This window comes from Kitasatospora sp. NPDC028961 (assembly GCF_055564815.1).
In genome coordinates, this window is the sequence record NZ_JBVHVO010000039.1 from 1 (window position 1) to 57671 (window position 57671).

Consider the following 57671-nt stretch of genomic DNA (forward strand, 5'->3'; position numbering starts at 1 on the left):
GGCACCGCCAGCAGCGGGACCTCGGTGGCGCAGCGCTCCTCCGCCTTCCAGCAGCGGGTGCGGAACCGGCAGCCGGACGGCGGGTTGGCCGGCGACGGCAGGTCGCCGGTGAGCAGGATGCGCTCGCGCTGCTCCCGCCCGGTCGGGTCCGGCACCGGCACCGCGGAGAGCAGCGCCTGGGTGTACGGGTGGGTCGGGTGCGAGTAGATCTCGTCCTCCGTGCCGATCTCGACCATCGTGCCGAGGTACATCACGCCGACCCGGTCGGAGATGTGCCGGACGATCGAGAGGTCGTGCGCGATGAACATGTACGAGAGCTCGAACTCGCTCTGCAGCTGCTCCAGCAGGTTGATCACCTGCGCCTGGACGGAGACGTCCAGGGCGGAGACCGGCTCGTCGCAGATGATCAGCTCCGGCTTGAGCGCCAGCCCCCGGGCGATGCCGATGCGCTGGCGCTGGCCGCCGGAGAACTGGTGCGGGTACCGGTTGATGTACTCCGGGTTCAGGCCGACGACGTCCAGCAGGTCCTGGACGGCCTTGCGGCGGTCGCCCTTCGGCGCCACCTCCGGGTGGATCTCGAAGGGCTCGCCGATGATGTCACCGACCGTCATCCGCGGGTTGAGCGAGGTGTACGGGTCCTGGAACACCATCTGGATGTTGCGCCGCACCGCCTTCAGCCCGGCGCCGGAGAGCCGGGTGATGTCCTGGCCCTTGAACAGCACCTGGCCGGAGGTGGCCCGCTCCAGGTTCATCAGCACCTTGGCCAGCGTGGACTTGCCACAGCCGGACTCCCCCACGATGCCGAGCGTCTCGCCCTTCCTCAGCTCGAAGGAGATGCCGTCGACCGCCTTCACGGCGCCGACCTGCTTCTTGAAGACGATGCCCTGGGTCAGCGGGTAGTACTTGACCAGGTCCCTGACCTCCAGGATGGGCTCAGCCATGGAGGGTCTCCTTCCAGAAGTGGCAGGCGCTGCGGCGGCCCGGCAGATCGGCCCCGTCGGAGTCCAGCACCGGTACCAGCCGCGGGAGTTCGCTGCGGCAGCGGTCCGCCGCCCGGTCGCAGCGCGGGTTGAACGCGCAGCCCTCGGGGATCCGCAGCAGGCTCGGCGGCAGGCCCTGGATGGCGTAGAGGTTCTGGCCCTTCTGGTCCAGCCGGGGAATCGACCGGAGCAGGCCCTTGGTGTAGGGGTGGGCCGGCCGCGCGTACAGCTCGTGCACGGGGGCGGTCTCGACGATCCGGCCGGCGTACATCACGGCGATCTTGTCCGCGACGTCGGCGACCACGCCGAGGTCGTGGGTGATCAGGATCAGGCCCATGTTGAACTCGGCCTGCAGCTCGGCCAGCAGGTCCATCACCTGGGCCTGGACCGTGACGTCCAGGGCGGTGGTCGGTTCGTCCGCGATGATCAGGTCCGGTTCCAGGGCCAGCGCCATCGCGATCATGATGCGCTGGCGCATGCCGCCGGAGAACTGGTGCGGGTAGTCGCCGACGCGCTGCCTGGCGGCGGGGATGCGCACCCGCTCCATCAGCTCGACGGCCCGCTCCTTGGCCTCCTTGCGGGAGGCCCCCTGGTGCACCCGGAACATCTCGCCCAGTTGGTAGCCCACGCTCAGCACCGGGTTCAGCGAGGAGAGCGCGTCCTGGAAGATCATCGCGATCTTCCGGCCGCGGACCGCCCGCCGGGCCTTGGGGCTCATGGTGAGCAGGTCCTCGCCCCGGAACCGGATCGCGCCGGCGGTGATCTTCCCCGGGGGCATGTCCAGGATGCCCATGATCGCCTGCGCGGTCACCGACTTGCCCGAGCCGGACTCCCCCAGCACCGCCAGGGTCTCCCCGGCCGACACCGAGTAGCTCACGCCGTTGACGGCCTTGGCCACGCCGTCCCGGGTGTGGAACTCGATGTGCAGGTCGTCGACCTCCAGGAGCGGCGTTCCGGGCACCAGGTTCTCCCGGCCGCCGCCGATCACCTCCACGGCGTCCCGGCGCGGGGTGCCGTCCTTCGACTGCTTCGACAGCTTCGTCGTGTCACTCATCGTCCGCGGCCCTCCTCAGCGCAGCTTCGGGTCGAGGGCGTCGCGTACCGCGTCGCCGAGCATGATGAACGCCAGCACGGTGATGCTCAGCACCGCGGCCGGGAAGAGCAGCACGTGCGGCGCGGTCAGGAAGCGGGACTGCGCGTCGCTGATCATCAGGCCCCAGGAGATCGCCGGGGACTGGATGCCGATGCCGAGGTACGAGAGCGCGGCCTCGGCACCGATGTAGACGCCCAGGTTGATGGTCGAGACCACGATCACCGGGGCGACCGCGTTCGGCAGGATGTGCCGGGAGACGATCCGCCCGGTGCCGGCGCCGAGCGCCTTGGCCGCGACCACGTAGTCGTTGTGCTTGTTGGAGAGCACCGCCGAGCGCATCAGCCGGTAGATCTGCGGCCAGCCGAGGACGGCCATCACCGCGGAGACGGTCCAGGCGTTGCCCTTGCCCCAGGTGGACATGATCAGCATGCCGCCGAGCAGCAGCGGGATGGCGAAGAAGATCTCGGTGACCCGGGAGAGCAGGCTGTCCCAGATCCCGCCGATCCAGCCGGCCCAGAGGCCCAGCGTGCCGCCGACGGCGACCACCAGCGAGGTGGTCAGGATGCCGACGATGATCGAGTTGCGGGCTCCCCAGACGGTGCGGGTGTAGATGTCGCAGCCCTGGACGTCGAAGCCGAACCAGTGGTCGGCGCTGGGCCGCTTCAGCGAGTCGGACAGGTTGCAGAACCCCGCCGAGGTCGGGTCCCCGTCGGTGAACAGGCTCGGGGCGACGGCGAGCGCCACCATGAACAGCGCCAGGAACCCGCCGATCAGGAACAGCGGATTGCGCCGCAGGTCGTACCAGGCGTCGGTCCAGAGGCTGGCCACCCGCTCGTTGCCGGTCCGGCCGGCCTCGGCGTCCTTGGTGAGCACCGCGGTCCCGGGCGCCGCGGAGCCGGGCTGCTCGGGGATCGCCACCTTGGTGTCCTCGCTCTTCGTCGGCTCACTCATAGCGGATCCTCGGGTCCAGAACGGCGTACAGCAGGTCGACCACCAGGTTGGCGAACAGGTAGACGAGCACCAGGGCGCTCACGATGCCCACCACGATGGTGCGTTCGCGCAGGTAGACGGACTGGAAGAGCTGGTGTCCGACCCCGGGGATGTTGAAGATGCCCTCCGTGATGACCGCGCCGCCCATCAGCCCGCCGAGGTCCATGCCCAGGAAGGTGACGATCGGGATCAGCGCGTTGCGCAGGCCGTGCCGGACGACCACCCGCAGCGGGCTGAGGCCCTTGGCGACCGCCGTGCGGACGTAGTCCGCCCGCATCACCTCGATCAGGCTGGTCCGGGTGAGCCGCGCGATGTACGCCAGCGAGGTGGAGGCGAGGACGTAGGCCGGTAGCAGATAGGACCGGAAGCCGGCGTCCTCGTTGAACGAGACCGGGAAGAAGTCGATGCCGTAATCGGTGTTGAGCTTCACCCCGAGCACCAGTTGCAGCACGAAGCCGATCACGAAGACCGGGATCGAGATGACCATCAGGGTCGAGATCAGCACCACGTTGTCGATGAACTTGCCGCGGCGCAGGGCGGCGATCACACCCGCGGTGACACCCACCACCATCTCGATGACCAGCGCGGTCACGGCCAGGTTGATGGTGTACGGGAACGCCGTCTTCATGACGTCCACGACCTCGTTGCCGCGGTAGTCCTCCCCGAAGTCGCCCTTGAACAGGCCGACCAGGTAGTCCCAGTACTGGATGAAGAACGGGTCGTCCAGGTGGTAGCGGTCCCGCAGGACCGCGACGACGGCAGGGTCCTGCCGTTTCTCACCGGCCAGTGCCGTGATGGGGTCGCCAGGCAGCAGGAAGACCAGTGCGTAGATCAGGAACGTCGCGCCGAGGATCACAGGTATGGCCTGGATGATCCGGCGGACCACATAGCGGCCCATGCGGCCTCCTCGTGGTTCGGGGCACGCCCGTGACGGGCGGCGCGGGGGTTGCCCGCGCCACCCGTCCCGGCGTGCCGGTCAGCTGGATGTCGGTCAGGCCAGTTCGACGTTGGCCAGGTCCATCTGTCCCTGGGCGTTGACGTTCACGTTCTTGACGGTCTTGGTGTACGCCGCGGAGGACATGTAGGTGTAGACCGGGATGTACGGCAGGTCCTTGACCAGGATGTCGTCGGCCTGCTGGTAGAGCTTGATGCCCTCGGCGTCGGTCTTGGCCGCGTCCGCCTTGGACAGCAGGGCCTCGAACTCCTCGTTGACGTAGCCGCCGTAGTTGGACCCGTTGTCGATGGCGACCTTGGAGAAGATCGGCCGCAGGTAGTTCTCGATCGACGGGTAGTCCATCGACCAGGCCATCCGGAAGGCGCCGGAGTACTTGTGCTCGCCCAGCGCGGTGAGGATCGCGCCGAACTTCTCGAACGGCTTGAAGGTGACCTCGATCCCGAGGTTCGCCTTGAGCTGGTTGCCGACGGCCTCGATCCATTCCTTGTGGCCGCCGTCGGCGTTGTAGCCGATCTCCAGCGTGTTGCCGGGCAGGCCGCCGGCCTGGGCGAAGAGCGCCTTGGCCTTCGCGGGGTCGTACTTCGCGGCGTCGCCGAGCGCGCCCTGGCGGTACCCGGGAATGATCGGGTTGATGAAGTCGTCGGCGGGCTTGCGGGTGCCCGAGAAGATGGTCTTGGTGATCGATTCCCGGTCTATCGCCATCGAGATCGCCTTGCGGAGGTCCGGACTGGCGAATGCCGGATTCGTCGAGATCGGGAATCCGAGGTAACCGACGCCGGAATCCGGCTTGTAGATGTAGCGGTCGCCGAACTCCTGGGCGACGGTCGCCATCGCCGAGATCGGCAGCTTGTCGGTGATCTGGATGTTGTCCGCTCGCAGATCGTTGTACGCGGTGTCCAGCTTGTCGTAAATCTTGAACGTGACGGAATCCAGCTTGGCCTTTCCGTCGGACGCCGGGAAGTTCTCGAAGCGCTTCACCTTGATCTGCTTGTTGTGCTCCCACTTCCCGTCGATCTGGAACGCGCCGTTACCGATCGGCGCGTCCTCGAAGGCCTTCGGGTCGGTGAAGAACGCCTTCGGGAGCGGGAAGAACGCGTTGTAGCCGAGCATCGTCTTGAACTGCGAGAACGGCGCCTTGAGGGTGACGGTGAAGGTCTTGTCGTCGACGACCGCGAGGCCCTTGAGCTTGTCGGCGGTGGGCTTCTTGTCCTTGCCGGGGGCCAGCTCGTCGGAGCCGAGGATCTTGTCGAAGAACGGCAGGGCCTCCTGCGCGTTGTCCTGGTTGGCGCCGTAGTTCCAGGCGTCGACGAAGGACTGGGCGGTCACCTTCTCGCCGTTGTGGAAGGTGTAGCCGTCCTTCAGCTTGATCGTCCAGGTGGTGGCGTCCTGGCTCTCGATCGACTCGGCGACCCGGAGCTTGGGCGAGTTGTCCTTGATGTCGTAGTCGACCAGGCCCGCGAAGATCGCGTTGAGCACCTCGGCGCCCTCGGACTCGGAGGTGTTCTGGGGCACCAGCCCGTGCTGCGGCTCACCCAGCTCGACGCTGATCGAGCCACCCTTCTTGCCCGACCCGGCGCCGCTCGCCTCGCTGGAGGACTTCTTGTCGCCGCCCGTGCTGCAGGCGGAGATCGCGAGTGCGGTGCACGCCGCGAGCGCGGTCCAACGCATGGTCTTGGTGAGCCTCATTCAAGTGCCTCTCGATTTAGGGGCTTACGAACGAACGGCGCCTCGCCAGTCGGTGTGCCGGGCATGGCAAGGGTCGACATCTCAGGGCCGATCCGCACAGTTGGCGAGGTGACCACTGATACGCGCAGAGCAACTATCGATCACCCGACCCCTCCGGCGGAATCCGCCTCACATCTCTTTTCAATTACATACTCAGACCAAGTCATGACAATGCTCGCCAAATTCCGGCATATCGCACGTGGAATGCCGCGTTCCGGTTTCCGGATAACGAACAATAAGCTCCGGTATTCGATGCTTTACGGAGCGTAATGATCATTTTCGGGCCGGGAATTCCGGCGTTTCCGCAGGACAACGCGAGGGCGCGCCCTCCGGAGGGAGGACGCGCCCTTGGTGCGTGGTCAGGACAACTGTGTCAACTGGATTCGGGTGGGGGCTCCGGCGTGCCCGCCGCGCCCTCCCCGCCGTCCGGGCCCCCGCGCTCCGCCGCGAAGTGGCAGGCCGAGTCGTGCCGGGCGTGCCCGTCCAGCCAGGCCGGGGCGGCCAGCAGCGGCACCTCCACGACGCACCTGTCCCGCGCCTTCCAGCAGCGGGTGCGGAACCGGCAGCCGGACGGCGGGTTGGCCGGCGACGGTACGTCCCCGACGAGCACGATCCGGTCCCGGGACTCGCGCGCCGTCGGGTCCGGCACCGGCACCGCGGAGAGCAGCGCCTGGGTGTACGGATGCGTCGCGTGGTCGTAGATCTCCCGGTCGGAGCCGATCTCCACCATCCTGCCCAGGTACATCACGCCGACCCGGTCGGAGATGTGCCGGACGATCGAGAGGTCGTGCGCGATGAACATGTACGAGAGGTTGAACTCGCCCTGAAGCTGCTCCAGCAGGTTGATCACCTGCGCCTGGACGGAGACGTCCAGCGCCGAGACCGGCTCGTCGCAGATGATCACCTCCGGCTTGAGCGCCAACCCCCGGGCGATGCCGATGCGCTGGCGCTGACCGCCGGAGAACTGGTGCGGGTACCGGTTGATGTACTCCGGGTTCAGACCCACCACGTCCAGCAGGTCCTGGACGGCCCGGCGCCGGTCGCCCTTCGGCGCCACCTCGGAGTGGATTTCGTACGGCTCGCCGATGATGTCGCCGACCGTCATCCGCGGGTTGAGCGAGGTGTACGGGTCCTGGAACACCATCTGGATGTTGCGCCGCACCGCCTTCAGGGCGGAGCCGGAGAGCCGGGAGATCTCCTCCCCCTTGTAGCGCACCGATCCGCCGGTGGCCGGCTCCAGGTTCATCAGCACCTTGGCCAGCGTGGACTTGCCACAGCCGGACTCCCCCACGATGCCGAGCGTCTCCCCCTGCATCAGGTCGAAGCTGACCCCGTCGACCGCCTTCACGGCGCCGACGTGCTTCTTGAAGACGACGCCCCTCGTCAGCGGGAAGTGCTTGACCAGGTCCCGGACTTCGAGGATCGGCTCGCCGGGCCGCACGGCCTGCGCGAACGCCTCCTCCTTGGGCACCGCGGGCCCGAGCGGGCTAGCCATGGAGGGTCTCCTTCCAGAAGAAGCAGGCACTGCCCCGCCCGGCCAGCTCGCTGCCGTCGTCCGCGGTGACCTGGAAGAGCTCGGGCACCTCGGCCCGGCAGATGTCCTGGGCGCGCGGGCAGCGCGGGTTGAACGCGCAACCCGGCGGGATCCGCAGCAGGTTGGGCGGCAGCCCCTTGATCGCGTAGAGCTCCTGGCCCTTCTGGTCCAGCCGCGGGATCGAGTCCAGCAGGCCCCGGGTGTACGGGTGCGCCGGCCGCGCGTACAGCTCGTGCACCGGGGCGGTCTCAACGATCCGGCCCGCGTACATCACGGCGATCTTGTCCGCGACGTCGGCGACCACGCCGAGGTCGTGGGTGATCAGGATCAGCCCCATGTGGAACTCGGCCTGCAACTCGGCCAGCAGGTCCATCACCTGCGCCTGCACGGTCACGTCCAGCGCGGTGGTCGGCTCGTCCGCGATGATCAGGTCCGGTTCCAGGGCCAGCGCCATCGCGATCATGATGCGCTGGCGCATGCCGCCGGAGAACTGGTGCGGATAGTCGTTGACCCGCTCCTTCGCCGCCGGGATGCGCACCCGGTCCATCAGCTCGACGGCCTTGGCCTTGGCCTCCTTGCGCGACGCCCCGTGGTGGGCCCGGAACATCTCGCCGAGCTGGAAGCCCACGCTCAGCACCGGGTTCAGCGAGGAGAGCGCGTCCTGGAAGATCATCGCGATCTTCTGGCCGCGGATCTTCCGGCGCTCCTCCTTGCCCATCGTCAACATGTCCCGGCCCCGGAAGCGGATCTCGCCCTGCGGGATGCGGGCCGGGGGCATGTCCAGGATGCCCATGATCGCCTGCGCGGTCACCGACTTGCCCGAACCGGACTCCCCCAGCACCGCCAGGGTCTCGCCCGCCCGGACGCTGTAGTTGACCCCGTTGACCGCCTTCGCCACGCCGTCCCGGGTGACGAACTCCACGTGCAGGTCCCGGACGTCCAGCAGTGGCCCCTCGTAGGGCGTCTCCCGCTGGGGCTTGCCGGTGTCGACAGCTGTGGTCACGATGAGTCCCCTCGCTCAGCGAAGCTTCGGGTCGAGGGCGTCGCGCACCGCGTCACCCAGCATGATGAAGGCCAGCACGGTGATCGAGAGCGCCACGGCCGGGAAGAACAGCACGTACGGGGCCGTCCGGATGACCTTCTGGGCGGAGGCGATGTCGATGCCCCAGGAGATGGTCGGATCCTGCAGGCCGATGCCGAGGAAGCTCAGCGTGGCCTCGGTCGCGATGTAGCCGCCCAGCGCGATGGTGGCGACGACGATCACCGGTGCGATCGCGTTCGGCAGGATGTGCCGGAACATCAACCGCCCGGTGCTCGCGCCGAGCGCCCGGCCGGCCACCACGTAGTCGGACTGTTTGACGGTCAGGACGGCCCCGCGCATGACGCGCGCGATCTGCGTCCAGCCGAGCACCGCGAGGGCGATGACCACGCTCCACACCGTGCGGGCGGAGAACGCGCCCAGCAGGACCAGCGCGCCGAGCAGCAGCGGGATGCCGAAGAAGATGTCGACGATGCGGGAGATCACGGCGTCCACCGCGCCGCCGAAGTACCCGGCGACCATCCCGGTCAGCCCGCCGAGCAGGGTGACCCCCAGGGTCACGAAGATGCCGACGGTGATCGAGGCGCGGGCCCCGTAGACCACCCGGGCGTAGATGGACCGGCCCTGGCCGTCGTAGCCGAACCAGCCGGCGCCGAAGAAGTCCGACCAGTCGGGGCGCTTGAGGTAGTCGTTGACCAGGTCGGCCTTGCGCGGATCGGCGTCCGTGAAGGCCCAGGGGAAGATCGCCATCACGACCAGCAGGAGGATCAGGATCGCCGAGATCAGGAAGATCGGCCGGCGCCGCAGGTCCCGCCAGGCGTCGCCCCACAGGCTGCGGGCCTCCTCCCGCTTGGCCGGATCGCCCTCGACCAGGGTCTCCTGCTCGACCGCCATGCCCTGCTCGCCGGCGTAGTCCAGGTGGTCGAGGCCCGGGGCCGCGTGCGGCTTGAACTCGCCCTCGTCATGCAGGTCAGGCATAACGGATCCTCGGGTCCAGGACCGCGTAGAGCAGGTCGACGATCAGGGAGGCGACCAGGTAGACGATCACCAGGACGGTCACGATGCCGACCACGGTGGGGCCCTCCTTCTGGTTGATCGCCCGGTACAGCACGTTGCCGATGCCCTGGACGTTGAAGATGCCCTCCGTGACGATCGCACCGCCCATCAGCGCGCCCAGATCGGTCCCGAGGAAGGTGACCACTGGGATCAGCGAGTTGCGGAGCAGGTGGCGGGTGATGACGGTGCGCCGGGGCAGGCCCTTGGCGACCGCCGTGCGCATGTAGTCCGCCCGCAGGTTCTCCCCGATCGAGGTCCGGGTGAGCCGGGCGACGTAGGCGAGGGAGAGCGATCCCAGCACGATCGCGGGCAGGATCAGCTGGGAGAGGTCCTTGGAGTCCTGCACGGTCGGGGTGACCCAGCCCAGGTTGGTCGCGAAGATCGTCTGGGCGATGTAGGCCAGCACGAACACCGGGATCGAGATCACCACCAGGGTCAGGACCAGCACCAGGGTGTCCTGGACGCTGCCGCGCCTGAGGCCGGAGACCAGGCCGAGCGCCAGCCCGACGATCAGCTCGAAGGCGAAGGCCATCAGCGCCAGCCGGATGGTGACCGGGAAGGCGTCCGCCATGATGTCGGTGACCGAGCGGCCGGTGAAGCTCGTCCCGAAGTCGCCCTGGAAGAGGTTCCCCATGTAGTGCAGGTACTGCTTCCACAGCGGCTGGTCGAGGTAGTACTTGTGCTTCAGATTGGCCACCACCGCCGGGTCTGCGGCCTTGTCCCCGAAGAGCGCCGCGACCGGGTCCCCGGGCAGCGTGTAGACCATCAGGAAGATCAGGAATGTGGAGCCGAAGAACACCGGGATCATCTGCAGCACCCGCCGCAGCACATAACTTCCCATCCGAGCCTCCTTCCTAGGTGACTGGTCGGCCCGTGACCGGGTGCGCAGGGCCGCGTGGGGGTCGAGTGCCCGGGCCCCGCCCTCCGTGCGGGGAGGGCGGGGCCGGCGCGAGGGGCTGGATCAGCCCTTGACCTCGACCTGGGTCCAGGCCGGGTTGCCGAAGGAGTCGAACTTCACGTTCTGGACGTTCGCCGAGTAGCCCGAGTTGGTGCGGTAGTACCAGAGCGGGATGGCCGGCATGTCGTTCGCCAGCACCGTCTCCGCCTTCTGGTAGCCCGTCACGGTGTCCGCCACGCTCGCCGCCTGGTCCGCCTCGGTGGCCAGCTGGTCGAACTGCGGGCTGCTGTAGCCGAAGTCGTTGGACGCGGCGCCGGTGCGGTAGACGTCGGCCATGAAGTTGGCATTCAGCGGGTAGTCCTGCACCCAGCCGGTGCGGAAGGCGCCGTTGATCTGGTGCCCGGTGATCGCCGCGCGGGCGGTCTTGAAGTCGGGCTTCGGGTCACCCACGCAGTCCACGCCGGTGCTCTGCCGGATCGAGTTGCAGACCGCGTCCACCCACTCCTTGTGGCCGCCGTCGGCGTTGTAGGTGATCGTCAGCTTGTTGCCGGGGACGCCGCCGCCCTCGGTGATCAGCTGCTTGGCCTTGGTGGCGTCGAAGGTGCAGTTGTCGCCGCACTGGCCGGCCTTGTAGCCCTCGACGCCCTCGGCGACCCACGCGGAGGCCGGCTTGCGCGAGCCCTGCAGCACGGTCTTGGTGATGGTGTCGCGGTCGATCGCCATCGACAGCCCCTGACGGACCTTCGCCTTGTCCGGGCCGGCCCAGTCCGGCTGGTAGAGCGTGAAGCCGATGTTCTGGATCGCGCCCTGCGGCGAGTCGATCGCCCGGTCCCCCAGGTCGCTCTTGTACGTCGCCAGCGCGGACGGCGGCACCTGGTCCATCACGTCGAGGTTGTTGGACTGCAGGTCCGCGTAGGCGGCCTCGGACGTGTTGTACATCTTGAAGACGATGCCGCCGTTCTTCGGCTTGTCCACGCCCTGGTAGTTCGGGTACGCCTTGGTCACCACCTGCTGGTTGTGGCTCCAGCTGACGAACTGGTAGGCGCCGTTGCCCACCGGCTTCTGCCCGAACCCGGTCGGGTCGCTGAAGAAGGCGGTCGGCAGCGGGGAGAAGGCGATGTAGCCCAGCTTGTACTCGAAGTACGAGACCTTGGTGTGCAGCTTGATGGTGAAGTGCGTGTCGTCCACGACGGTCAGGCCGGACATCGCGGTGGCGGTCGGCTGGCCGCTGGCCGGGTGGACGTCCTGGTAGCCCTCGATGTCCGAGAACCAGGAGCTGTTGATCTGGTTGTTGCTGGTGGTCGCGCCCCAGTTCCAGGCGTCGACGAAGTTCTTCGAGGTGACCGGGGTGCCGTCGTGGAACGTCCAGCCGGTCTTCAGGGTGACGTTGAAGGTCTGCGAGTCGCTGGTCTCGATCGAGTCCGCGACCTGCATCCGGATCTTCGCGTTGCTGGGGTCGTAGTCCACCAGCCCCTTGAACAGGTTCTGCAGGATGCGGCCGCCGCCGGTCTCGTTCGCGTTCGCGGGCTGCAAGGGGTTCTGCGGCTCACTGCTCTGGTAACTGAAGGTCTTGCCGCTGTCCGACGAACTACTGCCTCCGCCGCTACTGCTGCACCCACTGGCCACCAGGGCCACAGATGTCGCAGCGGCGAGGACCCATCGAGCGCGAGTGGCTGCGGGCATGGAGGTCCCTCCTCAAGGTGTGTGTCGCATCACACCCCATGAGAAGCGCGGTGGCCCGGCGGCGCGAGCCAGGTACCCCCGGACGGGTGCAGCGGACCCCGCCCGGGGTTGACGCCGCCACAGGAGCGCGAAACGCCGGAAGGGCCCGCGGCTTCGACAGCCGCGGGCCCTTCCGGGGAACGCCTCGGGGATCAGACGGCGGCGGCCGTCTCCCGGACCTCGGCGAAGTGGCAGGCCGACTCGTGGGCCGCCGCGCCGCTGAGCGTGCTGGGCACCGCCAGCAGCGGGACCTCGGTGGCGCAGCGCTCCTCCGCCTTCCAGCAGCGGGTGCGGAACCGGCAGCCGGACGGCGGGTTGGCCGGCGAGGGGATGTCGCCGGTCAGGATGATCCGGTCCCGGGACTCGCGCGCCGTCGGGTCCGGCACCGGCACCGCGGAGAGCAGCGCCTGGGTGTACGGGTGCGTGGCGTTCTCGTAGATCGCCTCGTCCGTGCCGATCTCGACCATCTTGCCGAGGTACATCACGCCGACGCGGTCGGAGATGTGCCGGACGATCGAGAGGTCGTGCGCGATGAACATGTACGAGAGCTCGAACTCGCTCTGCAGCTGGTCCAGCAGGTTGATCACCTGCGCCTGGACGGAGACGTCCAGGGCGGAGACCGGCTCGTCGCAGATGATGATCTCGGGCTTGAGCGCGAGGCCGCGGGCGATGCCGATGCGCTGGCGCTGGCCGCCGGAGAACTGGTGCGGGTACCGGTTGATGTACTCCGGGTTCAGGCCGACGACGTCCAGGAGGTCCTGGACGGCCTTGCGGCGGTCGCCCTTGGGAGCCACCTCGGGGTGGATCTCGAAGGGCTCGCCGATGATGTCGCCGACCGTCATGCGCGGGTTGAGCGAGGTGTACGGGTCCTGGAACACCATCTGGATGTTCCGGCGGACCGCCTTCAGGGCGGAGCCGGACAGCTTGGAGATGTCCTCGCCCTTGAACAGCACCTGGCCGGAGGTGGCCCGCTCCAGGTTCATCAGCACCTTGGCCAGCGTGGACTTGCCACAGCCGGACTCGCCGACGATGCCGAGCGTCTCGCCCTTCATCAGCTCGAAGGAGATGCCGTCGACCGCCTTGACCGCGCCGACCTGCTTCTTGAAGACGATGCCCTGGGTCAGGGGGTAGTGCTTGACCAGGTCCTTGACCTCCAGGATGGGCTCAGCCATGGAGGGTCTCCTTCCAGAGGTGGCACGCGCTGCGGCGGCCGGTGAGCTCCGTGCCGTCCTTGTCGGTCACCTGGTGCAGCTTCGGGATCTCCGTGCGGCACTGGTCGGTGGCGACGTCACAGCGGGGGTTGAACGCGCAGCCGGCCGGGACCTTCAGCAGGTTCGGGGGCAGGCCCTTGATCGCGTACAGCTCCTGGCCCTTCTGGTCCAGGCGCGGGATGGAGCGGAGCAGTCCCTTGGTGTACGGGTGCGCGGGGTTGGCGTACAGGTCGTGGACCGGGGCGGTCTCGACGATCCGGCCGGCGTACATCACGGCGATCTTGTCCGCGACGTCGGCGACCACGCCGAGGTCGTGGGTGATCAGGATCAGGCCCATGTTGTACTCGGCCTGCAGCTCCGCGAGGAGGTCCATCACCTGGGCCTGGACGGTGACGTCCAGGGCGGTGGTGGGCTCGTCGGCGATGATCAGGTCGGGCTCCATGGAGAGCGCCATCGCGATCATGATGCGCTGGCGCATGCCGCCGGAGAACTGGTGCGGGTAGTCGCCGACGCGCTGCTTGGCGGCGGGGATGCGCACCCGCTCCATCAGCTCGACGGCCTTGGCCCGGGCGTCCTTCTTGGACATGCCCTTGTGCACCCGGAACATCTCGCCGAGCTGGTCGCCCACGGTCATCACGGGGTTCAGCGAGGAGAGCGCGTCCTGGAAGATCATCGCGATCTTCTGGCCGCGGATCAGCCGGCGCTGCTCCTCCTTCATGGCGAGCATGTCCTCGCCGCGGAAGAGGATCTGGCCCTGGCTGATCTTGCCGGGCGGCATGTCCAGGATGCCCATGATGGTCTGGGCGGTCACCGACTTGCCGGAGCCGGACTCACCCAGCACCGCCAGGGTCTCACCGGCGGACACGGAGTAGTTGACGCCGTTCACGGCCTTGGCGACGCCGTCCCGGGTGTGGAACTCCACGTGGAGGTCACGGACCTCCAGCAGCGGGGTGCCGATTTCGAGGCGGCCGCTCTTCTGGTTCTTCTCGATCACGGTGGTCATCGGGTCGTCACCTCTTCTCTCAGCGGAGCTTCGGGTCGAGGGCGTCGCGCACCGCGTCGCCGAGCATGATGAACGCCAGCACCGTGACGCTCAGCACCGCGGACGGGAAGAGCAGCACGTGCGGGGCGGTCAGGAAGCGGGGCTGGGCGTCGCTGATCATCAGGCCCCAGGAGATCTCCGGGGACTGGACACCGATGCCCAGGTAGGACAGCGCGGCCTCGGCACCGATGTACACACCCAGGCTGATCGCGGAGACCACGATCACCGGCGCGATGGCGTTCGGCAGGATGTGCCGGAAGGTGATCCGGAAGCTGCCGGCGCCGAGCGCCTTGGCCGCCATCACGTAGTCGTTGTGCTTGTTGGCCAGCACGGAGGCGCGCATGATGCGGAAGATCTGCGGCCAGCCGAGCACGGCCATCACGACGGAGACGGTGTAGGCGTTGCCCTTGCCGAGCATCGACATGATCAGCATGCCGCCGAGCAGCAGCGGGATGGAGAAGAAGATCTCGGTGAAGCGCGACAGGATGCTGTCGACCATGCCGCCGACCCAGCCGGCCAGCAGGCCGAGCAGGGCGCCGATCACGGTCACCGTGGTGGTGGTGAGCACCCCGACGATGATCGAGTTGCGGGCACCCCAGATGGTGCGGGTGTAGACGTCACAGCCCTGCACGTCGAAGCCGAACCAGTGCTCGGCGCTCGGGCGCTTCAGGGAGTTGGCCAGGTCGCACGCGTCGCCCGAGAGCGGGCTGCCGTCGGTGAACAGCTGCGGCACGGCGGCGATCACCAGCAGGGCGGAGACGAGCACCGCGCCGATGATGAAGACCGGGTTGCGGCGCAGGTCGCGCAGTGCGTCGGACCAGAGGCTGGCGACGCGCTCGGGCTTCTGCTTCTTCTCCGGCGCGGCCTTCGGGGTCTTGTCCTCGGGCGCCTCGCTGCCCACGGTGATGGTGTCACTCATAGCGGATCCTCGGGTCGAGCACGGCGTACAGCAGGTCCACGAGCAGGGTGGTGATCAGGTAGATCATCACCAGCAGGGTGACCATGCCGACGATCACCGTGCCCTGCTTCTGGTACACGGACTGGGCCAGCAGGCCGCCGATGCCGTGCATGTTGAAGATCTTCTCGGTGATGACCGCGCCACCCATCAGACCGCCGAGGTCGGCACCGAGGAAGGTGACGATCGGGATCAGCGCGTTGCGCAGGGCGTGGCGGCCGATCACCCGACGGCGCTTCAGACCCTTGGCGACCGCGGTGCGGACGTAGTCCGCGCGCATGGTCTCCATCAGGCTGGTGCGGGTCAGTCGGGCGACGTACGCGAGCGAGGTCGACGCCAGCACGAAGGCCGGCAGCAGGTAGGCCCGCAGTCCGTCCTCCTCGTTGAAGGAGACCGGGAAGAAGTCGACGCCGTAGTCGGTCTTGAGCTTCACGCCCAGCACCAGCTGCAGCACGAAGCCGGTGACGAAGACCGGGATGGAAATCACGAACAGCGTGCTGATGAGCACCAGCTGGTCGATGAACTTGCCCTTGCGCAGGGCCGCCATGACACCCGCCAGCACGCCGATGACTGCCTCCATGATGAAGGCGACCAGGGCGAGGTTGACGGTGTACGGGAACGCCTCGCTGATCATGTCGGTCACGGAGCGACCGGTCAGGCTCTCGCCGAGGTTCCCCTGGAAGACCCCTGAGATGTAGTTCCAGTACTGCAGCAGGAAGGGGTCGTTCAGGTGGTACTTCTGGCGGATCATCTCCGCCACGAGCGGGTCGGCTCGCTTCTCACCGGCCAGCGCCTGCACCGGGTCACCGGGCAGGTAATGAACCAGGGCATAGATCAGCAGAGTCGCACCGAGCAGGACAGGGATCGCCTGTATCAGTCGGCGGATGACATAGCGGCCCATCAGACCTCCACACTTTCAAGCAAGGAAGGGAGGCGGGAGGACCGGGACTGTAGTCCGGTCCGCCCGCCCCCATTCGTCTGACTACCGGATCAGCCGGCGAGCTCGACCTCGTCCAGGTTCATACGGCCCTGGGCGTCGGTGTCGAAGTTCTTGATCTTCTTGCTGTACGCGGCGGAGGACATGTAGGTGTACACCGGGATGTACGGCAGGTCCTGCACCAGGATGTCGTCGGCCTGCTGGTACAGCTTCTGGCCCTCGTCCTGGGACTTCGCCTGGTCGGCCTGGTTCAGCAGGTCCTCGAACTTGTCGTTGACGTAGCCGCCGTAGTTCGAGCCGTTCTCGATCGCGACCTTGGAGAAGATCGGACGGAGGTAGTTCTCGATCGACGGGTAGTCCATCGACCACGCCATGCGGAAGGCGCCCGAGTACTGCTTCTCGCCCAGCGCGTCGAGGATCTTGCCGAACTTCTCGAACGGCTTGGTGGTGACCTCGATGCCCAGGTTCTTCTTCAGCTGGTTCGCGACGGCCTCGATCCACTCCTTGTGGCCACCGTCGGCGTTGTAGCCCAGCTCGATGGTGTTGCCGGGAACACCGCCGGCCTGGTCGAAGAGCGCCTTGGCCTTGGCCGGGTCGTACTTCGCCGCGTCGCCCATGGCGCCCTTGCGGTAACCCGGGATCAGCGGGTTGATGAAGTCGTCGGCCGGGACGCGGGTGCCCGAGAAGATCGTCTTGGTGATCGCCTCGCGGTCGATCGCCATCGAGATCGCCTTGCGGATCTCCGGCTTGCCGTAGGTGGCCGGGTTGGTGGCGATCGGGAAGCCGATGTAGCCGACGCCGGACTCCGGCTTGTAGATGTAGCGGTCGCCGAACTCACCCTTGACGCTCGACAGGGCCGAGATCGGCAGCTTGTCGGTGGCCTGGATGTTGTCGGCGCGCAGGTCGTTGTACGCGGTGTCCAGGTTGTCGTAGATCTTGAAGGTGACGCCCTGGAGCTTCGCCTTGCCGTCCGAGGCAGGGAAGTTCTCGTAGCGCTTGACCTTGATCTGCTTGTTGTGCTCCCAGGCGCCGTCCATCTCGAACGGGCCGTTGCCGATCGGCTTGTCGGCGAACGTCTTCGGGTCGGTGAAGAACGCCTTGGGCAGCGGGTAGAACGCGTTGTAGCCCAGCATGGTCTTGAACTGGGAGAACGGCTGCGTCAGGGAGACGGTGAAGGTCTTGTCGTCGACGACCGTGAGGCCCTTGAGCTTGTCGGTGGTCGGCTTCTTGTCCTTGCCCGGGGCCAGGTCCTCGGAGCCCTCGATCTTGGCGAAGAACGGCAGGCCCTCGGCCGCGTTGTCCTGGTTGGCGCCCCAGTTCCAGGCGTCGACGAACGACTGGGCGGTCACCTTCTCACCGTTGTGGAAGGTGTAGCCGTCCTTCAGCTTGATCGTCCAGAGCTTGCTGTCGGCGCTCTCGATCGACTCGGCGACGCGCAGCTTCGGCTCGTTGGTCTTGTTGTCGTACTCGACCAGGCCGGCGAAGACGGCACCGAGAACCTCGGCACCCTCGGACTCCGCGGTGTTCTGGGGAACCAGACCGTGCTGCGGCTCGCCGAGCTGGACGGCGATGGTGCCGCCGCCGGAAGAGGCCTTGTCACTGCTCTTCGAGCTGGTGCTGCAAGCGGTCGCCGCGAGGGCGATAGCGGTCGCCGCGACGATCCACTTGGTCTGGGTTGCACCGCGCATGGGGGATGCCTCCTGAAATCGACTTTCCAACGAGGAGAGCACCACGGTCGGCTGACGCCGCTTCCGTTGTGCCGTCCGCGCTCGTGGTTTCGGCGCGCACCCCTGCGCGTTAACCCTTGACCCGAGCCTGACTGCACCCACTATCCGTCACGCACGGACACGAAAGTGACCACTAGCGATCTCAATTAGGTCACATGAACGGTCGGTAAGTTTCGAAAATCGGACATAAGAGACATACTCAGACAGGCATCAAACGGACAGTCGTCATGAATGACGGACTGTCACGTTCGCTCAGCGGACACCTTGCTGTGTTAAGCGATATTCCGTTTATACGCGCGTCGACAGCATGGAGTAGTGAAAACGATCGCCCCCCTCTCCGTTGGAAAGGGGGGCGATCGATTCAGGCCAAAGGGCGCTCAGAAGGAAGTGATCACGCCTTCTTGGCGCGCGAAGCCGTGCGGCCGCGCTCCTTCTGGTCCAGGACGACCTTACGGATGCGAACCGTCTCCGGAGTCACCTCGATGCACTCGTCCTCGCGGCAGAACTCCAGCGACTGCTCCAGCGAGAGCTTGCGCGGCGGCACCAGGTTCTCGGTGGTGTCGGAGGAGGCCGCACGCATGTTGGTGAGCTTCTTCTCCTTGGTGATGTTGATGTCCATGTCGTCCTGGCGCGAGTTCTCGCCGACGATCATGCCCTCGTACACCTCGGTGGTGGGCTCGACGAAGAGCGTGCCGCGCTCCTGGATGCCCATCATCGCGAACGGCGTCACGACGCCCGCGCGGTCCGCCACCAGCGAGCCGTTGTTGCGCATCCGGAGCTCGCCGAACCACGGCTCGTGGCCCTCGAAGATGGAGTGCGCGATGCCGGTGCCGCGGGTGTCGGTCAGGAACTGGGTCCGGAAGCCGATCAGGCCGCGCGACGGGACGATGAACTCCATGCGGACCCAGCCGGAGCCGTGGTTCGTCATGGTCTCCATGCGGCCCTTGCGGGTCGCCATCAGCTGGGTGATCGCGCCGAGGTACTCCTCGGGGCTGTCGATGGTCATCCGCTCGACCGGCTCGTGGGTCTTGCCGTTGATGACCTTGGTGACGACCTGCGGCTTGCCGACGGTCAGCTCGAAGAGCTCCCGGCGCATGGTCTCGACCAGGATGGCCAGCGCCAGCTCGCCACGGCCCTGGACCTCCCAGGCGTCCGGACGCTCGGTCGGCAGCACGCGGAGCGAGACGTTACCGATCAGCTCGCGGTCCAGGCGGTCCTTCACCATGCGGGCGGTGACCTTGTGGCCCTTGCCGCCCTTGCCGACCAGCGGCGAGGTGTTGGTGCCGATGACCATCGAGATGGCCGGCTCGTCCACCGTGATCAGCGGCAGCGCGATCGGGTTCTCCAGGTCGGCCAGGGTCTCGCCGATCATGATGTCCGGGATGCCCGCGACGGCGCAGATGTCGCCGGGGCCGGCCACCTCGGCCGGCTTGCGGGTGAGCGCCTCGGTCATCAGCAGCTCGGTGATCTTGACCTGCTGGATCGAACCGTCACGCTTCATCCACGCGACCTGCTGGCCCTTGCGCAGCTCGCCCTGCTCGACGCGGCAGAGCGCGATGCGGCCGAGGAAGTTGTCCGCGTCCAGGTTGGTGACGTGGGCCTGGAGCGGGGCGTCCTCGTCGTAGGTCGGGGCCGGGACGGCCGACAGGATGGTCGAGAAGAACGGCTCCAGCGAGTCGCTGTCGGCCGGGACGCTGCCGTCCTCCGGCTTGGTCATCGAGGCGACGCCGTCACGCGCACAGGCGTAGACGATCGGGAACTCGATCTGCTCCTCGGTCGCGTCGAGGTCCAGGAAGAGGTCGTAGGTCTCGTTGATGACCTCGTCGATCCGGGAGTCCGGACGGTCGGTCTTGTTGATGCAGAGGATCACCGGGAGCTTGGCGGTGAGCGCCTTGCGGAGCACGAAGCGGGTCTGCGGCAGCGGACCCTCGGAGGCGTCGACCAGGAGAACGACCGCGTCCACCATGGACAGACCGCGCTCGACCTCACCACCGAAGTCGGCGTGGCCGGGGGTGTCGATGATGTTGATCGTGATCGGGGCGCCACCCTCCTTGGGGTGGTACTTCACGGCGGTGTTCTTCGCGAGAATGGTGATGCCCTTCTCGCGCTCCAGGTCGTTGGAGTCCATCATGCGGTCATCGAGGTGCTGGTGGGCGGCGAAGGCACCGGCCTGCTTCAGCATGGCGTCGACCAGAGTGGTCTTGCCGTGGTCGACGTGGGCGACGATGGCAACGTTGCGGATGTCATTGCGCGTGGGCATGCTGAGCGGATTCTCCCGGAATCGTGGGTTTCGGCGCCCGGCTGCGTGACGCCGACCGGCGATCCGTTGTGATCACCGCCGCCCGTTCCGCCTGCTACTACCGGTCCACCCGCCGGGCAGGACATGCCACGGCTTCCTCCTATCGTACGGGGAACCCTCCAGGTCGGCAGAAACGGGCAGGTCGGGCGGGATCAAGATCACAAGTGGATCACCGGCACGCCACCCGGCCGACGCCGTGCCGGGGCCTCCCGGTCACGCCCCGCCGGGCCCGGCCGGGCCGGGCGTCGTCCGCGTGGTCCGCCCCGCCCCGCGCACGGTCAGGGGGCGAGGAACCCCACGTCCTGGAAGCGCGGCCGGCCGAAGCCCCAGGCGCCCGCGCCCGCCACGTCCGACCGGACCGCGACCAGGTCCGGCCGCTGGTAGAGCGGTACCGAGTGGCCCAGCTGCCAGATCCGGGTGTCGGCCTCCTGGAGCAGGGCCAGGTGGGCGGCGGGGTCGAGTTCGGCGGCCGCGCGGTCGAAGAGGCGGTCGATCTCCTCCGTCCCGGCGCGGCCGTAGTTGCTGCCGGCCTCCAGGGCGCCGTCCGCGCCGGGGCGCGGCTTGGCGTAGACGGCACGCTGTTCGACCGCCGGGTGGGGTCCGGCCGGCCAGGAGAACAGGGCGAGGTCGTAGTCGCCGGTCGCCAGGTGGTCCCGGACGAAGGCCTCGGCGGGCGCCGCCACCGTCCGGAGCGCGATGCCCGCGCCGGCGAGGTCGGCGGTCAGCGCGTCGGCGGTGCGCCGGGCCGTGGCCGAGCCGGCCGGGACCAGCAGGGCGAGGGCCAGCTCCCGGCCGTCCCGGACCCGGGTGGCGCCGGCCGCGGGCCGCTTCCAGCCGGCCGCGTCCAGCAGCCGGCCCGCGTCCGCCGGGCCGAGCGCGGCGCTGTTGTCCCGGTAGCCGTCCTGGTCACCGGCGAACAGGTGGCTGCCGAGCGGGGCGGCGGCGAGACCGAGCGGGGTGAGCGCGGCACCGGCGACCCGGCGCCGGTCGACCGCGCGGGCCAGGGCGAGCCGGACGGCCGGGTCGGTGAGCGGGCCGCGGGCGGCGTTCAGGGTGAGCTCGGTGAGCGCGGCCGCGGCGGCCCGGTGCACGGTGACGCCGGGCAGGGCCTCCGCCCGCCGCAGCGCCCGGTCGGCGGCCTCCGGCGCCGCGGCGGGCGGGGCGGCGGGGGTCGCGGACGCGGTCGCGACCGGGGACCCGGAGCCGGAGGCGGCCCCGGACACGGAGGCGGACGCGGCCTGGGTGGGCGGAGCGGCCGGGGTGGAGCCGGCCCGGTCGACCGCCGCGGTGAGCGAGGCGATGTCCAGCCGGTCCTGGTCGAGCGCGTCCAGCCGGCCCTCGGCCGGGACCACCAGGAAGTCGATCCCGTCCGCCTTCGGCCGGTCCCCCCACCAGTTCGGGCTGCGCACCAGGCTCACCCGCCCGCCCGCCGGGTCGTACCGGGAGAGCCGGAACGGACCCGCCGTCGGCTCCGGCCCGTCGGTCAGCGGCCGGTTGAACGCCGCCGGGGAGCCGGTCACCGCGGCCGGGTAGAGCGGACCGAACAGGGCGCGCCACTCCGCGTACGGCCGCCGGAAGGTCACCTTCACCTCGTGCGGGCCGGCCCCCTGGGTGATCGAGTCGATCGCGTCGTACCCGGCCGGACGGTTCCCGGCGTAGGCCGGGTCGAGGCCGGAGAGAGCGGCCCGCTGCGCGCCGAAGTCGGCGGCCGAGAGCGGGGTGCCGTCGCTCCAGACGGCCTGCGGGCTGAGCCGGTAGGTGACCACCTGCGGCTGCTGTCCGGGCGGGGTGCACTCGGCGGACTCCAGGTAGTCCGGGTCGGCGACCGGCCGGCCGTGCTCGTCCGGCCGGAACAGCGAGGGGTAGAGGGCGTGGGCGAGCAGCGCGCTGTCGGCGGTCGCGGCCGGCTGGTAGACGTTGAGCGTGGCCGGCGCGGCGTCCAGCGCCCAGCGCGGCGTGCCGCCCTCCCGGACGGCGGCACGGTCAGGCGGGCCGACGTCCCCGGTGACGGCGGTGGGTGGGGCCGGTACGGGAGCCGGTGCCGGCGGGCGGGCCGGGGCCGGGCCTCCGGAGCAGCCGGCCAGGGCGCCGGTGGCGAGCAGCAGCGCGGCGGCTGCGGCGGTGAGCTGGCGGACGCGCATGGCGGCCATCGAACGTCGAGCCGGTCGGGGCGGCCGTCCCGACACGGCGGCCGCCGGGGGACTGCACCCGGACAGCCGATCCGCGCGGCGGCCCCGAGCGTGCCCGGCCGGGGGCGACCGGCCCGGGGGCGGCCGGCCCGGGGGCGGCCGGCCCGGGGGCGGCCGGCCCTACAGCGACAGCTCGAACCAGACGATCTTGCCCTTGGGCGTCCGCCGGCTCCCCCAGCGCTCGGCCAGCAGGCTGACCAGCTGGAGCCCGCGCCCGCCCTCGTCGGTCTCCTGCGCGCGCCGCTGGCGCGGCTGGGCGTAGCCGTCGTCCCAGACCTCGCAGACCATGCTGCGGTCGCGCAGCAGTCGCAGCCGGATCTCGCCCCGGCCGTGCCGGAGGGCGTTGGTGACCAGCTCGCTCACCAGCAGCTCGGTGGTGTCGACCAGCTCGTCCAGACCGCGCGCCAGCAGCCAGCTGCAGGCCAGCTCGCGGGCCTTGGCGACGGAGGTCGGCTCCGGCGGCAGGAACCAGTTGCCGACGGCGTCGTCGGGGAAGGCGTGCACCTTGGCCATCAGCAGGGCGATGTCGTCCTCGCCGTGGTGCGGGTTGAGCTCGCCGAGGACGTGGTCGCAGAGGTTCTCCAGGCTCTTGCCCTCCGCCGACAGTGCGATGCGGAAGGCGCGCAGGCCCTCGTCCAGCTGGTGCTTGCGGCTCTCCACCAGGCCGTCGGTGTACAGGCCGAGCACGGCGCCGTCCGGCAGGGTCAGCTCGACCTCCTCGAAGGGCTCGCCGCCGACGCCGAGCGGCAGGCCGGGCGGGACGTCGAGCATCCGGGCGGGCTCGTCGGGGCTGAGCAGGACGGGCGGCAGGTGGCCGGCGTTGGCGAAGACGCAGCGCCGGGTGACGGCGTCGTAGACCGCGTAGACGCAGGTGGCCAGGTAGACCTCGCGGGCCTCCTCGTCGGCGGTCGAGGTGAGCCGCCCGTACGGGGTGGGCGAGCCGGCGGGCGCGGAGTCGTCGCCCAGCCCGCGGGCGATCTCGTCGAGGGCGGTGAGCACCTCGGCGGGGTCGAGGTCGAGCATGGCCAGGGTGCGGACGGCGGTGCGCAGCTGGCCCATCGCGACGGCGGCGCGCAGGCCGCGGCCCATCACGTCGCCGATGACCAGCGCGGTGCGGTTACCCGGCAGCGGGATGACGTCGAACCAGTCACCGCCGACCTCGGTGTTGTTGTTGCTGGGCAGGTAGCGGCAGGCGATCTCCAGGCCGCTGGCGGCCGGGTTGCCCGGGGGCAGCAGGCTGCGCTGCAGGATCAGGGCGCGCTCGTGCTCGCGGCGGTAGAGCCGTGCGTTGTCGATGCAGACGGCGGCGCGGGCCACCAGTTCCTCGGCGATGGCGACGTCACGGGCGTCGAAGGGCTCGCTGCCGATCGCGCGGGAGAGCTGGACCAGGCCGAGCACCTGGTCGCGGGCGACCAGCGGCACGATCAGCGTGGAGCGCAGCAGCGGGTCCGGCCCGGGCTCGGGGACGACGCTGCGGCCGGTGCGCAGCGCGCGGGCGTGCGGCGAGCGGCGCGGGTAGCAGAGCGTGCCGCCGGCCTCGGCGATCGGCAGGCCGGTGACCGAGCCGAGCACGGAGGAGGCGCCGCCGACCACGCTGGAGACGGCGACCCGGCGCAGCTCGCCGCTGCCGTCGGTGAGCACGCCGTCGCCGTAGCGGCCGGCGCTGGGGACGGTCTCGCCGGAGAGCAGCGCGGTGTAGAGGTCGACGGTGGCGAGGTCGCAGAACGGCGGGACGACGACGTCCAGCAGCTCCTTGGCGGTGGTCTCCAGATCGAGGGTGGAGCCGATGTGCGCGCTGGCCTCGTTGAGCAGGGCGAGGTTGCGGCGCACCCCGTCGGCCTCGCGCTCGGCGACGTGCCGGGAGGTGACGTCGGAGACCTGGCCGGCCACGCCCATCGGCTGCCCGGCCGAGCCGTTGAGGCGGTAGAGCGAGACGGCCCAGAGCCGGTTGCCCTCGCGGGTCGGCACGGCGGAGTGGAAGCGCAGGTCGAAGACGGGCTCGCCGGTGGCGAGGACCTTGCGCAGGGCGGCGGTCAGCCGGTCGGCCTCGGGGGCCGGGAAGAGGTCGTGCGCGGTCAGGCCTTCGAGGTCGGTGGGGGCGAGGCCGACCCCCGAGGCGAAGGCGTCGTTGACCCGCTGGAGCCGGAGCCGGTCGTCGAACAGGACGAAGCCGGTCGGGGTCTGGCCGAAGACGGCCTCGGAGGCGGCGAGGTCGGTCTCGATCCGGCGCAGCCGGCCGAGGTCGACCGCGAGACAGGTGGCACCGGCGGTGGGCAGTGCGCTGTCGGGCATCAGGTAGAGCTCGGCGAGGCCCTCGCCGCCGGTGGCGTCGCGGTAGGGCGTGGTGCCCACCCACTCCTCGCCGGCCAGCGTGCGCTCCAGCCGGGTGCGGCCGCGCTGCCAGAGCTCGCGCGGGACGAAGGTGCTGATCGGATCGGCGCCGACCGCCTCGACGGCGGTCACGCCGAAGAACTCGGCGGCGCGCTCGCTCCACTGGCTGATCCGGCCGTCCGGGCCGATCGCGAAGGTGGCGACCCGGATGTAGTCGTAGATCGAGCCGGGGTCCCCCGCGCCCCACTGATGGGCGCCGACCACCGGGCGGGCCGCCCGGCCCTGCCCCACGGCCGGGGCGGGCAGGTGTGGCGAACCGGCCTGCCCGGGCACAGCGGCATGACCGCTGCTGCTCGGCGCGTTACGCGCCGGGGTGCTGTTCAACGGACCGACCCCTCCAAACCCGCGACCGTCCGGATGCCGAGAAGACCGAGTATTCATCATCGAGGGGTACGTTCACACGCCCTCAACATCACAACATCAGATCGGGCGAAGGTTTTTGTCCTACCGCCCGCGCAACCACAATGCCACGCTCGCGCCCCCTGCCGGAGTGCGCGCTCCCCCCGGCCCCCTGCTGGCATATGCGGTCCCGTTCTACTCGCGTCCTACTCGTCACCCGGCTCCTCGGGCTCATTACCCGGCAGCGCCTGCTCGAACCAGACGACCTTGCCCATGCCCTCGGCCCGCGCGCCCCAGCGCAGTGCCAGCCGGCGGACGAGTTCCAGGCCCCGGCCGCCCTCGTCGGCCTCCGCCGCGTGACGCTCGCGGGGCGGGTCGGGCAGCGGGTCGGAGATCTCGACCAGCAGCGTCTCGCCCAGCGTCAACCGTACGCCGATGGGGGCGCTCGCATAGCGGACCGAGTTGGTCACCAGCTCGCTGACCAGCAGCTCAGCGGTGTCGGTGAGCGCTTCGACGCCCCACTCGACCAGCGCGGCGCGGACCAGCCGGCGGGCCCGGCTGACGGCGGTCGGCTCGGCGGGCAGCGTCCAGCCGGCCGTCGGGGTGCCGGCCTGGCCGTGGCCGAGCCGGGCCAGCAGCAGCGCCACGTCGTCGGGCTCGCGGCCCTGCTCCATGGTGGCCAGCACCGCCTCGCAGGCCGCCTGGATGGAGGCGTGCGGCTCCTGGAGCACGGTGACCAGCCGGCCGAGGCCGACGTCGAGGTCCTTGTCCCGGGACTCCACCAGCCCGTCGGTGCACAGGGCGAGCAGGCTGCCTTCGGGGATCTTGAGCTCGACCGACTCGAAGGGGACGCCGCCGACGCCGAGCGGAGCGCCGGACGGCAGGTCGAGGATCCGGCCGGTCCCGCCGAGCAGCGGGCCGCCGGTGCGGGTCGGTTCCTCGGCGCCCTCGCGGGGCACCACCAGCACCGGCGGGATGTGGCCGGCCTTGGAGACCGTCAGCCGGGCCGTGGCCGGGTCGAACACCGCGTAGACGCAGGTCGCCAGCAGCGCCTCGTCCGGTCCCTGGGCGAGGTCGTCGGCCAGCTCGTGGACGTGCCGCAGCAGCACGTCCGGGGGCAGGTCGAGGGCTGCCAGGACGCGGACGGCGGTGCGCAGCCGGCCCATCGTGGCGGCGGCCCGCAGGCCGTGGCCCATCACGTCGCCGACCACCAGCGCGGTGCGGTCGCCGGGCAGCGGGATGACGTCGAACCAGTCCCCGCCGACCTCGGTGCCGATGCTGCCCGGCACGTAACGGTAGGCGACCTCGACGCCGGTGGGCTGCGGGACCTGCTGCGGGAGCAGGGTGCGCTGAAGGGTGAGCGCGGCGGTGCGCTCCCGGGCGTAGAGCCGGGCGTTGTCGAGGGAGCTGCCGGCCCGGTCGGCCAGCTCGACGGTGAAGGCGAGGTCGTCCCGGTCGAAGCCCTCGCGGTAGCCGGCCCGGCTGACCAGCAGCAGGCCGATCACGATGCCTCGGGCCCGCAGCGGCACCACCAGCATCGAGTGCACGCCCAGGTCGTGGGCGGCCTGCATCTTCGGGTCGCCCGGGTAGGTGACGTCGCTCAGCTGGTCGGCGCCGGAGAGCAGCTCGGGGACGCCGGTGCGCAGCACCCGCCCGCAGGCGGAGTCCTCGGAGAAGGTGATCCGGGCGCCGCGCCGGAGCATCACCTCGACCTCGGGACCGTCCTGGACGGAGGCGGTGCCCAGCTGGAGCAGCGAGGTGCGGCGGTCGTGGCCGTGCCGGGGCAGGTCGTCGCCGTGCGCGACGGCCTGGAGCAGGATCACCGCGGAGTGGTCGGTGAGCCGGGGCACCACGGCGCCGGCCAGCTCCTGGGCGATCCGCGAGGCGTCCAGGAGGTCGCCGACCCGGGAGCCGAACTCGTTGAGCAGCGAGAGCCGGCGCCGGGCGTGCTCGACCTTGGCGACCGCCCGGTAGCGCTCGGTCACGTCCATCACGGTGCCGGAGATGCCGAGCACCCGGCCGGCCCGGTCGGTCATCCGGCTGTAGGAGATCGAGCGGTACCCGGAGCGGGCGGTGACCGGCGAGGCCAGGGTGACGTCGATGACCGGCTCGCCGGTGGCCAGCACCTGGCGCTGGATGGCGGTGATCTCGTCGGCGGCCCGCTCGGGCAGGGTCTCGCCGGTGGTCCGCCCGACGTGGTCCTCGGTGACCATGCCGTTCATCTCGGCCAGGGTCTGGTTGACGGCGGTGTAGCGCAGGTCGGTGTCGAGGACGGCGATGCCCAGCGGGGACTGCTCGAACAGCGCGTCCCGGACGGCGAGGTCCCGCTCGACCGCCCGGACGGCGGCCGCCTCGGCCAGGTTGACCTGGAGGAACGGCGTGCCGTCGCCGTCCACCAGCAGGGAGATCCGGGCGTCGACGGTGACCGCCTCGCCGTCCCGGTCGCGCAGCTCGGCGAGGCCGGCCCAGCGGCCGTGGCGCAGGGTGTCCTGGATCGCCGTGCGGATCCGGGTGACCTGGTCCTCGTCCGGGATCAGCTCGTCGATCCGGCGGCCGACCAGCAGCTCGTTCGGCCAGCCGAGCAGTTCCTCGGCGGCCGGGCTCCAGAGCACCACCCGGCCGGCGGTGTCCAGGATGGCGATGGCCACCTTCACCACGTCGAGCAGATTGCCCTCACGGTGGCCGCCCGTGCCGCCCGGCTCGGCTCCGGGAGCGCCCGGGAAGGGGCGGCCGGGGCGGCTGCGGGGGCCCGCCGACGGGGACGCGTCGGGCGCCACCATGGACGTCGCGGGACGGTCCGCGGGATCGGCCTCGGGGGCGCCGCCGTCCCCCCGGCGGCGGCCGGCCGGCGGTTGCGGCGGCGGCTGCTGCGGGCGCGCGCCACGGCGCAGGCGGGCGCGCGCGGCGGCACTCCCCCCGGTGCCCGTGCCTCGTGCTCCCCCGCCACCGTGACCGGTACTCGACACCGACGGGGCCTCCGGCTCTGGTCGGGATCGGCGTCGCCGGCTGGGGACGGCTCACCGATGGTGACGAATGGTGCCGAAAAGCGACATACCCAGCAGAACCCAGGCTATCCCGGCTTATGGGTCCTCTTTTCCGATTGACCTACCTGGCGTATCGCGCGTGGCGCGGGCGGGTGCGGGCCGCCCCTCCCGTGGCACGGGCGGGCACGCCGGGCGCGCGGCGGTCAGCGCGCGCTGTCGGCCCCGGCCAGCAGGCGGGTCAGGTGCGGGAGGACTTCGCGGTCGTGGTCGAGCCAGTCGAGCCCGTCGAGCTCGGCGGCGCCGAGCCAGCGGAGCTCGTCGTGGTCCTGCAGCGGCCGCGGGTCGCCGGAGAGCAGTTCGGCCACCCAGAGCCGCAGCTCCAGCCCCGGGCGGACCAGCCACGCCCCGGGCAGCGGCTCCAGCGCCCTCGCCCGGACACCGAGTTCCTCCAGCAGCTCGCGCTCCAGCGCCTGGGGCTGCGTCTCACCGGGCTCGACCTTGCCGCCCGGGAACTCCCAGCGCCCGGCCACCTCGACCGGGGCACTGCGGCGGGCGGCCAGCACCCGGCCCCGGTGGACGAGCGCGCCCCCGACGACGATCCGGTTCTCCATGGCCCCGACCCTATGCGGCCTCGGCCTCCACCCAGTACAGCTGCTTGTGCCCGCGGGCCTCGAACTCCGCGGCCAGCCGTTCGGCCTCGGCCCGGTCCAGGCCCTTGGCGACCACGTAGCGGTTGCCGTTGTCGTCCTGTCGCATCACCCGGCAGGTGTCCATACCGGTGAGCCTAGGCGCCCCGCCGCGGGACCGGAACGGCCGGTGGCCGCACGGGAATCCGACCGCCCGGGGCGCGCGGTCCCGGCCCGCGTGGGGGTCGGGCCGGGACCACGCGCACGGGACGCTACGCCCGGCGCGCTTCCGGTGTGTACGGGCCCGGTTAACGCCCGGTAAGACACCGGCCCGGCCCGCCCGCCACCGCCGTCAGACCCGGATCTCGCCGACCTGCTCGCCGGTCGAGAGGCCGAGCTCCCGGCGGATCTCCACGGTCGAGTTCGCCTCCTTGGCCACCAGCGACTTCGCCCGCCGGATCTCGCGTTCGAGCGCGCCCGCGTCCACGGCCTTGGCCGCGGCGTCCCAGGCCGTCGCGGCGGCGCGCTGGGCGGCCACCAGCTCGGCCACCTTCGGCTTGGCGCCCTCCGGCCAGGCCGCCGTGCTCCCGGACAACTGCTCGGCCTCCTTGCGGGAGGCGTCGGCCATCCTGCCCGCCCAGGTGGTGAACTCGGGCCGGGCGTCGGCGACCTCGGCGTCCGGCTCGCTCCAGGAGACCTTGTTGTAGACCAGGGCCGCCTCCAGGTAGGCCAGCTGGGCCTGGGACAGCTTGCCCCGGTCGGTGCGGACGCTGCCCAGGTGCTCGGCGTCGCGGTCCTCGAAGGCACAGGTGGCGTAGCGCTCGCCGGACTTCCAGTTGGCGCGGCCCGGGAACAGGTAGACCTCGTCCACGCCGTCCGGCACGGTCCAGTAGTCGAGGGCGTAGTCGGCGAGCACCGGGCCGCAGAGCGCCGCGGCGCTCTCGCGGACGCGGCTCTCGCCCGGGTAGGCGAGCCCGCCGCTCTCCGGGATCCGGGCGGTGCCGGCCACCTCGCCGTGGTGCGGCAGCGCACAGGGGGCCGTGAACACCCAGAGGACCGTCTGGTCGCCGTCCTCGCGTCCGTCGGCGCCACCGGCCGGGTTGTAGCAGTCGCCGGACTTGAGCGAGGACCAGAGCACCGAGCCCGCCGGCGCCTTCGGGGCCCGGGCGGGACGGTCGGCGCGGGTGCTCTCCTCGACCCCGGCGGCGAGCAGGCCGATGAAGGCGATCAGCGAGACCAGCGCCCCGAGGACACCGAACACCACACCGGTCACCGCCATGCCCCGGCCGCGCTCGTTGCGCTTGGGTATCTGGACCAGCGCGACGATGCCGAAGGCGAGCGAGAGCGGCCACATGCAGAGCAGGCCGGTGACCAGCGCGGCGACCGAGAAGCCGTTGGTGACCTCGGGGGTCGCCGGGTAGGCGTAGCCGGGCTGGAAGCCGGAGATCGCGCCGGGCGTGACGGCGGCCCAGCCGGAGGCCGCCGGCGCCCCGGGCGGGACCGGCCCCCCGGCGCCGGCCCACGGGTCGGCGCCGGGAGCGGCCCCGGGGGCGGCGGGAGCGGGGGTGGTCGCGCCGGGCGCGGCCCACGGGTCGGCGGCGGGAGCGGTGGCCGGTGCCGGGGGCTCGGCGGGGGCCGCGGGCTTGGTCAGCTCCACCCGGTCCGCCGGCGGGGCGTCCACCGGCGGGGCGTCGGCCGGTGCGGCGTCCGGTGCGGCAGCCTCCGGCACGGTGGCCTCCGGTGCGGCAGCCTCCGGTGCGGCGGCCACCGGCCCGGGAACGGGCGCGTCGGACTCGGGCTTGGACACGTGGACTCCCCCGGCCCGGTCACGGGCATCAGCTCGGCAGTTTCGACTCGAACGTTCCGCAGACGGACCACCGGGCGGACCAGCGGAGGACCGGCCGGGGCGATGGGAACGGACGCGCGACTTTACCCGATCTTGGAGCACACCCTCCCGCCCATTTCCGGCCGCCCGCCGCTCACCCGCGGCGCGCCAGCACCTCGCCGTGCAGCATCGCGAACCACCCGTCCTCGGCGGCCACCCAGGCCCGCCACCCGGCCGAGATCCGCTCCAGCTCCGCCCGGTCCGCGTACCCCTCGGCCACCGCCGCGTCGGCGATGTCGGACGCCACGATCCGGTCCGCCCACAGCCCGCCCCACCAGGCACGCTGCTCGGGCGACGCGTAGGTCCAGCTGCTGGACGTCGCCGTGACGTCGGTGAAGCCGGCCTCCCGGGCCCAGGACAGCAGCCGTCGGCCGGCGTCCGGCTCGCCGCCGTTGGCCCGGGCGATCCGCCCGTACAGCGCCAACCAGCGGTCCAGCTCCGGTACCTGCGGGTACCAGGTCATGGTCGCGTAGTCGACGTCCCGGGCCGCGACCACGCCGCCCACCGCCGTGACCCGGCGCATCTCCCGCAGCGCCCCCACCGGGTCGGCCACGTGCTGCAGCACCTGGTGGGCGTGCACCACGTCGAACTCCCCGTCCGCGTACGGCAGTCCGTGCACATCGGCGACCTCGAAGACCACGTTGGCCAGGCCCCGGTCCGCCGCGTACCGGGCGGCCGACTCCAGCACCTCGGCCGAGGTGTCCACGGCCACCACCCGCCCGGTGGGGCCGACCAGTTCGGCCAGCTCGACGGTGATCGTGCCGGGGCCGCAGCCGACGTCCAGCACGGCCTGCCCCGGCCGCAGTTCGGGCCGCAGATAGGCGGCCGAGTTGGCCACCGTGCGGGAGCGGTGCGAGCGCAGCACGGGCTCCTGGTGCCCGTGCGTGTAGACGGTGGGCTGCGGTCCGGTCATGGCGGTCCCCCTGGGGTTCGGTCGCGTTCCCTGCGGTCGGTTCCTCCGACGCCTCCGACGCTACTCCGTGTCCCGTATGGCGAGAAGATTCGTCTCACATGTCGAACTACCGATTCACGCGAAAGCCCCCGCCCGGGGCCCGGACGGGGGCTTCGCCTTGCGGGGACTACGGGTTGAGGGGCGGCGCGAGGTCCGGACCGGGGTGGGCCCCCTCGGCGAACGCCGCCCCTCCGCCGGCGGGCCACCGGGCGAACTCCTGCCCCCGCGCGGCTCGGCGCCCGCACCGGGGCCCGTACCGTGGACGGGCTCCCGACAGAACGGTTCACCATGCCCGGCCGCCGCCCCTTCGTCCTGCTGAGCGCCGCGATGTCCCTCGACGGGCACCTCGACGACGCCTCCCCCGACCGCCTGCTGCTCTCCGGCCCCGCCGACTTCGACCGGGTGGACGCGGAGCGCGCCGCCAGCGACGCGATCCTGGTGGGCGGCAACACCCTGCGCGCGGACAACCCCCGGCTGCTGGTCAACGACCCCGGCCGACGGGCGGCCCGGCTCGCGGCCGGCCGACCGGAGTACCCGCTGAAGGTCACCCTCACCGCGAGCGGGGCCCTCGACCGTTCGCTCAGGTTCTGGCACACCGGCGGCGACAAGGTCGCCTACACCTCGGACACCGGCGCCACCGTGCTCCGCCCGGCGCTGGACGGGCTGGCCGAGGTGGTGGCGCTCGGCGGCACGGTGGAGCTGGGCGCGGTCCTGGACGATCTCGGGGCCCGGGGGGTGCGGCGGCTGATGGTCGAGGGCGGGAGCGGCGTGCACACCCAGTTCCTGGCCCAGGGTCTGGCCGACGAGCTCCAGCTGGCGGTCGCCCCGCTGCTGGTCGGACAGGCGGACGCGCCGCGCTTCGTCCGGCCGGCGGCCTTCCCCGGCGGACCGGCCCGCCGGATGCGCCTGCTGGAGGCACGTACCGTGGACGATGTCGTCCTGCTCAGGTACGCCCCGAAGGAGTCCACCCCGTGACCAGCGCACCGTCCGACCTCGCACACCTGCGGCGGGCCGTCGAGCTCTCGCGCCGCTGCCCGCCCTCCAGAACCGCCTTCTCGGTCGGCGCGGTGATCGTCGGTGCGGACGGCGAGGTGCTCGCCGAGGGCTGGAGCCGGGAGGCGGACGCGCTGGACCACGCCGAGGAGGCCGCCCTCGCCAAGCTCCCGGCGGGCGATCCCCGGCTGCGCGGCGCGACCGTCTACAGCTCGCTGGAGCCCTGCGGCCGGCGGGCCTCCCGGCCGCTGCCGTGCGCCCGGCTGCTGATCGCGGCCGGCGTGCCCCGGGTGGTCGTCGCCTGGCGCGAGCCGGACCTGTTCGTCACCGACTGCCAGGGAACGGCACTCCTGGAGGCGGCCGGCGTCGAGGTGGTGGAGCTGTCGGAGCTGGCCGAGGAGGCCCGCGCGGTCAACGCGCACCTGGTGGGTTGATCTTTTGTATCCTTGCTGAACAATAGACTCGGAAGCCCGCCCGCCACCCGCGAGGAGCCCCCGCATGCCCACCCCCCTCACCCTGACCACCCGCGCCCTCCTGCTGGACATGGACGGCACCCTGGTCAACTCCGACGCCGTGGTCGAGCGCTGCTGGCGCCGCTGGGCCGCGACGAACGGCCTCGACCCCGCCGAGGTGCTCCGGCTCGCGCACGGCCGCCAGGCCCACGCCACCATGGCCGCCCTGCTGCCCGACCGCCCGGTCGCGCTCAACCGCGCCGACAACGACCGGATGCTCGCCGAGGAGAAGGCCGACGTCGAGGGCGTCGTCCCGATCCCCGGCGCGGCCGCCTTCCTCGCCTCACTGGCCGACCTGCCGCACGCCCTGGTCACCTCCGCCGACGAACCGCTCGCCCGCGTCCGGATGGCCGCCGCCGACCTCCCGCTGCCGCCGGTCCTCGTCACCGCCGAGTCGGTCGGCGCCAGCAAGCCGGACCCCGAGGGCTTCCTCAAGGGCGCCGCCGCCCTCGGCTTCGCCCCCGCCGACTGCCTCGCCCTGGAGGACTCCTCGGCCGGAATCGCCGCCGCCGTGGCCGCCGGCATCCCGGTCCTCGGCATCGGCCCCCGCGCCACGGCCCACCGCGCCACCGCCCACGCCCTCACCCTGGAGCAGGTCACCGTCACCCCCGCCCCCGACGGCACCCTCACCGTCCACATCGCCTGACGGCGCCACCGGGGACCAGGAGTGAGAGCGGGCCGCCGGGATGACGACTTCCCGGTCGGTGACCGGATGGACGAGGCGCCGCTCGTCATCGATCCGCCGCGACCAGGCCCCTGGCAGCTGGTACTTCAGCGGCTCGGGCTTGCCGATCCCGGTGAACGGATCGCGCAGGACGTCCTCGACGAGCCCATCGATCCTCGCGAGCGTCTTGCGATCGGTCTCGAGCCAGGACGAGCGGCCGCCGCGAGGCGGGAACCGGCCACCATCGCCGGCGCTGTGCACACCTGGCACACGCAGTTCACTTGAGCGCATGACGCAGCCACTGCCCGTAGAGTCCATCCGCGACGTGCGCGCGCATCTGGCGGAGGTGGTGGAGCGCGCCGACCGTGACGACGTGCCCACCGTGATCACGCGCCGCGGCAAGGAGGTCGCCGCCGTCGTCTCCATCGAGGTGCTGCGCAAGTACCAGGAGTGGGAAGAGCGCGAGATCAATCGGATCATCGACGAGCGCATGGCCAACCCCGCACCCGGCATCCCGATCGAGGACGTCATGAGGGAGACGCTGGCGCGCGGTGAGTGAGTACCGAACCGTCTTCCGCCCCGAGGCGCAGGCCGAACTACGGAAGATCCCTCGCGAGACGGCACTGCGCATCCTGGCCAAGCTGACCGGGCTGGAGACCGACCCCCTCGGCTTCCACACCACCGCGCTCGTATCCCAGCCCGAACGCCGCCGGCTGCGGGTCGGCGACCACCGCGTCGTCTACACGATCGACGACGGGGAGCTGGTGGTCCGGGTCGTTCACGTGGGACGTCGATCCAGCGGCTACGAGACCTGATCGCCGCTGACCGTGCGCCGGGAATCCAGCACCCCTCCAGCCCGGTACCGACGAAGGGGTCGGACTCGACAGAGTCCGACCCCTTCCGACTGCGCGCTTGACCGGTCAACTGGCGCCCAGCGAGCGAACGGCTACACGTTGAAGCGGAACTCCACGACGTCGCCGTCCTGCATGAGGTATTCCTTGCCCTCGATGCGGGCCTTGCCCTTGCTGCGGGCCTCGGCGATGGAGCCGCAGGCGACCAGGTCGTCGAAGGAGATGATCTCCGCCTTGATGAAGCCCTTCTGGAAGTCGGTGTGGATCACACCGGCGGCCTCGGGGGCGGTGGCGCCCTTCTTGATGGTCCAGGCCCTGGTCTCCTTGGGGCCCGCGGTGAGGTAGCTCTGCAGGCCGAGGGTCTCGTAGCCGACCCGGCCGAGGGTGGCCATGCCGGTCTCCTCCTGGCCCATGGACTGGAGGAGCTCCAGCGCCTCGTCCTCGTCCATGCCGATCAGCTCGGACTCGATCTTGGCGTTCAGGAAGATGGCCTCGGCGGGGGCGACCAGGGCGCGCTGGGCCTCCTTGAACTCCTCGTCGACCAGCTCGTCCTCGTCGACGTTGAAGACGTAGAGGAAGGGCTTGGTGGTGAGCAGGTGCAGCTCGCGCACCGAGGAGGCGTCGAAGCCCACCTCGAAGAGGGTCTTGCCGGTCTCCAGGATCTTCTGGGCGGCCTCGGCGGCGGCCAGCGTGGCGGCCGACTCCTTCTTGAGCCGGGCCTCCTTCTGGAGCCGCGGCAGCACCTTCTCGATCGACTGGAGGTCGGCGAGGATCAGCTCGGTGTTGATGGTCTCGATGTCGTCCTTCGGCGAGACCTTGCCGTCGACGTGCACCACGTCCGGGTCGACGAAGGCCCGGATGACCTGGCAGATCGCGTCGGACTCACGGATGTTCGCCAGGAACTTGTTGCCCAGGCCCTCGCCGACCGAGGCGCCGCGCACGATGCCCGCGATGTCCACGAAGTCCACGGTCGCCGGGAGGATCCGCTGCGAGCCGAAGATCTCGGCGAGCTTCTTCAGCCGGGCGTCCGGGACACCGACGACGCCGACGTTCGGCTCGATGGTGGCGAACGGGTAGTTGGCCGCCAGCACGTCGTTCTTGGTCAGGGCGTTGAACAGGGTCGACTTGCCGACGTTCGGCAGGCCGACGATTCCGATCGTGAGCGACATGAAGCGCAGTCCCGTGGGCTTGGAGGAGTTGGGTCGGCACCGTGCGGGCCGATCGCCCAGTCTACGGGCAGCGGGTCAGGCGCCCGCGTCCACCGGCAGCGGCTCCAGGAACTCCGGGCGGTTGCCCAGCCGGTCGCTGGAGTGGAACCGGCGGTGACCCGGCAGGGCGTCGTCCCGGACGACCTCGTGGCCGTGCGCGGCCAGCCGCTCGGCGAGCGCGTCCAGGGCGCGCACCTGGATCCCCGGGTGGCCCTTGCGGGCCGGGCGGAACTCCGGAACGACGCCCAGGTGCACCTCCACCCCGCCGTCCCGGAACCAGCAGCCGCCGCGGGCGGCCAGGACCGGGGGCTTGGTCAGCTCGGCCATGCCCAGGACGCCGTGCCGGAAGGCGCGGCAATCGTCCTCGGCGCCGGCCGGGATGTCGAGCTGCACGTGGTGCGGGCGTTCGAAGGCGAATCCGCCGGTCATGAGCCACCCATGGTCGAGTTGAGCGACGATCACACCAGTACTCCGTCCGGAGACACGGAGCAAGGTCCTGCGGCCCATTACACAGTGTGGCGATGATCGGACCGTACGTTGGGTGGGTGGAGCAGCGCATCCGAACTCAGCCGCCAGGGCCCAGACGCCGACCGCCTAACGGCGCGGCCGGGGCCGCCGTCCCCGGGCCCGGACGGGCCCCCGAGACCGACGAGGGCTCCGCCGCACCCGCCTCCCGGCTACGCGCCGTGGCCGGCGGAGCCGAGCGCGGCCGCCCGGGCGCGGGCCGGGCCGGGCTGCGCCTGCCGTTCGGACCCCGCACCGGCGAGCGCGAGGACGCCCGGGACGACGCCCGCGGCGGCGAACGAGGTGGCGCCCGCCGCGGCGGCCACCCGGCCAGCCGCCTCTACGGGCGCCGGCGCACCGGCCGGCCGACCCGGCTGACCGCGATCGGCACCGGCGTGGCCGCGACGGTCGCGACCGTCGCCCTGGCAGGCGTGGACCGGATGCTCTTCGGGGGTCTCGGGGTGCTGTTCGGCATCGGCTACCTGGTCATCTGCTTCCAGCTGGCCGTCCGGGTGCGCTTCGCCGACCTGCTGGCCGCCCCGATCAGCGGCCCGATCGCCTTCGCCGTCGCCCTGCTGCTGCTCGGCCCGGTCACCTCCTCGGGCCTGACGGCCCAGGTGGTGGCGCTGGCGACCGGCCTGGCGACACGGGCCGGCTGGCTCTTCACCGGCACCGGTCTGGCCGCGGCCATCGTGCTCGCCCGCTTCGTGGCCCAGCGGCGGATCCACCGCGACCGCTGAGGAGATGGGACGTCGGACCGGCCGACTTCCCGCCCCCGGCCCGACCCGCCCCGGCCCACTCCCCGACCCGGCACCGTACGCGGCCGCGAAGGCCGGACCGGTCAGCCGGTGGAGGCCCGGGCCGCCGCCATGGCCGCGCCGACGATCCCCGCGTCGTTGCGCAGCTCGGCCGGGACCACCCGCGCCTCGCGCTCGCGCAGCACCGGCAGGAACTTCTCGTGCTTGCGGCTCACCCCGCCGCCGATCACGATCAGCTGCGGCGAGAAGAGCATCTCCACCAGGTCGAGGTACTCGTCGACCCGCCCCGCCCACTGCTCCCAGCTCAGGTCGTGCCGCTCCTTGGCGGCCGAGGAGGCCCGCCGCTCGGCGTCCTTGCCGCGCAGCTCCAGGTGGCCCAGCTCGGTGTTGGGCACCAGTGCGCCGTCCACGAAGAGCGCGCTGCCGATGCCGGTGCCGAAGGTCAGCACGAGGACGACGCCCTGCTGGTCGCGGCCGGCCCCGTGGACGGTCTCGGCGAGACCCGCCGCGTCGGCGTCGTTGAGCACCACGGCCGGCAGGTCGAGCGCCTCGCGGAACAGGCCCGCCGCGTCCAGGCCGATCCAGCCCTTGTCGACGTTGGCCGCCGTTCTGGTCTGGCCGTTCACCACCACCCCGGGGAAGGTCAGCCCGACCGGTCCCTGGTGGTCGAAGTGCCGGACCACCTCGCGGACGGCGGCGACCACGGCCTCCGGGGCCGAGGGCTGCGGGGTGAGGACCTTGTGCCGCTCCTGGGCGAGCACGCCCCGGGCGAGGTCGACGGGAGCACCCTTGATGCCCGAACCGCCGATGTCCACACCGAATACCGCCGTCATGACGACCGCCCTCCGCGTAACCGTTGTCCACAGGCCTGTGCACAGCTGTGTACAAAACTACGAGAGCGCGGCCGGGCGCGCACGGCCGCGCGCAGCGGAGAACCCGGCGCCCGCGCGGGGCACCGGGTTCCCGGAAGGTCCGTCACAGCTTGCCGGCGGCCTCGGCGCGCAGGTCGCGGCGGAGTTCCTTGGGCAGCGAGAAGGTCAGGTGCTCCTCGGCGGTCTTGACGGTCGACACGTCGCCGTAGCCGCGCGCGGCCAGCCACTCCAGGACGCCGTCGACCAGGATCTCCGGCACCGAGGCGCCGCTGGTCAGGCCGACCGTGGTGACGCCGTCCAGCCAGGACTCCTGGATCTCGTCGGCGAAGTCCACCAGGTGGGCGGCCTTGGCGCCGTACTCCAGGCCGACCTCGACCAGGCGGACCGAGTTGGAGGAGTTCCTGGAGCCGACCACGATCAGCAGGTCCGTCTCGGACGCCATCTGCTTGACGGCGACCTGGCGGTTCTGGGTGGCGTAGCAGATGTCGTCGCTGGGCGGGCTGACCAGCAGCGGGAAGCGCTTCTTCAGCTCGCCGACGGTGGCCATGGTCTCGTCCACCGAGAGCGTGGTCTGGGAGAGCCAGACGACCTTGGACTCGTCGCGGACCTCGACGTTGGCGACGTCCTCGGCACCGTCCACCAGGTGGATCCGGTCCGGGGCCTCGCCCATGGTGCCGACGACCTCCTCGTGGCCCTCGTGGCCCACCAGCAGGATGTCGAAGCCCTCGTCGGCGAAGCGGACGGCCTCCTTGTGCACCTTGGTGACCAGGGGGCAGGTGGCGTCGATGGTGGCGAGCCGGCCCGCCTTGGCCTCGTCGTGGACGGACGGCGCGACGCCGTGCGCGGAGAACACCACGATCGAACCCTCGGGCACCTCCTCCGTCTCGTCGACGAAGATCGCGCCCCGCTTCTCCAGGGTCTGCACCACGTACTTGTTGTGGACGATCTGCTTGCGGACGTAGATCGGCGCCCCGTACTGCTCCAGGGCCTTCTCCACGGCGATCACGGCGCGGTCGACGCCCGCGCAGTAGCCCCGGGGGGCGGCGAGCAGGACACGGCGCTGCGCGGTGTTGGACATGGCTCCATCGTACGGGCGGCGGCGAGCCGCGCCGACGGAAGGCGCCTTCGAGCCGGATCCGGTCACCGGTGCTCAAATGTGGACGTGATGAGCGATCGAGTCGACGACGGCGGCCTGCGGCGCAGCCTGGGCGTGCGCGATCTGATGGTCTACGGGCTCCTGTTCATCGCCCCGATGGCCCCGGTCGGCGTGTTCGGTGTACTGGACGCCAAGAGCCACGGCGCGGTGGCGGCCGTCTATCTGGCCGCCACGGTCGCGATGGGATTCACCGCGCTCTCGTACGCCCAGATGGTGCGGGCGGTGCCGCGGACCGGCTCGGTGTTCGCCTACGCGCGGGCCGGGCTGGGCGAGGGTCCGGGGTTCATCGCCGGCTGGATGGCGATGCTGGACTACCTGCTGATCCCGGCGGTGGCGTACCTCTTCTCCGGCATCGCCCTGAACTCGCTGGTCCCGGACGTCTCGCGCTGGGTGTGGACGGCGCTGGCGGTGGTGGTCACCACCGCGCTCAACCTGGCCGGGGTGCGGACGGCGGCGGTGGTCGGCCTGGCGGTGCTGGCGCTGGAGATCGCGGTGCTGGCGGTCTTCGTGGTGGCGGCCGTGGTGGTGCTGGCCCGGGACGGGGCGCAGCGCGGCTGGGACACGCCGTTCACGGCCGTCGGCGGCTTCTCGCCGACGGCCGTGATCTCGGCCGTCTCGGTGGCCGTCCTGTCGTACCTGGGCTTCGACGCGATCGCCACCTTCGTGGAGGAGGCGGTCGGCGCCTCCGCCGCGGTGGCGCGCGCGGTGCTCTGGTGCCTGGCCCTGGCCGGGGTGCTGTTCGTGCTGCAGACGTACCTGGCGGCGCTGCTGGAGCCGTTGACCCCGCAGCAGCTGGCGGCGGATCCGGCCGCCCAGGGCTCGGCCTTCTACGACACCGTGGAGCGCGGGGTCGGGCACTGGCTGCACGTGCTGGTGGCGGCGAGCAAGGCGATCGGCGCGGCCTTCGCGGCGCTGGCCGGGCAGGCGGCCGCCGGGCGGCTGGTCTTCGCGATGGGACGGGAGGGGCGGCTGCCGCGCTTCCTGGCCGCGGTGGACCCCGACTCGGCGGTGCCGCGCCGGGCGCTGCTGGTGGCCGCGGTGATCACGATGGGTGCGGCCGTCTGGGCGGCGAACCGGGACGACGGGCTGGACCAGCTGACCTCGGTGGTCAACGTCGGCGCGCTGACGGCCTTCGCGCTGCTGCACGCCTCGGTGATCGGCTGGTACGTGGTGAAGCACGGCTCGCGGGACTGGGCGCGGCACCTGGTGGCGCCGCTGCTGGGCATCGCGGTGATCGGCGCGGTGGTCTTCGAGGCCTCGTCCACCGCGCAGCTCACCGGGGCCGTCTGGCTGGCGGTCGGGCTCGTCGTGCTGCTGGTCCAGGGGGCCGCGGCCGCCGGCGTCCGCCGCTGACCTCCCTGTCGGCATCCGCCGCTAGCCTCATACGCATGGCCAACACCAGCTCCCCCGAAGCCCCGCTCCCGGTCGGCAAGGTCTCCGCGCTGATCGGCGGCTGGATCGACCGGCTCGGCGCGGTCTGGGTGGAGGGCCAGATCACCCAGCTCAGCCGGCGGCCGGGCGCGGGGGTGGTGTTCCTGACCCTGCGCGACCCGCAGGCGGACGTCTCCCTGACGGTGACGTGCTTCCGCTCCGTCTTCGACGAGGTCGCCGACGCGGTGCAGGAGGGCTCGCGGGTCATCGTGCACGCCAAGCCGGAGTGGTACGGGGCGCGCGGCCAGCTGTCGCTGCGGGCCGCCGAGATCCGGCTGGTGGGGCTCGGCGAGCTGCTGGCCCGGCTGGAGCAGCTGAAGCGGCGCCTCGCCGGGGAGGGCCTGTTCGCGGCCGAGCGCAAGCGGCCCCTGCCGTTCCTGCCGCAGTGCGTCGGCCTGGTCACCGGGCGCGGCTCGGCCGCCGAGCGGGACGTCCTGGAGGTCGCCCGGCGGCGCTGGCCGGCCGTCCGCTTCGAGGTGCGCAACGTGCCGGTGCAGGGCGTCAGCGCGGTGGAGCGGGTCGGCGCGGCGGTGCGCGAGCTGGACGACCACCCCGAGGTGGACGTGATCATCGTGGCCCGGGGCGGCGGCAGCGTGGAGGACCTGCTGCCGTTCTCGGACGAGGCCCTGGTGCGGCTGGTCGCGGCCGCCCGGACGCCGGTGGTCAGCGCGATCGGGCACGAGCCGGACCAGCCGCTGCTGGACTTCGTCGCCGACCTGCGCGCCTCCACCCCGACCGATGCGGCCAAACGGGTGGTGCCGGACGTCGGCGAGGAGCTGACGAAGGTCCTGACCCTGCGCGACCGGGCCCGGCGACAGGTGCTCGGCCGGGTCGAACGGGAGCAGCACGGGCTGGACGGCGTCCGAAGCCGCCCGGCGCTGGCCGCGCCGCGCCGGATGCTGGACGGCCGCGGCCAGGAGGTGGAGGCCCTGCTGGAGCGGGCCAGGCGCACCCTCGGGCACCGGCTGGACCACGCGCAGAGCGACCTCGGGCACACCCTGGCCCGGGTGGTCGCCCTCTCTCCCGCGGCCACCCTGGAGCGCGGCTACGCGGTGCTGCAGCGCGCGGACGGCACGGTGGTGACCGATCCGGCCCAGGTCGAGGCGGGCGACGCGCTGCACGCCCGGGTGGCGGGCGGCGGCTTCGACGTGACGGCCGGCCCCAAGGCCAAGCCCTAGCCGCCGGCCGCGCGGGCGGCGGTGGGACGGCGCTGTCGGCGTCACGCCCTACGCTGGCTCCATGGCTGAGCAGGAGCAGGTGGAGGCGGCGCCGCGGACCCCCGACGACGCGCTGGGGTACGAGCACGCCCGGGACGCGCTGCTGGAGGTCGTCCGGCAGCTGGAGAACGGCGGCACGTCGCTGGAAGAGTCGCTGGCCCTCTGGGAGCGCGGCGAGCAGCTGGCGAAGGTCTGCCAGCGCTGGCTGGACGGCGCCCGGGCCCGGCTGGACGCCGCGCTGGCCGCCGAGGAGGGCGGGGCCAGCCCGGAGTGACACGTGTCACACACCCCGGGGGAACAGTTGAATCTTCACTCATGTTGGGATCCAGTGATCGGCGCCGCCGGTCGACCGACGAACCCCGTCCCGCATGAGGTGCAGACAAGCATGACCACCGACGCCCTGGTACTCGACGCCGCCGCTCAGGACCTGCTGTTCCGTGACGCCCGCACGGCGAACACCTTCACCGACGAGCCGGTCTCCGAGGAGCAGATCCAGGCCATCTACGAGCTGGTGAAGTTCGGCCCGACCGCGTTCAACCAGCAGCCGCTGCGCGTCGTCCTGGTCCGCTCGGCGGAGGGCCGCGAGCGCCTCGTCCAGCACCTGGCGGACGGCAACAAGGCGAAGACCGCCGCCGCGCCGCTGGTCGCCATCCTGGCCGTGGACAACGAGTTCCACGAGGAGCTGCCGACCCAGCTGCCGCACTTCCCGCAGGCCAAGGACCTCTTCTTCACCGAGCGTCCGGTGCGCGAGTCCTCCGCGGTGCTGAACGGCGCCCTGCAGGCCGGCTACTTCATCATCGGCGTGCGCGCCGCAGGCCTGGCCGCCGGCCCGATGACCGGCTTCAACGCCGAGGGCATCAACAAGGAGTTCTTCGCCGACGGCGAGCACTCGGTGCTGGCCGTGGTGAACATCGGCAAGCCGGGCGAGGACGCCTGGTTCCCGCGTTCGCCGCGCCTGGCCTACGACGAGGTCGTCACCACCGTCTGACCGGTGGCACGCAGGAAGGGCCCGCACCGTTCGACCGGTGCGGGCCCTTCCGCGTGTTCCGCCGCCGCCGGGCGGCCGGCTCCGCCCGCCGCTCGGCTACTTGAGCGCCTGCGCCAGCTCGGCCAGCTCCTCGTACGAGGCGGTGCCGGTGAGCACGGTGGTGCCGCCGCCGCCCTGGAAGGTGAGCGCGCGGGACTTGCCGCCCTGGATCCGCTCCCAGACCCGCCCGGCCACCTCGGAGCTGCCGTCCGGCTTGCCGTCGGCCACCAGCGAGCCGACCAGCGAGCCCGGGGCGATGTCGCTCTGCTCGACCGCCGCGTACTGACCGGCGGGGGTGACGAAGCCCAGGTGCCAGGCGTTGCCCCGGCCGCCACCCAGCGACGCCGGGTCGTACTTGACCGAGGTGGCCCGCCACTTGTCGGAGAGGCCCTCCGGGGCGAGCAGCGGATACGGTGCGGCGCGCTTCGCCGAGGCCGCGGCCACCTTGTACTCGACCGTGCGCACCCCGTCGCCGCCGGCGTCGTGCGGCAGGAACAGGTACCCGACCCAGACCACCAAACCGACGGCCAGCATCGACAGGACCATGTCCCGTACCGACTGCCGGCTCCTCATGCCCTTGCTCTCTCCAGCCACCCCCACATGGTGACTCATCCCTTACGGGACACCGGCACCCGGGGGTGCCCACGTCCGGGTGATCCGGGACGAACGGGCCGATTCCGACCGGGGGTGGCGACCCGCGCCACAGACAGTCATCTCTTGGGCAGATACGATCGCAGGACCCTCACCACGGCGTTCGACCTGGCAGTAGTCGGGCGCTTACTGGCCGTCGCGTACAGAGAGGTAACGACGATGACCACGCAGTACCCGCACAATCTCCCCAGCGCCCTTGAGGTCGCTCCCGAGGCTCCGGACCGGAACCTCGCGCTCGAGCTCGTCCGGGTCACCGAGGCGGCCGCGATGGCCGCCGGCCGCTGGGTCGGCCGTGGCGACAAGAACGGCGCCGACGGCGCCGCCGTCAAGGCCATGCGCACCCTCGTCTCCACCGTCTCCATGAACGGTGTCGTCGTCATCGGCGAGGGCGAGAAGGACGAAGCACCGATGCTCTACAACGGCGAGCGGGTCGGCGACGGCACCGGCGCCGAGTGCGACGTCGCGGTGGACCCGGTCGACGGGACCACCCTGACCGCCAAGGGCATGAACAACGCCGTGGCCGTGCTGGCCGTGGCCGACCGCGGCACCATGTTCGACCCGAGCGCCGTGTTCTACATGGACAAGCTCGTGGCCGGCCCGGAGGCCGCCGAGTTCGTCGACATCACCGCGCCGGCGGCCGTCAACATCCGCCGGGTCGCCAAGGCCAAGGGCAGCGCCGTCGAGGACGTCACCGTGGTCATCCTCGACCGGCCGCGCCACGAGGGCCTGGTCCAGGAGATCCGCGAGGCGGGTGCCCGGATCAAGTTCATCTCCGACGGCGACGTGGCCGGCGCCATCATGGCGGCCCGCGAGGGCACCGGCGTCGACCTCCTGATGGGCATCGGCGGCACCCCCGAGGGCATCATCGCGGCCTGCGCGATGAAGTGCATGGGCGGCGTCATCCAGGGCCGGCTCTGGCCCAAGGACGAGGCCGAGCGCCAGAAGGCCCTCGACGCGGGCCACGACCTGGACCGGGTGCTCACCACCGACGACCTGGTCAGCGGCGAGAACGTGTTCTTCGTCGCCACCGGCATCACCGACGGCGAGCTGCTGCGCGGCGTGCACTACCGCCAGGAGACCGCCACCACCAGCTCGCTGGTGATGCGCTCCAAGAGCGGCACGATCCGGGAGATCCACTCGACCCACAAGCTGTCCAAGCTGCGGGCGTACAGCGCGATCGACTTCGACCGCGCCAACTGAACCGGCTCCCGGCCGCGTTCCACCGCCCCGCGGCTTCGGCGAAATCCCCCTTCGCCGAAGCCGCGGGGCGTTCGCGTACCGCGAGGCGTTCGCGTGCCGCGCCGGGCTGCTCACGTACCGCCGGGCGTCTCGCGTACCGCCCGTCGCCCGGTCAGCCCGGTCAGCCCGCGATGCGGCTGCGGGCGGCCGGGATCCGGGCGGCCTCGTGCAGGTCGGTCTCCCGGCGCCGCCGGCGGGCCAGCACCACCCGGCGCTCGGCGGCCGTCAGCCCGCCCCACACCCCGTACGGCTCCGGCTGCGCCAGCGCGTGCTCGCGGCACTCCAGCAGCACCGGGCAGCGCGCGCAGACCTGCTTCGCCTGCTCCTCGCGCGAGAGCCGGGCCGCCGTCGGCTCCTTGGAAGGGGCGAAGAACAGGCCCACCTCGTCCCGCCGGCAGGCCGCGCCGGTGTGCCAGGGGTTGTCGTCGCCCTGCGACTGGGCAACCGGCGGGCGCTCCAGCACCCGGGCGGCGGCGACGGGCGAAGTGGTGCGGGACTCGATCGGATGCAGCACGGCCGTACTCCTGACGAGGCTCTCGGACACGGGGAAGCTCGCTCCCCTGTCCGGCTGCGAGCCCCCGCTCTTCACCCCCCGAGCCGGCCTCAGGCCGCCTCCGGTGCGCAGCCGTACAAGAAGCGATGTGCGAGAGGAACTACCCTGCCGCACCGCGATTCATGCACACTGCACGCAATCGACTACAGTCTGCACTCGCCGCAACACCGAGTGCCCGGACGGGAGTTGTTCCCTCCCGGGCACTCGGTCCGGCCCTGCGCAGGTCAGCGGCCCGCAGCGGGCCCCTAATCGGTGCCGAGCTGCTTGCGCACCCACTCCTTGAGCTTCTTGCCCTTGCGCGGCTTCGCCTCGCAACCCCCGAACACCGCGGCGCCCTTGACCCGGACGACCGGCGCGTACGGGTCGGCCGCGGTCTGTTCCTTGACGTCGAAGCCACCGAAGATGCCGACCCCGCTGCCGTGCAGGCTGACGTTCTCCGGCACCTTGATCTCGACGCCGCCGAAGATGGCGATCACCTCGATCTCCACCTCGGGCGACTCGAAGACGGCATCCGTCAGGTCGATCTCGACCCCGCCGAACGCCGCGACCGCCCGCAGGTGCGAGCCGACCCGCCAGCGGCCCCGGCGGGAGGCCCCGCCGAAGATCGCCACCATGGTCGGCGCCTCGTGCCGCGCCGGCAGCCGCACCGGGCCGGACGGCCGGGCCTCCGGCGCGCCCAGCGGGGCCTTCTCGAAGGAGATCGACCGGTGCGCGGGGAGGTCCCGGGTGAGCGGCACGAGGTCGCCCAGCGTCTTGGCCCCGTAGGCGGCCTCGATCCGCTCGGCGTGCTCGTCCACGTTCAGGCGGCCCTCGGCATAGGCGTCGCGCAACAGCTCCGCGACCCGCTCCCGGTCGGCGTCCGAGGCCCGCATCTCGGCCTCGGCGACCGGGGTCCGGTCGACCCGGGCGGGCGGCTCGCCCCCCGGCTCGGTGATGGCTACGGGCGACTGCCCCTGGTCGTCCTGCGACGGCGAGTTGTCCACGGCCCAAGCCTAGTCAACCGGGCAAGTCCCGTACGCGTGCACGAGTGACCCCGGTCACGCAGGCCGACCTGTCCGCGTGCGACGTTCCGGCGGGTCCTACCCTTGAGGGTGCTTCGCCGACGCAGCCGCATCACTGGAACACTAAGGACCGCCCCCATGGCTCCCACGCCGGATTTCGAGTACAGCGACCTGCTCCCCCTGGGCGCTGACCCGACCCCGTACCGCAAGCTGACCTCCGAGGGTGTCTCCACCTTCGAGGCCGGCGGTCGCACCTTCCTCCAGGTCGAGCCCGAGGCCCTGCGGCTGCTCACCGCCGAGGCGATGCGCGACATCTCGCACTACCTGCGCCCCGCCCACCTCGCCCAGCTGCGGCGCATCCTGGACGACCCGGAGGCCAGCCCGAACGACCGCTTCGTCGCGCTGGACCTGCTGAAGAACGTCAACATCTCGGCCGGCGGCATCCTGCCGATGTGCCAGGACACCGGCACCGCGATCGTCATGGGCAAGCGCGGCCAGTCCGTGCTCACCCGGGGCGGCGACGAGAGCGCGATCGCGCACGGCGTCTACGACGCGTACACCAAGCTCAACCTGCGGTACTCGCAGATGGCCCCCGTGACCATGTGGGACGAGAAGAACACCGGCAACAACCTGCCGGCCCAGATCGAGCTGTACGCGACCGACGGCGACGCCTACAAGTTCCTGTTCATGGCCAAGGGCGGCGGCTCGGCCAACAAGTCGTACCTGTACCAGGAGACCAAGGCGATCCTGAACGAGGCCAGCATGCTCTCGTTCCTGGAGCAGAAGATCCGCTCGCTCGGCACCGCCGCCTGCCCGCCGTACCACCTGGCCATCGTGATCGGCGGCACCAGCGCGGAGTTCGCGCTGAAGACCGCCAAGTACGCCTCCGCGCACTACCTGGACAACCTGCCGACCGAGGGCAACGCCCGTACCGGGCACGGGTTCCGGGACCTGGACCTGGAGGCCAAGGTCACCGAGCTCACCCAGCGGATCGGCATCGGCGCGCAGTTCGGCGGCAAGTACTTCTGCCACGACGTGCGCGTCGTCCGGCTGCCGCGGCACGGCGCCTCGCTGCCGGTCGCGATGGCCGTCTCCTGCTCGGCCGACCGCCAGGCGCTGGGCAAGATCACCGCCGAGGGCGTCTTCCTGGAGCAGTTGGAGACCGACCCGGCGAAGTACCTGCCGGACACCACCGACGAGCACCTCGACGACGACGTGGTGCGCATCGACCTCGACCAGCCGATGGCCGCGATCCGGAGCGAGCTGTCCAAGTACCCGGTCAAGACCCGGCTCTCGCTCACCGGCACGCTCGTGGTCGCGCGCGACATCGCGCACGCCAAGATCAAGGAGCGGCTGGACGCCGGCGAGGGCATGCCCAAGTACCTCCAGGACCACCCGGTCTACTACGCCGGCCCGGCCAAGACCCCCGAGGGCTTCGCCTCCGGCTCCTTCGGCCCCACCACGGCCGGCCGGATGGACTCCTACGTCGACCAGTTCCAGGCGGCCGGCGGCTCGATGGTGATGCTCGCCAAGGGCAACCGCAGCAAGCAGGTCACCGACGCCTGCGCCGCGCACGGCGGCTTCTACCTCGGCTCCATCGGCGGCCCGGCGGCCCGGCTGGCCCAGGACTGCATCAAGAAGGTCGAGGTGCTGGAGTACGCGGAGCTGGGCATGGAGGCCGTCTGGCGCATCGAGGTCGTGGACTTCCCGGCCTTCATCGTGGTGGACGACAAGGGCAACGACTTCTTCCGCGAGACCACCGAGGGCCCGCTGATCACCAGCCTGCGGGTGCGCTCCAAGGAGTAGCGGCCGGGCGCTCCGCCGCCCGCCCCGACCACTCCGACCGCTCCGCCCGCCCCGACCACTCCGACGGCCCGACCACTCCGCCCGCCCCGGCCGCGAACTCCGCGACCGGGGCGGGCGCGCGCGGGGCGCTCACGCAGTCGGGCACGCGGGCGCTCAGGCGTCGAAGTCGTACTCCAGCACGTAGGACGCCGCGTCGAGCGTCATCTCGTTGAGTTCGACGACCTGGCCCTCGTCGGCGAAGGCGGTGCGGCATATCAGGATGACCGGCGTGCCCGCCGACAGCTCCAGCCGGACGCCCTCCTCCGCGCTGGGCATCCGCGACCGGACCTCCTCGCGGAAGTGCACCGGCTTGGCGCCGATCTCGGCCAGCCGCGCGTAGGTACCGCCCGGCCCGGTGTCCTCCCGGGTGATCGCCGTCCCGGCGACCAGCTCCGCCGGCAGGTAGGACGTGGAGAGCAGCACCGGCTTGCCGTCCAGCACGAACCGTCTGTGCCGCACGCACATCGGCGCCCCCGGATCGACCCCGAGCACCCGCGCCACGTGCTCCGGCGCGCCCTGCTCGGTGACCGACACCTGGTCCACCACCAGCGTCCGGTTGTCGATGTCCGCCGACCATATGGACCGTCCCGACCCCCACTGCCCCTGCGCGAGCCGCTGGATGCCGCGCCGCCGCAGCGGCCGGAAGTCCCGGACGAAGACCCCGGCGCCCTTGCGCGCCTCGGCGATGCCCTCGCTCTGCAGGACGCCGAGCGCCTGGCGGGCCGTCATCCGGGCCACGCCGTAGGTCTCCATGAGGTCGTTCTCGCCGGGCAGCCGGTCGCCGGCGCGGTACTCCCCGGTGTCGATGGCCGCCTTGAGCGTGTCGGCGATCCGCTGGTACTTGGGCTGTTTCCCGCCGCTGCTGCCGACCATCGCCTGCTCCCTCGTCCTCGCGGAAATCGTAGGCCCACCGCCGGCCGCCGGTACGTCGGTATGACCGGTCCGGGCCGTTGACATCTCTAGAGATATTAGCTTCTCTAGAGATGCTGGGTAGTCGCCGAGCAGAACACAGGCACCGACAGCGACCAGGACCGGCGCATCCACCGCCGCGTCCGCACCAGAGCAAGGAGCACTGCGGTGAGCACCCGTAAGCGCAACACCGCGGCCTACCGACCGCGTGTGGGTGAACTCGTCCTCGACACCAGGACCGGACGCACCGGCATCTACATGGACACCCTCGGCGGAGAGCACTACCTGCGGCCCCCGGGCGGCGGCCGCGAGTGGACCACCCCACCCGACCATGTCGGCCCGGCGCCCGAGCCGCCCCCCGACGACCCCGGCCCGGCCCCCGGACCGCCCCGCCCCCGGACCGCGCCGGAGAGCCGGGCCCGGCTGAGCGCCCGGCTCGCCGCCCGCAACCAGGACTCGCGCCTCAACGAGAGCCGGGCCGCCTGACGGGGCCGGCCGCCACGGGGGCGGACCGACCGCCACGGACCGGCCGGAGAACGCGGACGGGCCGCCCGCCGAGGAGGCGGACGGCCCGGACCCGGGAGCGCGGCTGCTACGGGCGGCTGTTGATCACACCGAACGGCTCGTAGGGCTTGTCCGACCTGTCGTCGGTGTGCACCTCCGGCTCGGCCACCTCGCCACCCATCAGCTCCTGCGGGTCGACGTGCTTCTCGTCCGCCGGGACGACGTGTCCGGCCACGTTGGCCGCCGCCTCGTCGATCACCTGGGTGTCCGCGGTGGCGGACGAGGTGGTCTCCGGCTCGGCCGACGCTGTCACGGTGCTGGTGGGCTCATTCTCGGCCATGGAGTGGCTGCCTTTCAGGTCATCGGAAGTCGCTCGCGCCCGACCGAACTCGACCCAGGCGCCCGGACAGTATCGTGGGAGCCGCTAAATGTCCTATAAACATCGCGCCGCGTGTGCTGTTCTCCAGTGTTTGCAGCCGTCCGCCTAAGCTGATGCACCGCAGCGGGACCGCCGAACGCCCCGCGCGTCGCGCCTGCCGTCACAGGTCATCGGGGGAATTTCAATGGAGCATCAGGAAACGCCGTTCGGCGACATGCTGCGCTTCCAGGTGCTCGGTCCGGTGCAGGCACGGCGCGGCCAGGAGGCCTTGGCGCTCGGGTCCCCGCAGCAGCAGGCGGTACTGAGCTGCCTGCTGCTGCAACAGGGCCGGCTGGTCACCACGCAGGACCTTGTCGACGGGATCTGGGGAGAAAGGCCCCCACCGCAGGCAATTGCCGCATTGCGGACCTATGTTTCTCGTCTGCGTACCGTCATCGAGCCTCATCGGGAGGTTCGCGCACCCGCCGCGGTCCTGGTCTCCCTACCCGACGGATACGCCTTGCGGATCTCCGCCGACGCCTTGGATCTGGCGGTCTTCGAGAGCACCGTTTCCGAAGCCGCGACCGCCCGGGCCGACGGGGATCTGGTCGAGGCGCACCGGCTGCTGGTCTCCGCCCTCTCGCTCTGGAGCGGGCGCGCGTTGGCCGGCGTGCCCGGACCGTACGCCGAGACCCAGCGCCTGCGGCTGGCCGAGCGTCATGTCTCGGTCTGGGAGGAGCGGTGCGCGGCCGCCCTGGAGATCGGCCTGCACACCGAGGTGGTGGCCGAGCTGAGCTCGCTCACCGCCGAACACCCGCTCCGGGAACGGCTGCGCGAACTCCTGATGCTCGCGCTCTACCGCTCCGGCCGCCAGGCCGAGGCGCTCGGCGTCTACACCGACACCCGGAAGCTGCTGATCGAGGAACTCGGCGTCGAACCGGGCACCGGGCTCTCCGCCATGCATGCCCGGATCCTGGCGGGCGACCCGACGCTCTCCGCGCCCGCACCGCCCCGGCCCGCGGGCACCGGCGGCCGCGAGGAGGCCCCGGCCCGCGGACCGGCCCCGGCCCAGCTGCCCGCCGACGTCTCGGACTTCAGCGGCCGCGCCGGCCTGGTCGCCGAGCTCCGGGCCGTCCTGCAGGGCGCGACCGGCCAGGCCGTGGTGGTGACCTCCCTCGCGGGCATCGGCGGTGTCGGGAAGACCACCCTCGCCGTCCACGTGGCGCACAGCGTCCGGGGCGGCTTCCCGGACGGCCAGCTCTACGTCGACCTGCGCGGTGCGGGCGCGTCGCCCGCCGACCCGGCCGTCGTCCTGGGCGACTTCCTGCACTCGCTGGGCGCCACCGAAGTCCCCGACTCCCTGGAGCAACGGGCCGCGCTGTACCGGTCCCTGCTGGCCAACCGACGGATGCTCATCCTGCTCGACAACGCCCGGGACGCCGACCAGTTGCGGCCGCTGATCCCCGGCGTCTCGGGCAGCGCCGTCCTCGCCACCAGCCGCTCCCGGCTGGCCGGCATCCCCGGCGCCCAACTGGTGGACGTCGAGGAGCTGACCCCGGCCGAGGCCCTGGCGCTCTTCTCCGCGATCGTCGGCGAGCAGCGGGTGGCCGCCGAACCGGAGGCGGCCCTGGCCGTCGTCACCTCCTGCGGCTTCCTGCCGCTCGCCGTCCGGATCGCGGCGGCCCGGCTCGCCAGTCGCCCCCGGTGGAGCGTCTCCGACCTGGCCCGCCGCTTAGCGGACCAACGGCGGCGGCTCGACGAGCTCCAGCTGGGCAACCTCGCGGTCGAGACGACCATCGGCCTCGGCTACGGCCAGCTCCGGCCCGACGAGGCCCGCGCGTTCCGGCTGCTGTCGCTGGTGGACTCCCCCGACCTGCCGCTCGACGCGGCGGCCGCCCTGCTCGGCGAGGACGAGCTGCGCGCCGAGCAGCTGACGGAGGCGCTGGTCGAGGCGAACATGCTGGAGTGCTTCACCCCGGGGCGCTACCGCTACCACGACCTGCTGCGGCTCTACGCCCAGCGGCAGAACGAGAAGTCCGCCGACACGGCGGAGCAGCAACAGGCGGTGCTCCGCCTGCTGCACCACCTGCTGCCGACCATGCGCAACGCCGCCCGCCTGCTCGAACCCGACGACCAGCTCTTCGAGCCGCTGGACGAGCTCACCGCGCCCGGCCTCGGCCTGTCGGACAACGCCCGGGCCCAGCAGTGGCTCCGGGCCGAGGTCGGCATGCTGCTGAGCACCGTGGAGGCCGCGCTCGGCGGCCCGTCCGCGCTGCTGCGGCCGGCCCTCGACCTGCTGATCACGCTCAACAGCATCGTCGAGGACCCGACGCACGCCGCCCGGGCCCGCCGGCTGCTGGAAATCGCGGACGCCAACGCCCAGTCGCACGGCGACGCCCAGGCGCTCGCCCGGGTGCACTTCGCGCTGGGCACTCTGGAGTACTTCGCCAACAACTTCCAGGGCGCGGAGCGTTCACTGCGGGCGAGCCTCTCGCTGCAGGACCCCGACGACGTCACGGTCATGCGGTCGATGGTGGCCAACACCCTGGGAATCATCCTGAGCCTGGCCAACCGCGGGGACGAGGCGCTGCCGTTCTTCGAGCAGGCACTCGGCATCAGCCGGGTCGTCGGCGCCCCGATCGGCGAGGCCCGCCTGCTCGGCAACATCGCCCGCGCCCAACTGGACGTCGGCAAGACCACGGAGGCCGTGCGGTCGGTCGAGGAGGCCGTCGCCACGGCACGGCGCTCCGCCAACGACCCCTGCCTGGCCGACACCCTGTACCAGCTCGGGGTGGTGCTGTCGTCCACCGGATCGCCCCGCGAGGCGGTCGCCCACCTCCGGGAGGCGCACGCGCTCTACCAGTCCCAGCAGAACCGGCTACGCGAGGGCTACGCGCTCGCCAGGCTCGCGGTCGGCCTGCTGGCGAGCCGGCGGACGGCCGAGGCGGCCGAGGCGGCGGGCGAGTCGCTGGTGATCTCCCAGGAGATCGACGGCGCCTACTGCCAGGGCCTCGCCAACGCCGCCCTCGGCGAGGCGCTGCTCGGCCTGGCCCAGCCGGCCCGCGGGCTGGCCTGTCTGCGCGAGGCGCACGCGATCTTCACACGGCTCGGTGTGCCCGAGGCCTCCCCCGTGGCGGACCTCATCTCCCAGCAGCACACCGAGCCCCTCTCTCCCCCCGCGCCGTAGGCCCCGCACACCCCCGTGCTTCCCCCGTGGGGGCCGACCCCCGTGCGTTCGGTGCTCCCGCAGCCCCCCGGCTGCGGGAGCACCCTCAACGCTTCCCCGGCGCTGGACTCCACTGTGCACCGGGCCGATTGACGTTCGATAAACGTCGCCTTGCCGGCCCCGGACGCGGACGGATCCGCAGGTCGGGGGCGTGCTCCGACCGGCCCCGCGGCGTGCGGCGGCCGACCGCACCACCCCGGCCCGCACCCCCCGTGCTTCCGCAAGCCGGGCCACAGCACCCCAACCGTCACGAGTTGGCCGGAAAGGGACCCCACGGCGCAGTGATCACGCATATTCTCAGATGCCAGTACAGACATGACGGCACCCGTCCGGCGGATCGTCCGGAAACGGCAGCGCGGCGGCGCTCCCGCGGTGCAGAGTGTCCCTGTGCAAAGTGTCAGCGTGCAGTCAGTGTGACGCGGGGAGCGTGACGTACCGCCACCGGCAGCGGGCCGGCGGGGCAACGCGGGCGCCGGCAGGACGGCGGGCCGGCCTCGTCCGGTCGACCGGAGGCCCGGGTGGAAAGGTGCCTCTCAATCGTGACGACCGGACAGATATCCGACCCGTCCCCCCTCGACGAGGACGCGGACGGCGACGACGGTCCCGACGTCCTGCGCCGCCGTGCCGAGCGGGCCCTGCAGGCCGTCGCCTTCGACACCATCGGCGCCGGCTACGGAGAGGCCTTCCCCGCCAAGCGCGGCCAGCTCGCCTGCGGCCGCCGGCTGCTGGCCCGGCTCGAACCGGGCGCCGCCGTGCTGGACATCGGCTGCGGCACCGGCGACCCGACCGTCCGACAGCTGACCGCCGCCGGGATGCGCGTCACCGGTGTAGACCTTTCGGACGTCATGCTCACCCTGGCCCGCGCGGCGGCGCCGAACGGGCCGTTCGCCCCCGCCTTCCACCGCATCGACATGTACGACCTGGCCACCCGGCGCGCCGACCGGGCCTGGAACCTCCCGGCCCTGGGCCCGCGGGGCCGCGGCACCTTCGACGCCGTCACCGCCTTCTTCTCCCTCATCCTCCTCCCCCAGGAGGAGATCCCCACCGTGCTGACCCGGCTGCGCGCGCTCCTGCGGCCCGGCGGTCTGCTGGCGCTCGGTATGGTCGAGGCGGACCTGGATCACGTTCCACTGCCGTTCCTCGGACGGGAGCTGCGGATCAGCGGGTATCTGCGGGAGGATCTGGAACGGGTCCTGGTGGAGGCCGGGTTCGCGGTCGAGGAGCAGTCGGGGCATCCGTACGCGCCGGCCAGCACCTCGCTGCCGCCGGAGGAGCAGCTGTTCCTCTGCTGCCGACGCGTCGGCTGACCGTTCGCCACACCGCCCCACCGACCGACCGCCGGACCAGCAGAGCCACCACTCCCCATCAATCCCAGGACAGGCAGCCGTGCGCGACCAGCTCAAACCCGAGGCCGGACAGCCGCCTGCCCTCCCGGGCCCGCGCCGCACGCCACCGGCCCCGGAGGGGAGCGGGCCGAGCGCCACCGGACAGGTCGCCGAGCGGCTCGCCTACCTGGACGCCGCGACCCGGCGGATCAACAGCGCCCTGGACCTGGCCGCGACGCTGCGCAACATCTGCCGCGTCCTCGTACCGACCCTCGCCGACGCCGCCGTCGTGCACCTGCGCGACCCGCTGCCCAACGTCGAGCGCGAACCCGGCTTCCCCGACGACCTGCGGATCCACCACAGCCTCGGCACCCGGCTCGGCCGCCGCGGCCGGCCGACCACCGGCTCCGACCACCGCGGCTCCCGCTACGGCACCCGGTACGGCTCGCGCTCGACCGCCGACACCGGGCCCGCCACCCCGGTCACCCGGGGCGGGGCGCTCGCGCACACCCTGCTGAGCCGCCGCCCCGCCGAGGCCGCCGTCCTCGGGGCGGCCGGCTCCCCGGCCGCCGGCCCCGACCGGACCACCGAGCTGCTGCGCGAGCTGTACGGCCCGCGCGGGCTGGCCCGGCTCGGCCCGGGCTCCTCGGTGCTCGCCCTGCCGCTGCGCGGGCGCAAGGCCGTCCTCGGCCTGCTGGTGCTGATCCGCCGGCCGCCCGAGAAGACCGGCCGCCCCAGTTTCGACGCCACCGACACCGCCACCGCCGCCCACCTCGCCACCCAGGCCGGGCTCGCCGTGGACACCGCCCTGCGGTACGCCCGCGAGTGGGAGATAGCCAACGAGCTCCAGCGCAGCATGCTGCCGCTGCGCCTGCCCCAGCCGCACGGTGTCCGGCTCGCCCAGCGGTACCTGCCCGGCGAGCGCGGCGCGCAGGTCGGCGGGGACTGGTACGACGCCGTCCCGCTGCCCGGGAACCGGGTGGCGCTGATCGTCGGCGACGTGATGGGCCACTCGCTGACCTCGGCCGCCATCATGGGCCAGCTCCGCACCAGCGCCCAGACCCTGGCCGCGCTCGACCTGCCCCCGCACGAGGTGCTCTACCACCTGGACGAACAGGCCCAGCGGCTCGGCCGCGAACAGCACCTGGCCACCTGCGTGTACGCGGTCTACGACCCGATCGCCAACCGCGTGGTGCTCGCCAACGCGGGGCACGTCCCGCCGGTGCTCGTCGGGCCGGACGGCACGGCCGAGCTGCTGGAGCTGGACTCGGGCGCGCCGATCGGCGTCGGCGGGGTCGACTTCAACTCCGTCGAGCTGCCCGCCCCGCCCGGCTCCTCCCTGCTGCTCTTCACCGACGGCCTGGTGGAGACCCGCACCCGCCCGCTCAGCGACGGACTGGAGCTGCTCCGGGCCCGGCTGGCCGCCACCCAGCGGCACACTCCCGAGCAACTCTGCCAGGAGGCGCTGCGGATCCTGCCGCCGGGCGACCGCGGTGACGACATCGCGCTGCTGGCCGCCTGCTTCGACGGCATCCCGGCCGGGGACGTCGCGCACTGGTACCTCCAGCCGCGCAACGAGACGCCCGGCCGGGCCCGCCGGCTGGCCGCCCACACACTGCGCCGCTGGGGGCTCGAAGAGCTCAGCGAGGCAACCGAGTTGATGGTCAGCGAGCTGGTCACCAACGCCGTCCAGCACGCCACCCGCCCGGTCACCCTGAGCCTGGTCCGCACCTCCCGGCTGCGCTGCGAGGTCGGCGACGACAGCCCGCTGCTGCCCCGCCCGCGGCGCACCGGACCGGAGGACGAACGCGGGCGCGGGCTGCAGATAGTGGCCAGGTGCGCCGAGCGCTGGGGCGCCACCCGCCTGGGCACCGGCAAGGTCGTCTGGTTCGAACAGCGGCTGCCGTAGGCCCGCCGGGTACGCCGGAGGGCGCCCGGCCGTAGTGGCCGGACGCCCTCCGGGACGGGCCCGTCAGACCCGCTGCGGCTCCTTCGCCGCGCCGCTCTCCTCGGCGCCCCCGGCCCCGCCCGCACCCTCGGGCGCGGTCCGCTCCGACTCCAGCCGGGCCATCAGCTGCTCGCCCTCCATGTCCACCCGCGGCACCACCTTCTCCAGGCTCTTCGGGAACCACCAGGCCGCCCTGCCGAACAGCGTCATCGCGGCCGGCACCAGGGCCATCCGCACCACGAAGGCGTCCACCAGCACGCCCACCGCCAGCGCGAAGCCGATCGGCTGGACGATCGGGTCGTGGCCGAAGACGAAGCTGCCGAAGACCGCGACCATGATCAGGGCGGCCGCCGTGACCACCCGCGCGCCGTTCTTCACCCCGGCGACCACGGCCTCCCGGGGCGCCATGCCGTGCACGTGGTGCTCCTTCATCCCGGAGACCAGGAACAGCTCGTAGTCCATCGCCAGCCCGAACAGCACCGCGATCAGCAGGATCGGCACGAAGCTCACCACCGGGCCCACCTTCGGCACGTCGATCAGCCCGTCCAGCCAGCCCCACTGGTAGACGGCGACCACCGCGCCGAGCGAGGCCGTGATGCTGAGCAGGAAGCCGGCCACCGCCTTCAGCGGCACCAGGACCGAACGGAAGGCCAGCGCCAGCAGCACCAGCGCGATGCCGCCGATCACCGCCACGAAGGGCGGCAGGGCGTCGCCGAGCTTGGCGGAGACGTCGATGTTGGCGGCCGTGGTGCCGGTGACGTCGATCCGCGCGCCGGTCGAGGCCCGCAGGTCGTCGCGCTGGTCGCGGATCTCCCCGACCAGCTTCCTGGTGTCGGCGTGGTCCGGGCCGGTGGTCGGGATGACGGTGAGCAGGGCCGTGCCGCTCGGCCCGTCGACGGTCGGCGGCAGCAGCGTCCGCACCCCCTCCAGGGTGCCCAGCTTCGCGGCCACTCCCTGGACGGCCTGCTCCGGCCGCGCCGCGCTCCCGGCGTCGACGACGACCACCAGTGGTGCGTTGAACCCGGGGCCGAAGCTCTCGCCGATCCGGTCGTACGCGGTACGGGCGTCGGTGCCGGCGGCCTGTGAGCCGCCGCCGGGCAGGCCGAGGCTGAGGCTCGCGGCCGGCACCGCGAGGACGCCCAGCGCGGCCAGCCCGGTGAACAGCACGACCAGCGGGCGGCGCACCACGAAGGCCGCCCAGCGCTCGCCCAGGGTCGTCCGGCCGGGGGCCTTCAGGGCCCGCCGCCAGACCGGCAGCCGGTCGATGGCCCGGCCGGCGAAGCCGAGCAGCGCGGGCAGCAGGGTGATCGCGACGAGCACCGCCACCACCACGGCGCCGGAGGCGGACAGGCCCATCACGGTCAGGAACGGCACCCCGGCGACGGCGAGC

Annotated in this window: 47 protein-coding genes and 2 pseudogenes (1 of these 49 running past the window's edge); 15 read left to right on the plus strand and 34 right to left on the minus strand. The window is 71.8% G+C overall.

The genetic code is table 11. The features are described 5' to 3' along the window. The 23 genes from ACZ4UX_RS34845 to ACZ4UX_RS34955 all read right to left on the minus strand — a co-directional run. On the minus strand, positions 1–941 hold a 941-nt coding region (locus ACZ4UX_RS34845; RefSeq protein WP_465709577.1), incomplete at its 3' end, for an ABC transporter ATP-binding protein. Beyond that, on the minus strand, positions 934–2034 hold the full coding sequence (locus ACZ4UX_RS34850) for an ABC transporter ATP-binding protein (protein WP_465709578.1): 1101 nt from the start codon (positions 2032–2034) through the stop codon (positions 934–936). The genes ACZ4UX_RS34850 and ACZ4UX_RS34845, both read right to left, overlap by 8 nt. A 15-nt stretch (positions 2035–2049) precedes the next feature. Then, positions 2050–3024, minus strand: a complete 975-nt coding sequence (locus ACZ4UX_RS34855) for an ABC transporter permease (protein WP_329489448.1) — start codon at positions 3022–3024, stop codon at positions 2050–2052. Then, positions 3017–3961 carry an ABC transporter permease gene (locus ACZ4UX_RS34860; protein WP_329489447.1) on the minus strand — a complete coding sequence of 315 codons (945 nt, stop codon included), beginning with the start codon at positions 3959–3961 and terminating at the stop codon, positions 3017–3019. Before ACZ4UX_RS34860 ends, ACZ4UX_RS34855 begins: the two co-directional genes overlap by 8 nt. 93 nt (positions 3962–4054) lie before the next feature. Further along, positions 4055–5704: a peptide ABC transporter substrate-binding protein gene (locus ACZ4UX_RS34865; RefSeq protein ID WP_465601953.1), complete on the minus strand. Its 1650-nt coding sequence runs from the start codon at positions 5702–5704 to the stop codon at positions 4055–4057. A 412-nt stretch (positions 5705–6116) separates the two neighbouring features. Next, complete coding sequence (locus ACZ4UX_RS34870) at positions 6117–7238, minus strand: ABC transporter ATP-binding protein (protein ID WP_465709579.1); 1122 nt, start codon at positions 7236–7238, stop codon at positions 6117–6119. After that, positions 7231–8280, minus strand: a complete 1050-nt coding sequence (locus ACZ4UX_RS34875) for an ABC transporter ATP-binding protein (protein ID WP_329489444.1) — start codon at positions 8278–8280, stop codon at positions 7231–7233. Before ACZ4UX_RS34875 ends, ACZ4UX_RS34870 begins: the two co-directional genes overlap by 8 nt. Positions 8281–8295: 15 nt before the next feature. After that, positions 8296–9210: an ABC transporter permease gene (locus ACZ4UX_RS34880; RefSeq protein WP_465709605.1), complete on the minus strand. Its 915-nt coding sequence runs from the start codon at positions 9208–9210 to the stop codon at positions 8296–8298. Positions 9211–9286: 76 nt separating this feature from the next. Beyond that, positions 9287–10213, minus strand: a complete 927-nt coding sequence (locus ACZ4UX_RS34885) for an ABC transporter permease (protein WP_329489443.1) — start codon at positions 10211–10213, stop codon at positions 9287–9289. 120 nt (positions 10214–10333) lie between these two features. Continuing rightward, entirely contained in the window at positions 10334–11953 is a 1620-nt protein-coding gene (locus tag ACZ4UX_RS34890; RefSeq protein WP_359811957.1) for a peptide ABC transporter substrate-binding protein, read from the minus strand. A 191-nt stretch (positions 11954–12144) separates the two neighbouring features. After that, entirely contained in the window at positions 12145–13164 is a 1020-nt protein-coding gene (locus tag ACZ4UX_RS34895; RefSeq protein ID WP_352290013.1) for an ABC transporter ATP-binding protein, read from the minus strand. Further along, entirely contained in the window at positions 13157–14206 is a 1050-nt protein-coding gene (locus tag ACZ4UX_RS34900; protein WP_329489440.1) for an ABC transporter ATP-binding protein, read from the minus strand. The genes ACZ4UX_RS34895 and ACZ4UX_RS34900 overlap by 8 nt, the downstream gene beginning before the upstream one ends. Positions 14207–14225: 19 nt before the next feature. Further along, positions 14226–15164, minus strand: a complete 939-nt coding sequence (locus ACZ4UX_RS34905) for an ABC transporter permease (RefSeq protein ID WP_329489439.1) — start codon at positions 15162–15164, stop codon at positions 14226–14228. Then, positions 15157–16101, minus strand: a complete 945-nt coding sequence (locus ACZ4UX_RS34910) for an ABC transporter permease (RefSeq protein WP_352290007.1) — start codon at positions 16099–16101, stop codon at positions 15157–15159. Before ACZ4UX_RS34910 ends, ACZ4UX_RS34905 begins: the two co-directional genes overlap by 8 nt. Positions 16102–16190: 89 nt before the next feature. Further along, entirely contained in the window at positions 16191–17825 is a 1635-nt protein-coding gene (locus tag ACZ4UX_RS34915) for a peptide ABC transporter substrate-binding protein (protein WP_465709580.1), read from the minus strand. A 430-nt stretch (positions 17826–18255) separates the two neighbouring features. After that, the gene (gene typA, locus ACZ4UX_RS34920; protein WP_329489436.1) at positions 18256–20124 is read right to left on the minus strand and encodes a translational GTPase TypA; all 1869 of its coding nucleotides are present in this window, start codon (positions 20122–20124) and stop codon (positions 18256–18258) included. Between the two features lie 317 nt (positions 20125–20441). Further along, positions 20442–22304 carry an ABC transporter family substrate-binding protein gene (locus tag ACZ4UX_RS34925; RefSeq protein ID WP_465709581.1) on the minus strand — a complete coding sequence of 621 codons (1863 nt, stop codon included), beginning with the start codon at positions 22302–22304 and terminating at the stop codon, positions 20442–20444. 168 nt (positions 22305–22472) lie between these two features. Continuing rightward, on the minus strand, positions 22473–25067 hold the full coding sequence (locus ACZ4UX_RS34930; RefSeq protein ID WP_465709582.1) for a SpoIIE family protein phosphatase: 2595 nt from the start codon (positions 25065–25067) through the stop codon (positions 22473–22475). A gap of 221 nt (positions 25068–25288) precedes the next feature. Next, a complete protein-coding gene (locus ACZ4UX_RS34935; protein ID WP_465709583.1) occupies positions 25289–27862 on the minus strand; it encodes a SpoIIE family protein phosphatase in 2574 nt (857 codons plus the stop codon). 407 nt (positions 27863–28269) lie between these two features. Continuing rightward, entirely contained in the window at positions 28270–28677 is a 408-nt protein-coding gene (locus ACZ4UX_RS34940; protein ID WP_465709584.1) for an NUDIX domain-containing protein, read from the minus strand. Positions 28678–28687: 10 nt separating this feature from the next. Beyond that, positions 28688–28840 carry an SPOR domain-containing protein gene (locus ACZ4UX_RS34945; protein ID WP_329489432.1) on the minus strand — a complete coding sequence of 51 codons (153 nt, stop codon included), beginning with the start codon at positions 28838–28840 and terminating at the stop codon, positions 28688–28690. Between the two features lie 204 nt (positions 28841–29044). Then, positions 29045–30499, minus strand: coding sequence for a DUF4190 domain-containing protein (locus tag ACZ4UX_RS34950; protein ID WP_465709585.1), 1455 nt, complete (start codon positions 30497–30499; stop codon positions 29045–29047). 172 nt (positions 30500–30671) lie between these two features. Then, positions 30672–31490, minus strand: a complete 819-nt coding sequence (locus tag ACZ4UX_RS34955) for a methyltransferase domain-containing protein (protein ID WP_465709586.1) — start codon at positions 31488–31490, stop codon at positions 30672–30674. 327 nt (positions 31491–31817) lie between these two features. On the opposite strand from ACZ4UX_RS34955, the pseudogene ACZ4UX_RS34960 reads away from it, so the two are divergent. Next, positions 31818–32956: pseudogene (locus tag ACZ4UX_RS34960) on the plus strand (dihydrofolate reductase family protein). A gap of 64 nt (positions 32957–33020) precedes the next feature. After that, entirely contained in the window at positions 33021–33680 is a 660-nt protein-coding gene (locus ACZ4UX_RS34965; protein WP_465709587.1) for an HAD-IA family hydrolase, read from the plus strand. Positions 33681–33701: 21 nt separating this feature from the next. Here the strand turns inward: ACZ4UX_RS34965 and ACZ4UX_RS34970 are convergent. Then, positions 33702–33989 (minus strand): annotated as a pseudogene (locus ACZ4UX_RS34970) (Txe/YoeB family addiction module toxin); the annotation flags it as partial. On the opposite strand from ACZ4UX_RS34970, the gene ACZ4UX_RS34975 reads away from it, so the two are divergent. Both ACZ4UX_RS34975 and ACZ4UX_RS34980 read left to right on the plus strand, forming a co-directional pair. Continuing rightward, on the plus strand, positions 33988–34257 hold the full coding sequence (locus tag ACZ4UX_RS34975) for a type II toxin-antitoxin system Phd/YefM family antitoxin (protein WP_465709588.1): 270 nt from the start codon (positions 33988–33990) through the stop codon (positions 34255–34257). The pseudogene ACZ4UX_RS34970 and the gene ACZ4UX_RS34975 sit on opposite strands and share 2 nt — an antisense overlap. Next, positions 34250–34513 carry a type II toxin-antitoxin system RelE family toxin gene (locus tag ACZ4UX_RS34980; protein WP_465709589.1) on the plus strand — a complete coding sequence of 88 codons (264 nt, stop codon included), beginning with the start codon at positions 34250–34252 and terminating at the stop codon, positions 34511–34513. The genes ACZ4UX_RS34975 and ACZ4UX_RS34980 overlap by 8 nt, the downstream gene beginning before the upstream one ends. 131 nt (positions 34514–34644) lie before the next feature. Here ACZ4UX_RS34980 and ychF read toward each other — a convergent pair whose 3' ends face one another. Continuing rightward, positions 34645–35718, minus strand: a complete 1074-nt coding sequence (gene ychF / locus ACZ4UX_RS34985) for a redox-regulated ATPase YchF (protein WP_329489426.1) — start codon at positions 35716–35718, stop codon at positions 34645–34647. A 75-nt stretch (positions 35719–35793) separates the two neighbouring features. Beyond that, positions 35794–36186 carry a VOC family protein gene (locus tag ACZ4UX_RS34990; protein ID WP_465709590.1) on the minus strand — a complete coding sequence of 131 codons (393 nt, stop codon included), beginning with the start codon at positions 36184–36186 and terminating at the stop codon, positions 35794–35796. 257 nt (positions 36187–36443) lie between these two features. Between ACZ4UX_RS34990 and ACZ4UX_RS34995 the strand changes: the two genes are divergently transcribed. Continuing rightward, positions 36444–37001: a DUF6542 domain-containing protein gene (locus ACZ4UX_RS34995; protein ID WP_465709591.1), complete on the plus strand. Its 558-nt coding sequence runs from the start codon at positions 36444–36446 to the stop codon at positions 36999–37001. A gap of 101 nt (positions 37002–37102) precedes the next feature. Here ACZ4UX_RS34995 and ppgK read toward each other — a convergent pair whose 3' ends face one another. Together ppgK and ACZ4UX_RS35005 are read right to left on the minus strand one after the other, a co-directional pair. Continuing rightward, positions 37103–37852: a polyphosphate--glucose phosphotransferase gene (gene ppgK / locus ACZ4UX_RS35000; protein WP_329489424.1), complete on the minus strand. Its 750-nt coding sequence runs from the start codon at positions 37850–37852 to the stop codon at positions 37103–37105. 142 nt (positions 37853–37994) lie between these two features. Continuing rightward, a complete protein-coding gene (locus tag ACZ4UX_RS35005) occupies positions 37995–38969 on the minus strand; it encodes a 4-hydroxy-3-methylbut-2-enyl diphosphate reductase (protein ID WP_465709592.1) in 975 nt (324 codons plus the stop codon). Positions 38970–39056: 87 nt separating this feature from the next. Here ACZ4UX_RS35005 and ACZ4UX_RS35010 point away from each other — a divergent pair, with 87 nt between their 5' ends. The 4 genes from ACZ4UX_RS35010 (at position 39057) to ACZ4UX_RS35025 (ending at position 42683) form a co-directional block, all read left to right on the plus strand. After that, a complete protein-coding gene (locus ACZ4UX_RS35010) occupies positions 39057–40400 on the plus strand; it encodes an APC family permease (RefSeq protein WP_465709593.1) in 1344 nt (447 codons plus the stop codon). A 35-nt stretch (positions 40401–40435) separates the two neighbouring features. Beyond that, positions 40436–41656, plus strand: coding sequence for an exodeoxyribonuclease VII large subunit (gene xseA, locus ACZ4UX_RS35015; protein ID WP_396488585.1), 1221 nt, complete (start codon positions 40436–40438; stop codon positions 41654–41656). A gap of 61 nt (positions 41657–41717) precedes the next feature. Continuing rightward, entirely contained in the window at positions 41718–41969 is a 252-nt protein-coding gene (locus ACZ4UX_RS35020; protein ID WP_465709594.1) for an exodeoxyribonuclease VII small subunit, read from the plus strand. A 111-nt stretch (positions 41970–42080) separates the two neighbouring features. Beyond that, positions 42081–42683, plus strand: coding sequence for a malonic semialdehyde reductase (locus ACZ4UX_RS35025; RefSeq protein ID WP_329489419.1), 603 nt, complete (start codon positions 42081–42083; stop codon positions 42681–42683). Positions 42684–42779: 96 nt separating this feature from the next. Here the strand turns inward: ACZ4UX_RS35025 and ACZ4UX_RS35030 are convergent, their stop codons facing one another. Next, the gene (locus ACZ4UX_RS35030) at positions 42780–43295 is read right to left on the minus strand and encodes a DUF4245 domain-containing protein (protein ID WP_465709595.1); all 516 of its coding nucleotides are present in this window, start codon (positions 43293–43295) and stop codon (positions 42780–42782) included. A 237-nt stretch (positions 43296–43532) separates the two neighbouring features. On the opposite strand from ACZ4UX_RS35030, the gene glpX reads away from it, so the two are divergent. Next, positions 43533–44573 carry a class II fructose-bisphosphatase gene (glpX, locus tag ACZ4UX_RS35035; RefSeq protein ID WP_352289981.1) on the plus strand — a complete coding sequence of 347 codons (1041 nt, stop codon included), beginning with the start codon at positions 43533–43535 and terminating at the stop codon, positions 44571–44573. A 160-nt stretch (positions 44574–44733) separates the two neighbouring features. Here glpX and ACZ4UX_RS35040 read toward each other — a convergent pair whose 3' ends face one another. Together ACZ4UX_RS35040 and ACZ4UX_RS35045 are read right to left on the minus strand one after the other, a co-directional pair. After that, a complete protein-coding gene (locus tag ACZ4UX_RS35040; protein ID WP_352289979.1) occupies positions 44734–45126 on the minus strand; it encodes a WhiB family transcriptional regulator in 393 nt (130 codons plus the stop codon). Positions 45127–45410: 284 nt separating this feature from the next. Beyond that, positions 45411–46148 (minus strand): DUF1707 SHOCT-like domain-containing protein, encoded by a 738-nt coding sequence (locus ACZ4UX_RS35045; protein WP_465709596.1) that lies wholly within the window; start codon positions 46146–46148, stop codon positions 45411–45413. Between the two features lie 156 nt (positions 46149–46304). Between ACZ4UX_RS35045 and ACZ4UX_RS35050 the strand changes: the two genes are divergently transcribed. Beyond that, positions 46305–47972 (plus strand): fumarate hydratase, encoded by a 1668-nt coding sequence (locus tag ACZ4UX_RS35050; protein ID WP_465709597.1) that lies wholly within the window; start codon positions 46305–46307, stop codon positions 47970–47972. Between the two features lie 153 nt (positions 47973–48125). On the opposite strand, the gene ACZ4UX_RS35055 is transcribed toward ACZ4UX_RS35050, so the two are convergent. Next, positions 48126–48884, minus strand: coding sequence for a GntR family transcriptional regulator (locus tag ACZ4UX_RS35055; RefSeq protein WP_352289977.1), 759 nt, complete (start codon positions 48882–48884; stop codon positions 48126–48128). A 204-nt stretch (positions 48885–49088) separates the two neighbouring features. On the opposite strand from ACZ4UX_RS35055, the gene ACZ4UX_RS35060 reads away from it, so the two are divergent. Then, a complete protein-coding gene (locus ACZ4UX_RS35060) occupies positions 49089–49406 on the plus strand; it encodes a hypothetical protein (RefSeq protein WP_465709598.1) in 318 nt (105 codons plus the stop codon). Between the two features lie 106 nt (positions 49407–49512). Here ACZ4UX_RS35060 and ACZ4UX_RS35065 read toward each other — a convergent pair whose 3' ends face one another. Further along, a complete protein-coding gene (locus tag ACZ4UX_RS35065) occupies positions 49513–49764 on the minus strand; it encodes a hypothetical protein (protein ID WP_465709599.1) in 252 nt (83 codons plus the stop codon). Between the two features lie 223 nt (positions 49765–49987). On the opposite strand from ACZ4UX_RS35065, the gene ACZ4UX_RS35070 reads away from it, so the two are divergent. From ACZ4UX_RS35070 to ACZ4UX_RS35080, 3 genes are all read left to right on the plus strand, one after another. Then, positions 49988–52969, plus strand: a complete 2982-nt coding sequence (locus tag ACZ4UX_RS35070) for an AfsR/SARP family transcriptional regulator (protein WP_465709600.1) — start codon at positions 49988–49990, stop codon at positions 52967–52969. 578 nt (positions 52970–53547) lie between these two features. Further along, on the plus strand, positions 53548–54315 hold the full coding sequence (locus ACZ4UX_RS35075; protein WP_465709601.1) for a class I SAM-dependent methyltransferase: 768 nt from the start codon (positions 53548–53550) through the stop codon (positions 54313–54315). Positions 54316–54394: 79 nt separating this feature from the next. Continuing rightward, on the plus strand, positions 54395–56242 hold the full coding sequence (locus ACZ4UX_RS35080) for a SpoIIE family protein phosphatase (RefSeq protein ID WP_465709602.1): 1848 nt from the start codon (positions 54395–54397) through the stop codon (positions 56240–56242). 63 nt (positions 56243–56305) lie between these two features. Here ACZ4UX_RS35080 and ACZ4UX_RS35085 read toward each other — a convergent pair whose 3' ends face one another. After that, a protein-coding gene (locus ACZ4UX_RS35085; protein ID WP_465709603.1) for an MMPL family transporter crosses the window boundary here: on the minus strand, positions 56306–57671 show its 3' portion. It continues 866 nt past the right edge of the window; the window shows 1366 of its 2232 coding nt (coding positions 867–2232); the start codon falls outside the window, past its right edge — the gene reads right to left on this strand; it ends in the stop codon at positions 56306–56308.

Bases quoted from the DNA above. Each gene is read 5' to 3' on its own strand.
- ACZ4UX_RS34905 (WP_329489439.1), bottom strand. From the start codon at position 15,164: ATGAGTGACACCATCACCGTGGGCAGCGAGGCGCCCGAGGACAAGACC.
- ACZ4UX_RS35010 (WP_465709593.1), top strand. From the start codon at position 39,057: ATGAGCGATCGAGTCGACGACGGCGGCCTGCGGCGCAGCCTGGGCGTG.
- ACZ4UX_RS35055 (WP_352289977.1), bottom strand. From the start codon at position 48,884: ATGGTCGGCAGCAGCGGCGGGAAACAGCCCAAGTACCAGCGGATCGCC.
- ACZ4UX_RS34955 (WP_465709586.1), bottom strand. From the start codon at position 31,490: ATGACCGGACCGCAGCCCACCGTCTACACGCACGGGCACCAGGAGCCC.
- ACZ4UX_RS35065 (WP_465709599.1), bottom strand. From the start codon at position 49,764: ATGGCCGAGAATGAGCCCACCAGCACCGTGACAGCGTCGGCCGAGCCG.
- xseA (WP_396488585.1), top strand. From the start codon at position 40,436: ATGGCCAACACCAGCTCCCCCGAAGCCCCGCTCCCGGTCGGCAAGGTC.
- ACZ4UX_RS35025 (WP_329489419.1), top strand. From the start codon at position 42,081: ATGACCACCGACGCCCTGGTACTCGACGCCGCCGCTCAGGACCTGCTG.
- typA (WP_329489436.1), bottom strand. From the start codon at position 20,124: ATGCCCACGCGCAATGACATCCGCAACGTTGCCATCGTCGCCCACGTC.
- ACZ4UX_RS35020 (WP_465709594.1), top strand. From the start codon at position 41,718: ATGGCTGAGCAGGAGCAGGTGGAGGCGGCGCCGCGGACCCCCGACGAC.
- ACZ4UX_RS34850 (WP_465709578.1), bottom strand. From the start codon at position 2,034: ATGAGTGACACGACGAAGCTGTCGAAGCAGTCGAAGGACGGCACCCCG.
- ACZ4UX_RS34915 (WP_465709580.1), bottom strand. From the start codon at position 17,825: ATGCGCGGTGCAACCCAGACCAAGTGGATCGTCGCGGCGACCGCTATC.
- ACZ4UX_RS34945 (WP_329489432.1), bottom strand. From the start codon at position 28,840: ATGGACACCTGCCGGGTGATGCGACAGGACGACAACGGCAACCGCTAC.
- ACZ4UX_RS35050 (WP_465709597.1), top strand. From the start codon at position 46,305: ATGGCTCCCACGCCGGATTTCGAGTACAGCGACCTGCTCCCCCTGGGC.
- ACZ4UX_RS34865 (WP_465601953.1), bottom strand. From the start codon at position 5,704: ATGAGGCTCACCAAGACCATGCGTTGGACCGCGCTCGCGGCGTGCACC.
- ACZ4UX_RS34870 (WP_465709579.1), bottom strand. From the start codon at position 7,238: ATGGCTAGCCCGCTCGGGCCCGCGGTGCCCAAGGAGGAGGCGTTCGCG.
- ppgK (WP_329489424.1), bottom strand. From the start codon at position 37,852: ATGACGGCGGTATTCGGTGTGGACATCGGCGGTTCGGGCATCAAGGGT.
- ACZ4UX_RS35030 (WP_465709595.1), bottom strand. From the start codon at position 43,295: ATGAGGAGCCGGCAGTCGGTACGGGACATGGTCCTGTCGATGCTGGCC.
- ACZ4UX_RS34925 (WP_465709581.1), bottom strand. From the start codon at position 22,304: ATGCGCGTCCGCCAGCTCACCGCCGCAGCCGCCGCGCTGCTGCTCGCC.
- ACZ4UX_RS34860 (WP_329489447.1), bottom strand. From the start codon at position 3,961: ATGGGCCGCTATGTGGTCCGCCGGATCATCCAGGCCATACCTGTGATC.
- ACZ4UX_RS34910 (WP_352290007.1), bottom strand. From the start codon at position 16,101: ATGGGCCGCTATGTCATCCGCCGACTGATACAGGCGATCCCTGTCCTG.
- ACZ4UX_RS34855 (WP_329489448.1), bottom strand. From the start codon at position 3,024: ATGAGTGAGCCGACGAAGAGCGAGGACACCAAGGTGGCGATCCCCGAG.
- ACZ4UX_RS34990 (WP_465709590.1), bottom strand. From the start codon at position 36,186: ATGACCGGCGGATTCGCCTTCGAACGCCCGCACCACGTGCAGCTCGAC.
- ACZ4UX_RS34935 (WP_465709583.1), bottom strand. From the start codon at position 27,862: ATGGTGGCGCCCGACGCGTCCCCGTCGGCGGGCCCCCGCAGCCGCCCC.
- ACZ4UX_RS34965 (WP_465709587.1), top strand. From the start codon at position 33,021: ATGCCCACCCCCCTCACCCTGACCACCCGCGCCCTCCTGCTGGACATG.
- ACZ4UX_RS34975 (WP_465709588.1), top strand. From the start codon at position 33,988: ATGACGCAGCCACTGCCCGTAGAGTCCATCCGCGACGTGCGCGCGCAT.
- ACZ4UX_RS34940 (WP_465709584.1), bottom strand. From the start codon at position 28,677: ATGGAGAACCGGATCGTCGTCGGGGGCGCGCTCGTCCACCGGGGCCGG.
- ychF (WP_329489426.1), bottom strand. From the start codon at position 35,718: ATGTCGCTCACGATCGGAATCGTCGGCCTGCCGAACGTCGGCAAGTCG.
- ACZ4UX_RS34900 (WP_329489440.1), bottom strand. From the start codon at position 14,206: ATGACCACCGTGATCGAGAAGAACCAGAAGAGCGGCCGCCTCGAAATC.
- ACZ4UX_RS35005 (WP_465709592.1), bottom strand. From the start codon at position 38,969: ATGTCCAACACCGCGCAGCGCCGTGTCCTGCTCGCCGCCCCCCGGGGC.
- glpX (WP_352289981.1), top strand. From the start codon at position 43,533: ATGACCACGCAGTACCCGCACAATCTCCCCAGCGCCCTTGAGGTCGCT.
- ACZ4UX_RS35070 (WP_465709600.1), top strand. From the start codon at position 49,988: ATGGAGCATCAGGAAACGCCGTTCGGCGACATGCTGCGCTTCCAGGTG.
- ACZ4UX_RS34895 (WP_352290013.1), bottom strand. From the start codon at position 13,164: ATGGCTGAGCCCATCCTGGAGGTCAAGGACCTGGTCAAGCACTACCCC.
- ACZ4UX_RS34890 (WP_359811957.1), bottom strand. From the start codon at position 11,953: ATGCCCGCAGCCACTCGCGCTCGATGGGTCCTCGCCGCTGCGACATCT.
- ACZ4UX_RS34885 (WP_329489443.1), bottom strand. From the start codon at position 10,213: ATGGGAAGTTATGTGCTGCGGCGGGTGCTGCAGATGATCCCGGTGTTC.
- ACZ4UX_RS34880 (WP_465709605.1), bottom strand. From the start codon at position 9,210: ATGGCGGTCGAGCAGGAGACCCTGGTCGAGGGCGATCCGGCCAAGCGG.